General features: G+C 58.7%; 56 protein-coding genes, 2 tRNA genes and 2 pseudogenes. 19 read left to right on the top strand and 41 right to left on the bottom strand.

What is annotated here, in order from left to right; genetic code table 11:
- Positions 1-16: 16 nt before the first annotated feature.
- Positions 17-1,192, bottom strand: coding sequence for a zinc-dependent metalloprotease (locus MP439_06360; protein MCI2975681.1), 1,176 nt, complete (start codon positions 1,190-1,192; stop codon positions 17-19).
- 304 nt (positions 1,193-1,496) lie between these two features.
- Here MP439_06360 and MP439_06355 point away from each other — a divergent pair, with 304 nt between their 5' ends.
- The 3 genes from MP439_06355 to MP439_06345 all read left to right on the top strand — a co-directional run bounded on the left by MP439_06355 (position 1,497) and on the right by MP439_06345 (position 3,168).
- A complete protein-coding gene (locus MP439_06355) occupies positions 1,497-2,006 on the top strand; it encodes a molybdenum cofactor biosynthesis protein MoaE (protein MCI2975680.1) in 510 nt (169 codons plus the stop codon).
- Positions 1,999-2,187 (top strand): hypothetical protein, encoded by a 189-nt coding sequence (locus MP439_06350; protein MCI2975679.1) that lies wholly within the window; start codon positions 1,999-2,001, stop codon positions 2,185-2,187. Before MP439_06355 ends, MP439_06350 begins: the two co-directional genes overlap by 8 nt.
- Positions 2,188-2,253: 66 nt before the next feature.
- The gene (locus tag MP439_06345; GenBank protein ID MCI2975678.1) at positions 2,254-3,168 is read left to right on the top strand and encodes a rod shape-determining protein; all 915 of its coding nucleotides are present in this window, start codon (positions 2,254-2,256) and stop codon (positions 3,166-3,168) included.
- Here the strand turns inward: MP439_06345 and MP439_06340 are convergent.
- Genes MP439_06340 through MP439_06325 form a run of 4 tightly spaced genes read right to left on the bottom strand, consistent with a single transcriptional unit; the run spans position 3,159 to position 6,031 of the window.
- Positions 3,159-3,740, bottom strand: coding sequence for a HEAT repeat domain-containing protein (locus MP439_06340; protein MCI2975677.1), 582 nt, complete (start codon positions 3,738-3,740; stop codon positions 3,159-3,161). The two genes, MP439_06345 and MP439_06340, sit on opposite strands and share 10 nt — an antisense overlap.
- On the bottom strand, positions 3,730-4,464 hold the full coding sequence (gene rlmB / locus MP439_06335; GenBank protein ID MCI2975676.1) for a 23S rRNA (guanosine(2251)-2'-O)-methyltransferase RlmB: 735 nt from the start codon (positions 4,462-4,464) through the stop codon (positions 3,730-3,732). Before rlmB ends, MP439_06340 begins: the two co-directional genes overlap by 11 nt.
- A complete protein-coding gene (gene ispF, locus MP439_06330) occupies positions 4,461-5,540 on the bottom strand; it encodes a 2-C-methyl-D-erythritol 2,4-cyclodiphosphate synthase (protein ID MCI2975675.1) in 1,080 nt (359 codons plus the stop codon). The genes rlmB and ispF overlap by 4 nt, the downstream gene beginning before the upstream one ends.
- Positions 5,541-5,551: 11 nt before the next feature.
- The gene (locus MP439_06325; GenBank protein MCI2975674.1) at positions 5,552-6,031 is read right to left on the bottom strand and encodes a CarD family transcriptional regulator; all 480 of its coding nucleotides are present in this window, start codon (positions 6,029-6,031) and stop codon (positions 5,552-5,554) included.
- A gap of 78 nt (positions 6,032-6,109) precedes the next feature.
- Here MP439_06325 and MP439_06320 point away from each other — a divergent pair, with 78 nt between their 5' ends.
- Entirely contained in the window at positions 6,110-6,880 is a 771-nt protein-coding gene (locus MP439_06320; protein MCI2975673.1) for a Crp/Fnr family transcriptional regulator, read from the top strand.
- Here MP439_06320 and disA read toward each other — a convergent pair.
- The 3 genes from disA to MP439_06305 all read right to left on the bottom strand — a co-directional run bounded on the left by disA (position 6,797) and on the right by MP439_06305 (position 11,972).
- Positions 6,797-7,897, bottom strand: a complete 1,101-nt coding sequence (gene disA / locus MP439_06315; GenBank protein ID MCI2975672.1) for a DNA integrity scanning diadenylate cyclase DisA — start codon at positions 7,895-7,897, stop codon at positions 6,797-6,799. The two genes, MP439_06320 and disA, sit on opposite strands and share 84 nt — an antisense overlap.
- Positions 7,898-7,901: 4 nt before the next feature.
- Positions 7,902-9,176: an AAA family ATPase gene (locus MP439_06310; protein MCI2975671.1), complete on the bottom strand. Its 1,275-nt coding sequence runs from the start codon at positions 9,174-9,176 to the stop codon at positions 7,902-7,904.
- 306 nt (positions 9,177-9,482) lie between these two features.
- Positions 9,483-11,972, bottom strand: coding sequence for an ATP-dependent Clp protease ATP-binding subunit (locus tag MP439_06305; protein MCI2975670.1), 2,490 nt, complete (start codon positions 11,970-11,972; stop codon positions 9,483-9,485).
- A 581-nt stretch (positions 11,973-12,553) separates the two neighbouring features.
- Here MP439_06305 and MP439_06300 point away from each other — a divergent pair.
- Positions 12,554-13,552, top strand: coding sequence for a polyprenyl synthetase family protein (locus MP439_06300; GenBank protein MCI2975669.1), 999 nt, complete (start codon positions 12,554-12,556; stop codon positions 13,550-13,552).
- A 97-nt stretch (positions 13,553-13,649) separates the two neighbouring features.
- Here MP439_06300 and lysS read toward each other — a convergent pair whose 3' ends face one another.
- The 16 genes from lysS to MP439_06220 all read right to left on the bottom strand — a co-directional run bounded on the left by lysS (position 13,650) and on the right by MP439_06220 (position 29,071).
- On the bottom strand, positions 13,650-15,104 hold the full coding sequence (gene lysS, locus MP439_06295) for a lysine--tRNA ligase (protein ID MCI2975668.1): 1,455 nt from the start codon (positions 15,102-15,104) through the stop codon (positions 13,650-13,652).
- Positions 15,105-15,136: 32 nt separating this feature from the next.
- On the bottom strand, positions 15,137-15,952 hold the full coding sequence (locus tag MP439_06290; GenBank protein ID MCI2975667.1) for a type III pantothenate kinase: 816 nt from the start codon (positions 15,950-15,952) through the stop codon (positions 15,137-15,139).
- Between the two features lie 96 nt (positions 15,953-16,048).
- Complete coding sequence (gene folK, locus MP439_06285) at positions 16,049-16,528, bottom strand: 2-amino-4-hydroxy-6-hydroxymethyldihydropteridine diphosphokinase (protein ID MCI2975666.1); 480 nt, start codon at positions 16,526-16,528, stop codon at positions 16,049-16,051.
- Positions 16,525-16,878, bottom strand: a complete 354-nt coding sequence (locus tag MP439_06280; protein MCI2975665.1) for a dihydroneopterin aldolase — start codon at positions 16,876-16,878, stop codon at positions 16,525-16,527. The genes folK and MP439_06280 overlap by 4 nt, the downstream gene beginning before the upstream one ends.
- A 23-nt stretch (positions 16,879-16,901) precedes the next feature.
- Entirely contained in the window at positions 16,902-17,726 is an 825-nt protein-coding gene (folP, locus tag MP439_06275) for a dihydropteroate synthase (GenBank protein ID MCI2975664.1), read from the bottom strand.
- A complete protein-coding gene (locus MP439_06270; protein ID MCI2975663.1) occupies positions 17,723-18,280 on the bottom strand; it encodes a GTP cyclohydrolase I in 558 nt (185 codons plus the stop codon). The genes folP and MP439_06270 overlap by 4 nt, the downstream gene beginning before the upstream one ends.
- A complete protein-coding gene (gene hpt / locus MP439_06265) occupies positions 18,277-18,825 on the bottom strand; it encodes a hypoxanthine phosphoribosyltransferase (GenBank protein MCI2975662.1) in 549 nt (182 codons plus the stop codon). Before hpt ends, MP439_06270 begins: the two co-directional genes overlap by 4 nt.
- A gap of 223 nt (positions 18,826-19,048) precedes the next feature.
- A complete protein-coding gene (gene tilS / locus MP439_06260; protein ID MCI2975661.1) occupies positions 19,049-19,984 on the bottom strand; it encodes a tRNA lysidine(34) synthetase TilS in 936 nt (311 codons plus the stop codon).
- A gap of 41 nt (positions 19,985-20,025) precedes the next feature.
- Positions 20,026-21,051: a zinc-dependent metalloprotease gene (locus MP439_06255; GenBank protein MCI2975660.1), complete on the bottom strand. Its 1,026-nt coding sequence runs from the start codon at positions 21,049-21,051 to the stop codon at positions 20,026-20,028.
- 250 nt (positions 21,052-21,301) lie between these two features.
- Complete coding sequence (rsrA, locus tag MP439_06250; protein MCI2975659.1) at positions 21,302-21,598, bottom strand: mycothiol system anti-sigma-R factor; 297 nt, start codon at positions 21,596-21,598, stop codon at positions 21,302-21,304.
- Between the two features lie 8 nt (positions 21,599-21,606).
- Positions 21,607-22,194: a sigma-70 family RNA polymerase sigma factor gene (locus MP439_06245; GenBank protein MCI2975658.1), complete on the bottom strand. Its 588-nt coding sequence runs from the start codon at positions 22,192-22,194 to the stop codon at positions 21,607-21,609.
- 319 nt (positions 22,195-22,513) lie between these two features.
- Positions 22,514-22,586, bottom strand: a tRNA-Thr gene (locus tag MP439_06240).
- A gap of 26 nt (positions 22,587-22,612) precedes the next feature.
- Positions 22,613-23,491, bottom strand: coding sequence for a hypothetical protein (locus MP439_06235; protein ID MCI2975657.1), 879 nt, complete (start codon positions 23,489-23,491; stop codon positions 22,613-22,615).
- Positions 23,488-24,090, bottom strand: a complete 603-nt coding sequence (gene tmk, locus MP439_06230) for a dTMP kinase (GenBank protein MCI2975656.1) — start codon at positions 24,088-24,090, stop codon at positions 23,488-23,490. Before tmk ends, MP439_06235 begins: the two co-directional genes overlap by 4 nt.
- Positions 24,083-26,671: a type I DNA topoisomerase gene (topA, locus tag MP439_06225; GenBank protein ID MCI2975655.1), complete on the bottom strand. Its 2,589-nt coding sequence runs from the start codon at positions 26,669-26,671 to the stop codon at positions 24,083-24,085. The genes tmk and topA overlap by 8 nt, the downstream gene beginning before the upstream one ends.
- A 33-nt stretch (positions 26,672-26,704) precedes the next feature.
- Entirely contained in the window at positions 26,705-29,071 is a 2,367-nt protein-coding gene (locus MP439_06220; GenBank protein ID MCI2975654.1) for an amino acid permease, read from the bottom strand.
- A gap of 110 nt (positions 29,072-29,181) precedes the next feature.
- Between MP439_06220 and MP439_06215 the strand changes: the two genes are divergently transcribed.
- The 3 genes from MP439_06215 to MP439_06205 are packed head-to-tail and all read left to right on the top strand — an operon-like array spanning position 29,182 to position 31,348.
- On the top strand, positions 29,182-29,841 hold the full coding sequence (locus MP439_06215) for a TrkA family potassium uptake protein (GenBank protein MCI2975653.1): 660 nt from the start codon (positions 29,182-29,184) through the stop codon (positions 29,839-29,841).
- 2 nt (positions 29,842-29,843) lie between these two features.
- Positions 29,844-30,527, top strand: a complete 684-nt coding sequence (locus MP439_06210; protein MCI2975652.1) for a TrkA family potassium uptake protein — start codon at positions 29,844-29,846, stop codon at positions 30,525-30,527.
- An 8-nt stretch (positions 30,528-30,535) separates the two neighbouring features.
- The gene (locus MP439_06205; protein MCI2975651.1) at positions 30,536-31,348 is read left to right on the top strand and encodes an HAD-IB family hydrolase; all 813 of its coding nucleotides are present in this window, start codon (positions 30,536-30,538) and stop codon (positions 31,346-31,348) included.
- Between the two features lie 816 nt (positions 31,349-32,164).
- On the opposite strand, the gene MP439_06200 is transcribed toward MP439_06205, so the two are convergent.
- From MP439_06200 to MP439_06190, 3 genes are all read right to left on the bottom strand, one after another.
- Positions 32,165-33,097: a sigma-70 family RNA polymerase sigma factor gene (locus tag MP439_06200; protein ID MCI2975650.1), complete on the bottom strand. Its 933-nt coding sequence runs from the start codon at positions 33,095-33,097 to the stop codon at positions 32,165-32,167.
- Between the two features lie 118 nt (positions 33,098-33,215).
- The gene (locus MP439_06195) at positions 33,216-33,641 is read right to left on the bottom strand and encodes a hypothetical protein (protein ID MCI2975649.1); all 426 of its coding nucleotides are present in this window, start codon (positions 33,639-33,641) and stop codon (positions 33,216-33,218) included.
- Positions 33,642-33,647: 6 nt separating this feature from the next.
- Positions 33,648-35,405 (bottom strand): NAD+ synthase, encoded by a 1,758-nt coding sequence (locus tag MP439_06190; GenBank protein MCI2975648.1) that lies wholly within the window; start codon positions 35,403-35,405, stop codon positions 33,648-33,650.
- A 6-nt stretch (positions 35,406-35,411) separates the two neighbouring features.
- Between MP439_06190 and MP439_06185 the strand changes: the two genes are divergently transcribed.
- The 4 genes from MP439_06185 to MP439_06170 all read left to right on the top strand — a co-directional run bounded on the left by MP439_06185 (position 35,412) and on the right by MP439_06170 (position 39,054).
- A complete protein-coding gene (locus MP439_06185) occupies positions 35,412-36,377 on the top strand; it encodes an ABC transporter ATP-binding protein (protein MCI2975647.1) in 966 nt (321 codons plus the stop codon).
- The gene (locus MP439_06180) at positions 36,374-37,201 is read left to right on the top strand and encodes an ABC transporter permease (protein ID MCI2975646.1); all 828 of its coding nucleotides are present in this window, start codon (positions 36,374-36,376) and stop codon (positions 37,199-37,201) included. Before MP439_06185 ends, MP439_06180 begins: the two co-directional genes overlap by 4 nt.
- A gap of 114 nt (positions 37,202-37,315) precedes the next feature.
- A complete protein-coding gene (locus tag MP439_06175) occupies positions 37,316-38,251 on the top strand; it encodes an ATP-binding cassette domain-containing protein (GenBank protein ID MCI2975645.1) in 936 nt (311 codons plus the stop codon).
- Positions 38,248-39,054: an ABC transporter permease gene (locus MP439_06170; GenBank protein ID MCI2975644.1), complete on the top strand. Its 807-nt coding sequence runs from the start codon at positions 38,248-38,250 to the stop codon at positions 39,052-39,054. Before MP439_06175 ends, MP439_06170 begins: the two co-directional genes overlap by 4 nt.
- A 99-nt stretch (positions 39,055-39,153) precedes the next feature.
- Here MP439_06170 and MP439_06165 read toward each other — a convergent pair whose 3' ends face one another.
- The gene (locus tag MP439_06165; GenBank protein MCI2975643.1) at positions 39,154-39,987 is read right to left on the bottom strand and encodes a hypothetical protein; all 834 of its coding nucleotides are present in this window, start codon (positions 39,985-39,987) and stop codon (positions 39,154-39,156) included.
- A gap of 108 nt (positions 39,988-40,095) precedes the next feature.
- On the opposite strand from MP439_06165, the gene MP439_06160 reads away from it, so the two are divergent.
- The 3 genes and pseudogenes from MP439_06160 to MP439_06150 all read left to right on the top strand — a co-directional run bounded on the left by MP439_06160 (position 40,096) and on the right by MP439_06150 (position 42,874).
- On the top strand, positions 40,096-40,524 hold the full coding sequence (locus tag MP439_06160) for an NUDIX hydrolase (GenBank protein MCI2975642.1): 429 nt from the start codon (positions 40,096-40,098) through the stop codon (positions 40,522-40,524).
- A gap of 349 nt (positions 40,525-40,873) precedes the next feature.
- Entirely contained in the window at positions 40,874-42,205 is a 1,332-nt protein-coding gene (locus MP439_06155; GenBank protein ID MCI2975641.1) for a glutamine synthetase family protein, read from the top strand.
- Between the two features lie 375 nt (positions 42,206-42,580).
- Positions 42,581-42,874, top strand: a pseudogene (locus MP439_06150) (winged helix-turn-helix domain-containing protein).
- Positions 42,875-42,942: 68 nt separating this feature from the next.
- On the opposite strand, the gene MP439_06145 reads toward MP439_06150, so the two are convergent.
- Positions 42,943-43,305 (bottom strand): iron-sulfur cluster assembly accessory protein, encoded by a 363-nt coding sequence (locus MP439_06145; GenBank protein MCI2975640.1) that lies wholly within the window; start codon positions 43,303-43,305, stop codon positions 42,943-42,945.
- Positions 43,306-43,585: 280 nt separating this feature from the next.
- Between MP439_06145 and MP439_06140 the strand changes: the two genes are divergently transcribed.
- Positions 43,586-44,701 (top strand): Mrp/NBP35 family ATP-binding protein, encoded by a 1,116-nt coding sequence (locus MP439_06140; GenBank protein ID MCI2975639.1) that lies wholly within the window; start codon positions 43,586-43,588, stop codon positions 44,699-44,701.
- Positions 44,702-44,962: 261 nt separating this feature from the next.
- Here MP439_06140 and MP439_06135 read toward each other — a convergent pair whose 3' ends face one another.
- The 11 genes and pseudogenes from MP439_06135 to MP439_06085 form a co-directional block, all read right to left on the bottom strand.
- Positions 44,963-46,138, bottom strand: a complete 1,176-nt coding sequence (locus tag MP439_06135) for an ABC transporter ATP-binding protein (protein MCI2975638.1) — start codon at positions 46,136-46,138, stop codon at positions 44,963-44,965.
- 9 nt (positions 46,139-46,147) lie between these two features.
- Complete coding sequence (locus tag MP439_06130; GenBank protein MCI2975637.1) at positions 46,148-47,926, bottom strand: ABC transporter permease subunit; 1,779 nt, start codon at positions 47,924-47,926, stop codon at positions 46,148-46,150.
- 6 nt (positions 47,927-47,932) lie between these two features.
- Positions 47,933-49,012, bottom strand: coding sequence for an extracellular solute-binding protein (locus MP439_06125; GenBank protein MCI2975636.1), 1,080 nt, complete (start codon positions 49,010-49,012; stop codon positions 47,933-47,935).
- Positions 49,013-49,183: 171 nt separating this feature from the next.
- On the bottom strand, positions 49,184-50,848 hold the full coding sequence (locus tag MP439_06120; GenBank protein ID MCI2975635.1) for a DUF2079 domain-containing protein: 1,665 nt from the start codon (positions 50,846-50,848) through the stop codon (positions 49,184-49,186).
- Between the two features lie 64 nt (positions 50,849-50,912).
- Entirely contained in the window at positions 50,913-51,755 is an 843-nt protein-coding gene (locus MP439_06115; protein MCI2975634.1) for a hypothetical protein, read from the bottom strand.
- 13 nt (positions 51,756-51,768) lie between these two features.
- A tRNA-Pro gene (locus MP439_06110) sits at positions 51,769-51,845 on the bottom strand.
- Complete coding sequence (locus tag MP439_06105; protein MCI2975633.1) at positions 51,836-52,288, bottom strand: response regulator; 453 nt, start codon at positions 52,286-52,288, stop codon at positions 51,836-51,838. Before MP439_06105 ends, MP439_06110 begins: the two co-directional genes overlap by 10 nt.
- An 11-nt stretch (positions 52,289-52,299) precedes the next feature.
- Complete coding sequence (locus MP439_06100; GenBank protein MCI2975632.1) at positions 52,300-53,385, bottom strand: AAA family ATPase; 1,086 nt, start codon at positions 53,383-53,385, stop codon at positions 52,300-52,302.
- Positions 53,370-54,230 (bottom strand): hypothetical protein, encoded by an 861-nt coding sequence (locus tag MP439_06095; GenBank protein ID MCI2975631.1) that lies wholly within the window; start codon positions 54,228-54,230, stop codon positions 53,370-53,372. Before MP439_06095 ends, MP439_06100 begins: the two co-directional genes overlap by 16 nt.
- 72 nt (positions 54,231-54,302) lie before the next feature.
- Positions 54,303-55,607: pseudogene (locus tag MP439_06090) on the bottom strand (ISL3 family transposase).
- Positions 55,600-56,226, bottom strand: a complete 627-nt coding sequence (locus tag MP439_06085; GenBank protein MCI2975630.1) for a hypothetical protein — start codon at positions 56,224-56,226, stop codon at positions 55,600-55,602. The pseudogene MP439_06090 and the gene MP439_06085 overlap by 8 nt, the downstream one beginning before the upstream one ends.
- 86 nt (positions 56,227-56,312) lie before the next feature.
- On the opposite strand from MP439_06085, the gene MP439_06080 reads away from it, so the two are divergent.
- Positions 56,313-56,768 (top strand): lysozyme, encoded by a 456-nt coding sequence (locus MP439_06080; protein MCI2975629.1) that lies wholly within the window; start codon positions 56,313-56,315, stop codon positions 56,766-56,768.
- Positions 56,769-56,781: 13 nt separating this feature from the next.
- Here the strand turns inward: MP439_06080 and MP439_06075 are convergent, their stop codons facing one another.
- The gene (locus tag MP439_06075; protein ID MCI2975628.1) at positions 56,782-57,168 is read right to left on the bottom strand and encodes a helix-turn-helix domain-containing protein; all 387 of its coding nucleotides are present in this window, start codon (positions 57,166-57,168) and stop codon (positions 56,782-56,784) included.
- A 114-nt stretch (positions 57,169-57,282) separates the two neighbouring features.
- Here MP439_06075 and MP439_06070 point away from each other — a divergent pair, with 114 nt between their 5' ends.
- The gene (locus tag MP439_06070) at positions 57,283-57,489 is read left to right on the top strand and encodes a helix-turn-helix domain-containing protein (protein MCI2975627.1); all 207 of its coding nucleotides are present in this window, start codon (positions 57,283-57,285) and stop codon (positions 57,487-57,489) included.
- 63 nt (positions 57,490-57,552) lie between these two features.
- Positions 57,553-57,671, top strand: a 119-nt coding sequence (locus MP439_06065) for an IS5/IS1182 family transposase (protein ID MCI2975626.1), incomplete at its 3' end; no start/stop codon positions are given.

Genomic DNA, 57,671 nt, shown 5'->3' with positions numbered 1-57,671 from the left:
TTACGACGTGACGCCGCTAGCCATCTACCGAACGTCGAAGGCGCCAAAGACTAACGTCATCGAACTCCTCAGCACTCGGGAAGCCAGTAGCATCGCTGAGGGCCGCCACGAGCGCATCGATGTCCTCGGTGGAGTCCTTGATCGCACTGGCGAACCGTTCGGCTCGGGCGCGGACCTCAGGAAGGGTAACACCAAACACCGACGCCATCACCGCATGCCCGGGATCCTCATCGATATACTGGTTGATCGCCTCTATCCAAGCGGTGTTACCGAACACAGCTGGGCCGATCTGGTCGATGACGAGCTCGACAAAGGCTTGCACCACGGCCATCGTTGTCTGGAGCTCGGCTACGTTAGCCACCTGTGCAGGACTCGATGATTGTTGCAGCATGGCAGAGGGGTCAAAGTTGGCAAGAAAATTCGGGTCCGACATCGCCCCCTCGGCAAAACTCTCCATTATCCGGTTGGTATCAGCTTTGAGGTCCAACAGGTAGAGCCGGAGTTCTGTGTCCAGTCGATCGAGAATAACCGGCTGGGCCATCACGCGGGCGACGATCAGCTCACGCATCGTCCAATAGAGCGCCACCTCATCGATGGGTACATCGACAGCGTGTGCGACCCGTTGAACGTTCGCGACCACGATACCGCGTTCACCGGTCGTGGATAACGGAAGTAGGAGGTCTTGAGAGCCAAGCGCCGACAACGCATAGTGACCAACGAGCGATCCAACCTGAGCGTTCGAGAACATGGGACCGAGAGAGGCTGAGAGCGAGGCAGCGAGCGAGGCAAAGTCCATGTCGGAACCCAGGGAGAGATCCATCGAACCAGCTGGCGAGCTCAGTGAGGCGCCACCCGACAGGGCCGAGGCAAGCAGATCAAGATAGGCCTTCAGCTCATTAAGCAGCCGTTCCGCAGTATCCACCGGGCGCTCGACCACGAGATGGCGCGTCGGAGCGGCCAGCTCGGATAAGAAGCTGACGGCCTCTAGGTGGCGACTAGCAAGATCGAACAGTGACTCTACCCTGGTGCGTTCGCTCATGGCTGGCAGCTCATTGGCACCATCGTTACCAAGCGCGAGCCCCATGAACTGCCGTCGCAGACCCTGAGGGTCGACGTTTGCCGATCCGATCGCCTTCATGATGTCATCCATCATGAATTGAAATGGGTTAATCGGCTCTTCGGAATCAGCCACCGTTACCTCCACCACATTGATAGCACCGCTTAAGAGTGTAGCCTAACGAAGGCCACCGAGAAGTTTCTCTTACGATCACGTTGACGACTCCGTTCAGTTATGAAGCCTCAAAGCGTTGAACTGGGCGACTGACCAGCTGAGATCCTGCTTAGAAGCTAGTGTGAATACCTCCACCAGGCACCGGATATCGGGCCAGCTGGCCTATCCTTTTAGATGACGATCGCTGTGATGGTACCTCGCTTAACGGGGATCCACATGAGTGACGGCAAGCATGATACGTGCAGAGCGAGGAGGCGTAGGTTCAATGGAGACACCACGGCAACAGTCTCCGTGGCGTGAGCAGACGGCGAGCCGATGGCTCGAGGTTACCGATGCAACACTCCAGGTAGGACCGGCGTACGACTTTCTCAATCGGGTCGATGCTGGTGCCGTCGTCCTCTTCTCAGGAACCGTGCGTACCTACTCCGCTGAGATGGATGACGTAACCGCTATCAATTACGAGGCCTATCTCGACCTCGTTGCCGAGCGGTTCGGTGAGATCGCTACGACCATCGAGCGCAGCTTTGATGAGGTGCGCGCAGTCGTGCTCATCCACCGCATTGGCGAGGTGCTCCTGGGTGACTCCAGCGTGCTCGTCGGTTGTGCTGCCGGCCATCGTGACGCTGCCTTTGGAGCGGCGCGATATGGAATCGACACCATCAAGGTAGCCGCCCCAATTTGGAAACAAGAGGTGAGCTTGACCACCACCCAGTGGTCGAACACCGCCCATCCCTTGCAAGACGTACCATCCCCCATGAAAGGCCCCCATGACTGAGTTACTCTATGTACTGATCCCTATCGGCTTCGTTGTGATCGTCGGCGTGGTGAGTTCGCTCCACCGAGTCAAGCCGGTCTCCATCGATGAGGGCATCCGGTCCTTCGAGGGGTTGCGAAGGGCGCTCGATCGGCGTCAAGGGGCCGAATCGTCTGCCGGTACGCGGAAACCCCGCTCGTAAATGGCGCTTATCACCGTCGACATCGGAGCCGCAAACACCCGGATCCAGGTCGCAAACGAGCCGATCATGACCCTTGCCTCGGAGGCTGCCTATGACCTTGATCGCAAGGAGGTTCGGGTTATAGGATCCGAGGCAGCCCAAGAGGTGCTGCGCAGTGGCTCGAAGACCAAACTCGTCAAGATCATGCAACGGGGAGCGCCGGCTGATCCCGAGGCCGTCAGCGGCTTCTTGAAGCTCGCGCTGCGCTCAATCGGGGTTCGTTCATTCGCGCGCTCCGAGGTTCTCTTCAGTGCGACCACTCATGCCTCCCCACTCGACACCGCTTCGCTGAAGCGCTGCTTTGAGGATTTGAATGCAAAGCCGGTCACCCCACTCGAGACGCCGATCGCCGCCACGGCGGGCATCAACGAGGACGTACTCGGAGAGGTCGGCACCATGACGGTCGTGCTCGGTGAATCACTCGTTGAGGCCGGCATCGTCTCGTTTGGCAAGCTCGCCTCCCGCGCGAGTGCCACCGCAAGCGTGAGTACGCTTCGACAGGCGATCCGCGAATCCGTCAAGGCCACCTGTGACCTCGTCATCTCCGAAGAGGTCGCCAATGACATCCTCACCCAGCTTGTCGACTTTGAGCGCGCGCATCGTGGTGCTCAGGCCAAGATCTGGGGGCGCAGCCTTGCCAATGGTGAGAGCGCCAGCGGTATGATTCTTGAGGATGTGATCTTCGCATCCATTCTCCCGACCTTGGACCTCATCATCCAGACGATTACCGACTGCATCACCAAGGCGCCCAACCAACTGGTGACCGACGTTGCCGATCGAGGACTCTGGCTTCTTGGTGGCGGAGCCCATCTCGTCGGTCTCGCCGCTGAGCTAGAGCGAAGGCTCGGCGTCGAGGTTCATTGCATCGCAGAACCCGAGCTCGCGGTGGCCCGAGGGCTGTCGGTTGTCCACGCGACAAACCCAAAAACGATCTACTGGTAAGGATCTCGCTCGAGGTCAACGAAGAGCTGGCGGATCTGCGCATCACGATCATTGCGCAGCTCCTCGACCGCCCTCGTCAGTTCATCAGATTCGAAGGCAACCGAGACAACCAAGGCACGCCTCCGAAGGTAGACGTTCTTTGATCGCAGGGCTTCAATGACCACCGGGAGGCCACGCTCGTCGCCAATCGCACCAAGGCTGGCAAGGGCGGCCTCACGCACCAGCATCTCCTCGTGACCGCTGGCTAACGCGATGAGCGTCGTTACCAGCGAAGAATCCTCGAGTTCGCCAGCGACGTAGGCCCCGTATTCGGCGACGAGCCACGAGGGGTCTTGCATCCACTGCCTCGCAAGCTCTGACGTTAGCAATGCACGAGGAACCGCCGTAACGGCGGCGATACCCACCCGCTGATCTGGGTGTGCAAGGGCAACGGCAAGCAATGCTTCGTCTGGGCCAAAACGTCGCTGATAGGCACGATGACCTTGGGCGAGCAACTCGTCGGGCAGCGTTTCGAGCAAGGCCGCGAGCTCGTCGCGATCGGCCACAAGCAGGGCTTTAGCGTCATGAGACACCGCGTGCTCCAGCAATGGTAAACAAAGCAACTGCGGTCGCCGCACTCACATTCAGGGAGGCAACCGATGGTGCCATCGGTATCTTGGCCAGGAGATCACAGCGTTGTCGGGTTAAGCGCGACAACCCATCCCCTTCAGCCCCGACCACGAGGGCCAACGACTCGGTGAGAAGGTTGCACTTGGCAAGCTCGGTCTCGGCCTCAGCAGCCAACCCCACCGTCCAAACCGACCGTTGTTGGAGCTGCGCAAGCGCCGCCGGGATGCCGGCAACAACGCTGAATCGGAGGTACTCGATGGCACCAGAGGCCACTTTGGTGACCGCCGGAGTGACGAGTGCCCCGCGACGTTCGGGCAGGACGACCCCGTCAACGCCAGCAGCAGCAGCGCTCCGGAGAATCGCGCCGAGATTTTGCGGGTCCTGAACGCGATCAAGTACGAGAATAAGTACCCCTGGTTCGGCGAACTCGATAAGCGGATAGGATCGTAACGGCTCGACGAGCGCGAGGACCCCTTGGGGTTGTAATGACGACGCCCGATCCTTGAAGGCCGTCTCGGAGACCTCCCGAACCCGTATGCCTTGGATCTCGGCCAGCGCTACAATCTCGTGATCGACCGCGTGGCGCACAAACCATAGCTCGTGTACCTCTCGCCGATTGGCCCGCAAAAGTTCGATGACCGCCCGACGGCCCTCGACCTGGGTCCCACCAAGGCTCCGTTCGCTCATCTCAGCAACGCGATCGCCAACGTCGCGACCCCAAGTCCAGCACCGAGGTCGCCAAGACCTTCGGCCCGTTTGGCCTTCACCAGCGTTGGTGCTCCAAGACACTCCTCCAAGGCGTTGCCGAGCACACCAAGTGAGGGCCCAAGACGAGGACGTTCAGCTATGACCGTCGCGTCCACAGAGTGGATGCGATAGCCCTTCGCCTCGACCACATCACGGCATCGACCTAAGAGATCCATCGAGTCAGCACCATGAAGAGCAGGGTCCGTGTCCGGAAACAGGTCACCAATGCCACCGACACCAGCGGCGCCTAGCACCGCATCCGCGACGGCGTGCGCTAGACAGTCGCCATCGGAGTGGCCGACAAGCCCGGGAGGGCCAAAGTGGGTGCCGGCCAAGATGAGGTCACCCCCTCCGCTGGCTCCAAACGGATGAATGTCGAAGCCAAGGCCGACCCGAGGGAGTCGGAAGCGGTCAAGGTCGCCCGGTACGGTCACCTTTGCGGCGAGCTCATCCCCTGGCACCACCGACACCGTAAACCCCAGCTCCTCGGCGATTGCTGCCTCATCAGTGGCCTCTCGATGGCTCTCGACGATGGCGGCGAGCACATCATAGTGAAACCCTTGTGGCGTCTGCACACGAACGATCTTTGTCCTGTCCAACGTCCGCACCACGACCGCATCCTCGACCACCTTGAGCGTGTCAACCGACGCCAGCGCGGGAACCACCGCCGCGCACCCACGGGCAAGCGCCGCGACCACTCGCTCAAAGAGCACCTCGGAGGCGAACGGACGCGCGGCGTCATGGATGAGCACGTAATCAACAGTCTCATCAAGGTGACGAAACGCGTTGATAACCGACCCAGTCCTGGTCTCAGCACCAACCGTGTACCGCAGGCCGTCCGCCCCTGGTGGTAGCTTCACCCCAGGAGGAAGTGCGACGACGATCAGATTTGACACCGCACGGGCTCGTGCAATCGCCGCATCGATCAGCGTGACACCGTCAACGCGTTCAAACTGCTTGGGGCCCCCAAAACGCGTGCCTGAACCAGCAGCGACAATCAAGGTTGCGACCGACAACGGTCGCCCCGCTATGCGAGCGCCTTGTCGAGTCGCCCCTCAGCATCTTCAGGAGTGACCGACAGCGCAAAGGTGAGTTCGGAGACCAGTATCTGTCGTGCCTTTGCAAGCATTCTTCGCTCACCTGCAGAAAGACCCTTGTCATTGTCACGGATCGTCAAATTGCGCACCACCTCGGCAACCTGATAGATGTCGCCCGACTTAAGCTTCTCGACGTGGTTCTTGTACCGCCGCGACCAGTTGGTCGGCATACGCGCATCCTTTTTCCCGAGGACGGCGAAGACCTCTTCGACCTCTTCGTCGTTGATCACATCACGTAGACCAACCTCTTCAGCAAGATCAACAGGTACACGAACCGTCAGGTCTCCGTATGCGATCTTAAGGACAAAGTACTCCCGTTCTTCCCCGAAGTCCTCCCGACGCTCCCGATCTTCGATGATCGCTGCACCATGGTGGGGATAGACGACCTTGTCGCCGACTTCAAATGACAATGGAACCGCCTTCCAAGAAGGACATACAGTAAGGATTAACTGAACTTTTCTACTAGTATACCAGCTCGAGGGCAGGGGGTGGATGTGCTCAAGTGTGCTGAAGGTGACGGAGTCGGAACGGTGCTAGCCCTCGTGGCGAGTCATCCGGTGTTTTCTTGCTTCTCCGGAGAGCTGATGACGCCTACTTTTATCGGCTCCCATCTCAAGCACTACCCCAAGCATGGGATACTGTATCGTCACAACACGCAAGCTGAGGACTGCTTCTTGATCTGCTCTGGGCGGATCGGACTGCTCGCCGAGGGGCCATGGGGCAGCCCGTGCATGCTTGGAATCAAGTCACGTGGTGCCGTCGTAGGAGATTTGAGCCTTTTTGACCACTCTTTGAGGACTTCAACCGCCAAAGCACTTGAACCATCCCTGGTGCTTGTCATCCCCTACGATCTCCTACGCAAAAGCCTCGTCGAAAACCCCGAGCTGAGCTGGAGTGTTCTTGGCGCCTACGCGGCCAGGATCCGTGCGAACGACGAACGCCTAGTCGAGGCGCTCAACCTCGACCTGATCAACCGTCTCGCACGACGCCTCTTGGATATCTCTCAAGGTCAAGAACAGTTTGTTCTCGATATTACCCAAGAGGAGATCGCAAGCCTCGTCGGGGCCTCGCGCGAGCGCACCAACAAGGCGTTGATCACCCTGCAGCGCTGTGGTGCCATCGCCATCGACAACCACCGCATCTATCGTGTGCTGGATCCAGACAAGCTTGTGCTCTTAGCGCTCAAGCGGCGAGACGACCGGACTGACGCCAAGAGACTCACGAATCACTCTGGCCCAGTCGGGTCCAATATTATCTAACGAAGCCAGTTCCTCTTCCGGTGCCGAGCGGATGGCCGCCACCGATGGATAGCGATCCAAAAGGGATGCCACGGCTGCAGTAGGGATCCTGGAGATACCATTCAACAGCCTTGAACCCCGCGACGGCAGCGTGAAGAGCGCAAGGTCGCCCTGTTCGAGAGAGACCTCACGGAGTGGTTCGCAGATCGCCTGTCGGGCCACCCAACTCGCAAAGGTCCTCAGATCCGTGACGTCGTCGGTTGATAGCGAGGAGAACGAATCACGAACTGCCGCAATCTCTAGCGGATCACAGTAGCCCAAGAAGTCAAAGATCAGCGAATCGAAACGCTCCTCGAAGTCCAGCGAAATCTCGGCCGACTGCAACGCGAGCAAACGACCATCTGTTCCAAGTTCGAGTAGGTATCCATCGATCTCAGCACCGATACGCCGCACCATCTCCCCTCGCTGCAAGGCAAAGAGCACGTCTCGAAAGGTAACTTGATCATTGAGCTCTAGCGGAGTCAAGTTCGCCAAAACCGATTCGAAGCGCTCTCGATAGCGCTCGAGTGTCGAGAGTGCCTGACTCGCGCGGGATAGCACCGAGGGGATTGGCTGCAAGGTCTGTTTGTGACTGCGATAATACACCGAGATCACCGATAGCTCCTCGGATACGGCGACCACCACGGCATCAACGCTTGAGGCCACCCGCTCAGCCGTTCGATGTCGCGTCCCCGTCTCAGTGGTCACCAATCGTGGATCAGGCATCAGGTGGACGTTGGCTCGAACAATTCTGGTTCCGTTGGCCGAGAGAATGATAGCACCATCCATCTTGGCGAGCTCGAACAGCTTTTGCGGTGAGAAGGCCGCCTCGATAAGAAAGCCACCCGTACAGATCTCGAGCACCTCTGCCGCATCACCCAACACGACCAACGCACCGGTCCCTGCGAGCAAGATACGGTCTAGACCAGCCCGCAATGGGGTGCCTGGCGCGACCTTAGCCAACGCCGTTTGTTGAAATTCAGTGATCGAAGCGCTCATCTGTCTATAAGCCTACCACCTGAAGTCGATCGGACTTATGAAGACCAAGCTCGGTCAATACATCCCGAAGGTATGGCTTGGTCGTAGGCGTAATGATCTCGCGGGATGGAACCGGCAGCGCCTGTGTCAACCCTCGGATGGCGTCATCGGCGATCAGTTCTCCCAACAACCCGATCTCAGCACAGGCGAGCAATGGGCGAGCCAACGGTACCGAGCGGCGCGAACTCACCAACGCGATCGCCAACGCCAGGTCAACTCGCGGATCGGATACTACGCTGCCGCTCGGGATGGCCACCATGACCTCTCGGTCCGCAAGATCAAGATCACAGTGTTTGTCGATCACGCTGAGCAGGTACCGAACCCGATCGGTCTCAACCCCACGGGACAAAAGTCGTCCTTTGGACTTCGCACCAACCAAGGCATTCACCTCAACGATCTGGGCGAGGCGGCCTACTCTCACCCCCGCCCATGCGCGTCCAACCTCGGGGGTTCCCTCAAGACGATTCGACTCCTCAAGCATCCGTACCCCTGTGGCCTCCAACGAGAACCGTCGCACCCCATCACTTGGTCCAAACCGATTCTTGCGAACCAAGACTCGACGAATCCCAGGTGCCCCAGTCGCCTCGAGCATGAGCGACGCATCCACCATGTGCTCGACATAGCGCGGCCCGAGGAGATCGCCATCCTTTGTGACCTGACCAATGACAACCACCACCAACTCTCGCGACTTGGCAAGCTTGACGACTGCGTCAACGAACTCCTTCATCAACGCGACACCGATCGCAAGGGCTTGCAGCGAGTCGATCACGACAAATTTTGCCTCGGTCGTCTCCATCGCCGCAAGGGCCTCATCACTGTCGCGCGTCGCCAGCACCAGTAGCTGGTCATAGCTGCCACCGAGCCGCTCGGCTCGCTGAGCAAGCTGCAACTGTGTCTCTTCGGCGGTAATGTAGAGACTCGATGTCGTCGCCATGATATTGGCAGACAGTCCAAGGATGAGCGAAGATTTTCCAACACCCGGCTCGCCCGAGACCAGCACGACGGAGCCGAAGACGAACCCGTCCCCCAAGAGTTCGTCAAGTCCCACAATCCCCGATGTCAAGCGACGCTCTCGATGTCGTGTGACACGTGCCAGAGGCACTGGAGTTGTCATCGCTCGCGTCAAGCGCGTCGGCTCCGACTCCTCACCAATGAGCCCCCACTCACCACAGGCAAGACACTGCCCTTTCCACGTGAGATGGAGCTCGCCACAACCAGAACAGCGAAACTTTTGCTTCATAGTGGTTGGTTTAGTCCGAGCCTCTGACAACCTGATGTCAACTGCTCACCGTCGGAGGCTTGCCGGCGAGGGCAAGTCTCACCCGACACGGTCGCTGGCTTCGCTGCAAAACGGCCGAAGCCGACGGGATTACCGTCGGCTTCGCAGGAGGCCTATCAGCATGCGGGTCTTGCTAACCATAACCATGACAGAACATTGTATCGGCTGATTGAGCCCCAGACCTCTCAGCCACTCCGTGTGGAGCCGCCGTATCTAGCAAGGCTCAGAACCTCCGATCCATCGTTGCTGTCGCTGCCGGTGGCGAGGTTAGTCAGCGCTGGAGGACTCGGCTAACTCCATCGGAGTTGGATCGACTCCTTCAATCACCCTGAAGACCACCTCATCACCATCGAAATCGACGACCACCATCTCGCCTGCATGAAACTCACGATTCAACAGGCGTTCTGACAAGGGGTCCTCAATCAGTCGCTGAAGCGTTCGACGCAACGGACGGGCGCCAAGCTCCCGGTCATAACCGACCTTTGCTAGGTGCGCACGAACCGACTCCGTCAACTCAATACCAATGCCCTTGGTCTCGAGTTGCTTTTGAATTCGCTTAAACAGAAGATCAACGATCTGCTCAACCTCAGGCTGGGTCAACTCATGGAAGACGATTACCTCATCGATACGATTCAAGAACTCTGGCTTGAAGTGTGACTTGAGGGCCTCGTTCAACTTGATGCGCATCTTCTCGTGATTGACCGCATCGGTGTTCTTCGAGAATCCCACCTGGCTCTTGTGGAGTTCGGCGCTACCAAGGTTTGAGGTCATGATCAAAATGGTGTTCTTAAAGTCCACCGCTCGTCCCTGGGCGTCCGTGAGACGACCATCCTCGAGGATCTGCAACAAGGTGTTGAAGATATCAGGATGCGCCTTTTCAATCTCATCGAAGAGCACGACAGAGAACGGCTTTCTCCGAACCGCCTCAGTCAGCTGCCCACCTTCGTCGTAGCCCACGTAACCAGGAGGCGAACCGACCAGACGGGCAACCGTGTGCTTCTCCATGTACTCGCTCATGTCGAGCTGGATCAGCGCGTCTGGATCCCCGAAGAGGAACTCAGCCAACGTCTTGGCCAACTCAGTCTTGCCTACACCCGTTGGTCCGAGAAAGATAAACGAACCTGACGGACGCCTTGGGTCCTTGAGACCAGCGTGCGTTCGACGGATCGATCGCGACAACGCCGAGATCGCCTCTTGCTGCCCGACGATCCGACGATGGAGTTCATCCTCCATCCGCAGAAGCTTTGCCGTCTCTTCCTCGGTGAGACGATTCACCGGTATGCCGGTCCACATGGCCAAGACTTCAGCAATCACCTCTTCGTCAACGACTCCGAAGCGCTCCTTACCCTCCTCTTTCCACGAGGCCTCCAACTCACTCTTACGCTGAGCAAGTTCGCCTTCCTTGGTCGAGAGCCGCTTGGCTTCGTCAAAGTTCTGTCGGGCGAGCGCTGAGTCCTTGTCCTTACGCGTACGAATGAGATCATCGTCGAGCTTGCGAAGTTCGGGAGGTGACGTCACCCGCTTGATTCGTAGGCGACTACCAGCCTCGTCGATCAGATCGATCGCCTTGTCCGGCAAGAAACGATCGGAGATATAGCGATCAGCCATATTGGCAGCCGCCACCAGCGCCTCGTCGGTAATCGTCACGTTGTGGTGCGACTCGTAGCGCTCACGAAGGCCCTTCAAAATCTCAAAGGTGTCCTCGATCGAGGGTTCACCGACGGTGATCGGCTGGAACCGCCGCTCGAGCGCGGCATCCTTCTCGAAATGCTTGCGATACTCATCAATGGTGGTGGCACCGATCGTCTGCAACTCGCCACGAGCCAACATCGGCTTGAGGATCGAAGCGGCATCGATGGCCCCTTCGGCTGCACCCGCCCCTACCAAGGTGTGGATCTCATCGATGAAGAGCACGATGTTTTCCTTGGTGCGGACCTCTTTGAGCACCTTCTTGAGGCGCTCCTCAAAGTCGCCACGGTAACGGCTACCGGCGACCAACGCACCGAGATCAAGCGTGTAGATCTGCTTGCCTCGCAGCGTATCGGGGACGTCACCTTGCACGATCTTCTCCGCCAAGCCCTCGACGATCGCTGACTTACCAACACCTGGCTCACCGATCAGTACGGGGTTGTTCTTCTGACGGCGTGACAGCACCTGCATCATCCGCTCAATCTCTCGATCGCGGCCGACCACCGGGTCAAGCTTACGCTCTCGAGCCATCTGCGTCAGGTTGCGACCAAACTGATCAAGGACGGCCGATCCACCTGAGTTCTCCTGGCCTGTCGAGGGTCCAACGCCGGCCCCAGCTGGCTGCTTGCCCTCATACGTCGTGAGGATCTGCATGACCTGCGAACGAACTCGCGTCAGGTCAATGCCCAGGTTCATAAGCACCTTTGACCCGGTTCCCTCACCCTCTCGCACCAGGCCAAGGAGCATATGCTCAGTCCCGATGTAGTTGTGACCCAGCTGTAAGGCCTCACGTAACGAATATTCAAGCACCTTCTTGGCACTCACCGTGAACGCCGGCGAGTTCGGGGTAGGTCCAGACGAGGGCTCGGCGAGCTTGACAACCTCTTCGCGAAGCCCTTCAAGCGTCACCCCGAGCGACTCAAGCGCCTTGGCGGCAATACCATCGCCCTCATGAACAAGACCTAGCAATATGTGTTCAGTCCCGATGTAGTTGTGGTGGAGGAGTTTTGCCTCCTCTTGGGCGAGCACTAAAACTCGGCGAGCACGATCCGTAAAACGTTCGAACAACTTCATTGCCTCCTCATCGAGATCCTCCGCTGGAGTGACGCAGCGCATAATCCCGATCTATCTTTTCATCAGTCTAGTCAACACCAACGACAAGCTTTCCATGCCCGCGTAGTTCGCAGACTCTCACAAAACTTAACTCCGCAGCCCCGCGACACCGGAACCGGCGGTGTAGCGCCGTTCCGAAACGACGATGCTTGACCGCCCACCACGATCGTCTCGAGCTCGCGTACCTCGCGCAGGCCAGCTCTTGGGTCGAACGTCACGGCCAGGGCCACAACCTTGTGAACCCACCGCGAGTTGGGCACCTCTGCCTTCATGGGACTCATAAGAGCTAACCATCTGGGTGTTATCGTCCGGTATCGCCCCAAACACAACTACCAATCCAGTCAAGGCGAACGCACTGACCAATGTTACTGCCCGATGCGAACCCACCAACAGGGAGTCCGTTCAAAAACCCCTGCCGATCATGCCCCGTGGGCCATGGTCAAAGCCAAAGATCGAGTACCCGCATTACGTTTACGCCCGCCGACCATCTAGGGTGGAACTCGGTGGAATACGAAATCAGTTTAATCGAACCGTGGATGAGTCGCTCCTTAGCGACCCTCGAAGAGCAGTTGCGCGATGCTGCAACGACCGGTGACCCGATGATCAGTGAGGCGGCAACACACCTGATCGCAGCTGGAGGCAAGCGAGTCAGGCCGATGATCTCGTTTGCAATGGCTCACGCACTTGGCTGGTCTCCAGAGGAGATCGCTTCCTACTCTAATGCTGCGATCATCCAGGGTGCAGTCGCAGTGGAGCTGGTCCATCTTGCATCGCTTTATCACGATGACGTCATGGATGAGGCGAACGAACGGCGAGGGGTACCAAGCGTCAACTTGAAATTTGGCAACCTCATCGCGATCGTCACTGGAGATTTTCTGCTCGCCAAAGCCGCTGGCATCTCGGCGCGGCTGAGCCAGGAGATCGCAACGCTGCTCGCCGATACCCTTGCGCGGATGTGTGAGGGTCAGATCCTTGAGGTCGCGGCCGCCCATCGTCTTGATCGTAACCGCGCGGAATATCTCGCCGCCATCGCAGGCAAGACCGCCTCGTTGATGGCGGCCTCGGCGAGAATTCCAGCGCTCCTTGCTGGTCTCACCGACGACGAGGTAGCTATCTTCACAGAGATCGGCGAATCCATCGGCATGGTATTCCAGATTCGCGACGACATCATGGACATCTTCGCACCCAAAGAGATCCTGAAGAAAGAGCCTGGGCAGGACCTAGTCGAAGGTGTTTATACATTGCCGGTGATTCTCCTCCTCGCCAAGCCAAACGATGCTCAGGCGCTCACAAGGTTGCTCCCGAACGCCAATACCTCAAGGAATCTGCGCCAGATCGCCGAACTCCTGCGCTCCTCGGGTGCGTTGGAGGAGTCGCTCGTGGTCATGGAGCAATACCGCGACCGAGTCGGCGAACTGGTCACAAAGCTCGAACTCTACGACTTCGCCTGGGTGACCAATCTGCTCAACCAGCTGGTTGAGTCGGCACGCTCTGCGGTCGGCCAGGGCATCGGGATTCTGCGACTCGCCACCTGACGCTACCAGGCTACTAGACCCCCAACTACTGTCAAACGATGAACGTCGTACCTCGCCCGAGCGACTGACGATCCAGCACCCGTCAAGGCTCGATCGGTCAGGATTCGGTGGCTGGGGCCTCTGGTCGAAGTGCTGGGAAGGCGATCACCTCTTTGATGTGCGGAGCATCGGTCAAAAGGATAACCAATCGATCGACACCGATTCCTAGTCCACCCGTGGGAGGCATGCCGTGTTCAAGCGCTCGCAAAAAGTCCTCATCAAGGAGCATCGCTTCGTCATCGCCGTGCAGTCGCGCCTCAGCTTGCTGGATGAATCGCCGACGCTGTTCATCTGGGTCGTTCAACTCAGAGTACGCGGTTCCCATCTCCCGACCCATGATCACAAGATCAAACTGCTCAACTCGCCCACGCTTGGCCGGATCGCGATGATCACGCGCTAGGGGCGAGACCTCTTTCGGGAAGTCCAAGACAAAGGTAGGCTCAACAATCGCTCCCTCGACCAGCTCCTCGTAGAGCGAGAAGATGATCCGACCAGGGCCATCTGTCGTCTCCACCTTGACTCCATGGTCGGCTCCAAGTCGAGCGAGCTCCTCACGCGAATCATCAAGACTCACACGACGTCCGACCGCCTCCGAGACCAACTCCTCCATCGCCGCCCTTCGGAACGGCGGGTGCAGGTTGATCATCTGACCCTGACACGAGACGTCGAGTTTGCCAACGGCGGCCATTGCCGCATGAGAGATCAGCATCTCCGTAAGCTCGATCATCCCATAGACGTCCGTGTAGGCCTGATAAACCTCCAGCATCGTAAATTCGGGGTTGTGCCTCGGCGAAAGACCCTCATTGCGAAAATCTCGCCCCAGCTCAAAAACCCGTTCGAAACCTCCAACGACGAGACGCTTCAGGTAGAGTTCGGGCGCGATACGCAGATAGAGATCAGTGTCTAGCGCGTTGTGATGAGTGACAAAGGGTCTTGCCACCGCGCCGGAGGCGATCGGCTGCAAAATTGGCGTCTCGACCTCCATGAACCCGCGTTCACCAAGATCGTGGCGGAGCTGGGTGATGATGCGAGATCGCGTGGCAAGACGCTTCCGAACCTCCGGGTTTGCCCACAGGTCAACATACCGCTGCCGGTAGCGAATGTCAGGATCACTCACTCCCCGCCACTTGTCGCCAAAGTTTCGGCGGGCGCGCGCCAAAAGTTGCCATGAGGCCACCTCCACCGAAAGTTCACCGCTACGCGAGGTGATGATCTCGCCAGTGACCGCGATCCAGTCTCCCAAGACACGCTCATGCACAAAACGCTCGAAGTCCGTGGTTGCCTCCCGTCGCAGCAGGAGTTGGATCCTACCGGTTGAGTCGACAAGATCGCCAAAGGCAAGCTTGCCTTGACGACGAAAACGCATCAGACGTCCGGCGATCGTGACGACACGGTCTGTCCTTGTGTCGGCCCCTAGGTCGCCAAACGAAGCCCGCAGTGGTCCGATTGGCTCCACGCCAAGCACCACGTAGGGTATCTCCTCATCTAACGATGCGTCTGTCTCATGCTCCATGACGTCGATCTCCCCTGTCGATTGTTTTGCATTTACGTCGCCAGATGACGATTGCGCTCGAAGGTCAGTCTAAGTCCATGAAGGGTCAGCCATGGCTCGACCCTGCTGATGACAGGGATAAACGGTGCGAGCAACTCAGCGAGCCCGCCGGTCCCGATCACCGTCGCCGGGCCAATGATCTCCTCCGTGTCAGCCACGATCTGAGCGACCTGTCCCTTTACGCCATAGAGCACGCCTGCCTGGATCGATTCGACGGTGGTCTTGCCGACCACCGAGCGAGGAGCCACGAGCTCTACTTTGCGTAGGGCAGCCGCTCTCGAGACCAGTGCATCCAGGGCCACGACGACTCCGGGGCAGATGGCGCCCCCGAGATAGTCCCCATCGACCGAGATAACGTCGAAGGTGGTTGCCGTCCCGAGATCCACGACGATCGTTGGGCCACCATAAAGGTCATAGGCGCCAACCGCGTCGGCAAGTCGATCCGGACCGACTTCGTTGGGGTTGTCGTAAAGAATGCGTAGCCCAAGGTCAAGACCACGACCGAGGACCAGTGGCGTTCGCTCCAACCACCGCTTCGAGAGATCAATCATTGCCTGGGTCGCACTCGGGGCCGACGACGAGATGATAACGCCTGTCACATCTTCGGTAAGCGAAAGCCCGCGTGCGTCGACAAACTGGCGCAACAAGAGGTAGATCTCATCGACCGTGCGATCCAACCTGGTCGCAAGACGAAGGTGCTCACGAAGCCCATCCTCGGCCTTTCGACCAGGCGTTGGGGCCACCAGATCATAGAAACCAAAGACGGTATCAGTGTTACCGATGTCAACCGTTAAAAGCAATTCGCTCACTATCTCCTCCAGTGCCTATGGCCATTCGTTCCTGTGCTTTCGCTTACCCGGCATCGAGCCGCTCAGCTTCGACACCCCCGGCACAACCACCACCGTTCACGGGACCCAGGTGCTGCTCTCGACATCGAAGTTCGCAACATTCATCACCTCAGCACGACTGCTTCCATCCCACCCAAGGATGGTGGCATACTCGGAGCTAACCTCTGCGAGTGGAACTAACACGAAGGCGCGTTCATGCGCCCTTGGATGGGGAACCGTGAGGGATGGACTCTCGATCGTAAGGCCATCGATGGCCACAATGTCGATGTCGAGCGTGCGCGGGCCAAAACGCACCAGCCGCTCTCGGCCAAAATCGGCCTCAATCTGATGAATGAGCGTCAACAACGCAAACGGAGATCGATCCCAGGCAATGGTGATCACGGCATTCAGGTAGTCCGGCTGCCCAGCCGGTCCACCGACCGGGGCCGTTCGATACAGTGACGAAGCCGCTAATGGTTGCCCTAGGCGAGCGATCGCCCCCTCCATCTGGCGCTGCGGATCACGAAGATTCGCACCAAGTCCAAGAAAGACCCTCACGACCCGGCAGCCACCCCTCCGTGCAAAACAGGTGTACGCATTGTCACCTTGACACCATCGGTCTCGAGTTGGAGCGGTGGCCGACACTTGGTAATCGTCACCTGGATCAAGCTCACCCGCGAGCAATCGGCCTTTTGCACAATACCCAGGGTGATACGCTCAGCGATCGTCTCCAGCAGCTTTGGTGCAGGGTCCAGCGCCTCCGGGATGACCCTATCGAGCACCGAATAGTCGAAGGTCTGGTTCAGGTCATCGCCGAGACCCCTCCCGATGACGACCTCGAGACGCAGCCCGATTTCGATCGGCTGTGGCCAGGCTCGCTCCGCCTCAGTCAGGCCCACACGCGTCATGATGGAGACTCTTGGAACTTCTATTACGTCACACATATAGCCCTCGTTGCAGATTCAATGGCCTCGACGAGCCGAAGGTACTCGACGATAGGCGCAACATCGTGAACACGCACTACCGATGCACCATTCGCAATCGCCCAGATATTCGCCGCGAGGCTTTGTTCCTCGCGATCACTTGGGTCGCCAATAAGACCGAGCCTGGTAAGCCCTGCCAAAAACGACTTCCTGGACACGCCAATCAAGATCGGAGCACCGAGTTCCCTAAAACGAGCAAGGTTGCCAAGCAAGGCAAGATTGTGCTCCACTGTCTTGCCAAACCCAATTCCCGGATCGAGATAGATCCCACTGACCCCAAGCCTGTCGGCTTTAACCCGACAATTGTCAAGGAATCGCAACACCTCCTCAACAACGTTCACATATCGCGGTTCAGTTTGCATCGTTTGCGGGTCACCCTGTGCATGCATCGCCACCCAACCGGCTCCGTGATCGGCAGCCACCGTGACGAGTGAAGCGCTAACGTCATTGATGATGGTCGCCCCCGCACGTAACGCCTGGCGCGCGACATCGGCTTTGCGGGTGTCAATGGACACGGTACCGCGTTCGGCCAACGCCTCCACAACCGGAAGCACCCTGCGCAGTTCCTCATCTTCGGGAACCGTGCGGGCTCCGGGCCGCGTCGACTCGCCTCCAACATCGACCAGGCTCGCTCCTTGTGCAAAGAGCTCATAGCCGTGGGCGATGGCTGCCTGGGTATCAAGATACCGACCCCCGTCGGAGAACGAGTCTGGAGTGACATTGACTATGCCCATCACCGTCACACCAGATCCTACGTCATAAGGCGACGTCATCGACCATCCTTGTGGATGTTGTGCGAGGTTCTGGTGAACGCAACCTGAGCGACCTCAACGTTGGTCGTGACCGTCGTCCCGGGCTTGGCAACACCTCGCATCGACATGCACAAATGCTCGGCCTCGATCATGACGCTGACCTCGTGTGAGCTGGTGGCGGCCGCGATCTCGTTGGCGATATCTCGCGTCATGCGCTCTTGAAGTTGCAACCTGTGCGCATGGCGCTCAACGATATGAACCAACGCCGAAATGCCCACCACGAATTGGGTGGGTCGATACGCAATGCTCACGGCACCAAAGAACGGGAGCAAATGATGCTCACAGAGAGAGTGAAAAGTGACATCGCTGAGCTTGACCATGCCGCTATCGGCGAGCTCGAACCGCGCCGTGGTTGATTCGGGCTCGCGCATCCCCCGCGTTGCATCCTCCAAAAAGGCAATCCAACGGTGTGGGGTGCGCTCGATAACGTCCGGGTCAAGCTTGGCGCCGTGATACTCCTCGAGATACCCGAGGACCTGTCGAACGGCTTCGACCGCCTCGTCATGGCTCGTCACGATAGCTTCTCGCGATATTTCACGATGTAGGCAAGATTGCGGTACTCCTCAGCGACGTCGAGCCCGTAACCGACGACAAACTCCTTCGGAATAGAAAAACCAACGTAATCTGGGGCCACCAGCTCACGCTGCTCGCCCTCCTTGAGCAAGAGCGTACACACCCGCAGCGACCGCGGGTTTCTGGATCGCAAGTTGTGAAGTAGATATCGAAGCGTCAGGCCGCTCTCGATGATGTCCTCGACGAGAATGACATCACGATCGACGAGGTCGATATCGAGATCCTTAATGATTCTGACCACCCCAGAGGTCTTCGTCGCATCCCCATAGGAGGAGACCGCCATGAAATCAACACTCACGGGGAGGTCGATTGCCCGAGCGAGATCGGTCATAAAGACAAATGCCCCCTTGAGAACACCGATCAACAAAGGAGCGCGCCCTTGATAGTCCTGCGTGATCTGTTCACCAAGTTCACCGACGCGCGCTGCGATTCTCTCAGCGCTGACCACCACCTCGCCGAGGTGTCTATCCTCATCCCGCCAGCCCATCGCCTCCGCCTTCCTCAACAACCCACTAGCCGTTTCTATCCTAGGAGAGGAGCAATCGTGCTCTCACCGGTTGGACTGAGCCCACCAACACTTCAACAAGCTCAATCAAGCGTGAGTGCAGCCGACAATGGGCGTCGCCAACGATGAGTACAAGACGTTGAGACCAAATCGAGAACCGTCGCAGCGGTCAACGATTACCGCCTCGTGTGAGTGCCGGTGGCGTTCAGGTAAGATCGAGGCCCAAGAGCGTTACGCCCTCGGCGCTCACGAAGACCAGCCTGCCTCGTTCTCTTCGAACCATGATCGCCCCTACGATCTGATGACCACGGCAAGCACCGATCGCCACCTGTCGCACTCGTTCAAGTTGTGCGCTCGTGAGCCGCAGTCCAAGACCAGCGACGATTTGGGCGTTGAGCCGGTGGCGAGCAAGGACGGGTGGCATACCCGAGGGGTCGTTCGGATGCTGCCCCAGAACCTCATCGAGCGCTTGGGCATAGTCCCGCGACTGCCCTGCAGTTCGGGCAAGGATCGGGACAACGTCACGTTGGACGATAGCGTTGGCGAGAGGTATCAGCTCCGCACGCACTCGATTGCGAACGAAACGCAAATCCTGATTGCTCGGGTCATCGAGCACCCACACGCCAGCCACCTCACAGATTGCCCGCATCTCACTACGCCGCAGTCCAAGAATCGGGTGGCGAGGTCCTGGCTGCATTGCTCCAAGCCCGATCAACCCAGCACCACGCAAAAGATTGGCAAGCACTGTCTCGGCCTGATCATCCATGGTGTGTGCAGTGGCCGCTCCCTGGAGCCGGGCCAGTCTCGCCTGTCGAGCACGGTCTTCAAGGTTGCCCCCGTCATCGACAAGGATGCGATACTCGGTAAGTCCGATTCCGAATGAGGCTAAGGCATCGGCGATCATGGCACCCTCATGGCACGAGTCGGGACGAAGTCCATGGTCGACGTGGACTCCATGTACTCGTTGACCATTGGCCCAGGCGAGGATGACAAGACCCATCGAGTCTGGCCCGCCGGAGACGCCGACACGCACAGGACCCGACCCCCACTGATCGAGGTGTGAACGAGACACGAGGTCACGCAACGCGATGCCCCGCTCGTGAAGTTGGCGTTCGATCCGATCGCGACGGCTCTCAAGCATGCCTCTTAGCTTTCTTCTCGAATTCGCGGGTGCGCCGACGACTACGACGGGCGCCCAGCCGGTGCGCCGTCAAGGCTCATACGCCGCAACCAACGCGTTGGCTCCCGAAGCTCCTCAGCCGTTGGTAACGCTGAGGGCGCGGAAAAGACGCGCCGAGGTGCCTCGACGTCAACATCGGCGATCGCCTCGAAGAAACGCAATCCAAGCGAGTACTGGCTCCGCTTCGAGGCCAGCCCCGAAAGTTCAGCTACGAGCTTTGCAACTCCACTCGCATTTCGTCGTGCATCAATCGCACCCTCGAATGCCTCGCGATGCGGAACAATCGTGGTCGGGACTTGCCGCATGACCCATTCGGCGTGGCCTTCTGCCACCGTCATGATGGTGGTAGCATCTTGGGCAACCGAGCGTAATCGCTCAGGGAGTAGCAGTGTCGCGACATCGACTGGCTGGCCAGAGCCCAAGCCACGCAAGCGAGCGAAGAGATCGCCAAGCAGATCGACTGGGGAGATCGTTGAGGCACGAAAGAGCTGGTTCATCAGCCCAAGCAACCGCTCGCGAAACCAAGGCACACCATAGAACTGGCCACGATGGGTCAGCTCGTGGACCAGCACCCAAAGCGCAACCTCGTCAGGATCGAGGCTCGCGTTACGCGCAAAACGATCGACGTTGTCATCGACCATCCAGACCGCCGGTGCCCCTGTCACAAAGGCCGGATCGTACTGCCCGAGCACCTTACCTGAGAAGTTGCCAAGCAAAATCCCAAGTGCCACCCCGTTGAGCTCAGCCATTCCAATCGAGTTCGCACGATCACGTGGAGTCAACTCCTGGATCAAGGCGGCGTACGAGTCGATGTTGCGTTCGGCCCAACCCTGTCGGTCGACTCCCTCGATCACCAATGAAGAAGGATCAAGTGCGAACCCGGTGATGCGTTCAACGACATCTGCGGCAACCAGCGCGGCCCCACGGTAATCGCGCAGCCCCGCGGTGCGAGACTGATAGGTCGAACCTCGTTGGGCAAAGACCTTGGCGGTTGTCACGGCAAATTGGCGGGCGATTACGGCAGCCATGCGTTACCTCCTCACCGCAGCTTAGGCTATTTTCTTGCGACCCCGCGTCCGTGGAACTACAAGAGGTTCATGCAAGTAGCAGTACTTTCCTTTGTTGTAGATCGACAGTGCGGTACCGCATCCCGGTTCTTGGCACACTCGACCTTTGGCAAAGGTTCGGGCTGGGCGCCCAGTTCCAGCTGGATCTGGAACGTTTACGATTTCATCCCCTCCGTGTGGCATGCAACTTACAACTATTCAAAGATTAGAACTATTCCGAACTTTGATTCGGCGTAAGCCGTTCTTCTTCTTCGATCAGCATGGCGAGTTTGTGCATCAGGCTCTCTGGAACCTGTTCTTTCGCACGCGAGACGATGACTGCACGGAGTTCGGCCTCGAACTCGAAGGCCTCAAGGCACGAACCACAATGATCGAGATGTTCGCGGACCCGCTCACGCCGCTCATCAGTGAGCTCGCTGTCGAGAAACTCATAGAGCTGAGTGATAACCTTGCGGCACTCCTCAGACTCCGGTTCACCGTCTGTTGTTCTCAAAGCATCCATATTCATGATGATCCTTACGAAAAGTTACCCTCTTCGGGGCCACCACCGACGGCAGCCTTACGAAGCTCTAATTCCAGTAACGCTCGTTGCATGGCTCTTCTTCCCCGATGGAGCCGACTCATCACGGTACCTAATGGCACATCCATGATCTCAGCGATCTCTTTGTATGAGAAGCCTTCGATGTCGGAGAGGACAACGGCCAACCGAAACTGTTCGGGCAGGGAGTCGATCGCCGCCTTAACATCGGTATCGGTGATCCGATCGAGGACCTCTTCCTCAGCGCTGCGGCCAGCCGCAACAGCCTCAAGTCCGCCAAGGCGCCGATAAAGGTAGAGATCCTCCACGTCCTCAAGATTACTCTCGTCTGGACGCCGCTTCTTGGCACGGTAGATGTTGATATAGGTATTGGTCAAAATCCTGTAGAGCCACGCCTTGAGGTTGGTTCCCGCCTGGAAGGATTCGTACGCTCGGTACGCCTTCAAGAAGGTCTCCTGTACCAGGTCTTCGGCATCGGCAGGATTATGGGTCATCCGTAGCGCTGCCGAATACAGATTCTCGGTGTATTGCATGGCGTCCGACGAGAAATTCTTTTTATCTGCCACTCACGATCCCATCATTGTACGAATGCCCGGTCATTCGGTTCCAGGTCTTCCATTCGGTTCCAGGTCTTCCATTCGGTTCCAGGTCATCCATTTGGTTCCAGGCCTTGCGTGCGTTCCTCGTCGATTCGTCAACCACGATACGGACCCAACCCGTATGGGTACATACCTACATGGACCCAACACGCCCCCCTCCGAACTGCTCACCCTCGGCCGAATCTCGGTTATCTTGCTCGAACACGCAGCGCGAACGCTGGCTTCCAACGCTTGGCTCCAAAACTGTGCTCCAATACAGTCAAGGATAAACCCGACTGGTTCTCAGAGCCCGAGAGGGGATTCGAACCCCTGACCTGCTCATTACGAGTGAGCTGCTCTACCGGCTGAGCTACCCGGGCCAGACAACAGTCTTCGAGTAGCTTAGCTATCCGTGACGCAGAATCAGCTCAGCGAGCACGAGCTGGATGGGGAGATGCCGGGCAAGAGACATCGACGCACGCGTTGATCGAGCGAACCAATCGGCATTTTCTGGATGAGAAGCGATCAAAATCTCCAGCCCACACTGGACAAGTTCCTCAGCCTCGGCGGTGGTAGCCAAATCCTCCGGTGTAAGACGACGGACCAACTCCATGGACCAGCGAGCGTCGTCGCGTACCAGATCCGGCAAATTCTCAAAGCCAGCCAGATACCGCTCGGCATCGGGCACACGAGCAAAGAGATCGACCCGGTCAAGTCGCCGCCGCGTCCAGCGGATCAATCGCTCAGTGGTGGCGACCTTGGCCTCTTGAAAACGGAGTGCAATCTCATCGGCGGTTGGCGCCTCGAGTTCAATCCCAAAGCAACGGGATGCGACCGGAGCGAGATCTGCGCTGATCAACGCGGCCGACAAGAGCCACCTCGTGGCGGTCGGTGGCTCCTCAAGAGCCTTGAGAATCACAGGGAAGGTGAGGCGCAATGTATCGATATCGGGGATCACAACGACCCGATGAGGCGCCTGCGTTGGCGCTAGACTCGCAAAACGCACGAGACGCCGCAGCTCCTCGATGGGCACCGCCTTGGCGCGGTCCCCTTGCGCCCACAGCACGTCTGGGTGTTCACCGTCTACAACGGCCACGCATGATGCACAGGTTCCACAGCCGCCACAATCCGAGACTAACGCCTGCGTCATGACGCCAAGAAACTCATCGGCACCACAACCGCGAGGGCCCTTGAGAAGATAGCTCGATGAGTTGGCTCCCAACGCTTGACGAATCCGCTCTACACTCAATGGCCGAAACGTCTCCAACTCGACAAACGTCCTCACGAGCAGATTCCCTTGCCACGCAGCAGCCCGAGGAGCCGCTCGGTGACCTCTCGCTCAGACCCCTCCCCGGACACGACGGTCCAACCGAAGCGCTGTGCAAACGATCGATAGCGGGCACGGCGTCGATGCCATTCGTCAACCCCAAGCTCCTCGAAACGATCCGTTGCATCGAGGGCCCCTAACGGCTTGTCACGGTCAAGCAGGATAGTCAAGTTTGGAACACGAAAAACGGGCAACTGGGCAAGCCGAACCACAGGTTCATCTCCGATTAACGCCCCTTGGTACACCAGCGTCGAGGGTGTATAGCGATCGAGCAGAACCAGCTGACCAGCTCCAAGTGCCGGCTCGATCACCGCAGCAAGGTGCCGAGTCCGCCCGGCCAAAAAGAGAAACAATTCGGTCCAGGGATCGACTCGGGTCCCGATGATCAGCGAGCGTAGTGCTTCCCCGACGTCGTCTCCTCCTGGTTCTCGCGATAGGCAGATCGACAGCCCCCGATCACCGAGCTCATCGGCAAGGCGCAGTACTTGAGTCGACTTGCCTACCCGGTCGGGGCCCTCAATGACCACCAGCAACCCAGCGGGCTCCTGGCTAGCCACGATCGTTGTTGAGCTTAGCCCTGCGTTCATTGAGAAGATCCAGTGCCTGTTCGATCGTTACCTCCGTGGGCTCAACCCCACGAGGGAGCGAAGCGTTCACCTTGCCGTCGGTGACATAAGGGCCAAAGCGTCCCGAGCGCAGCACGACCTTCGCATCACTCTCAGGATCGACCCCGAGTTCGACAGAGCTCGCCCTGCGTGCGCCACGACGTTTTGGCTCCTTGAACTTGTCAAGCGTCTCCTCGAGGGTGATCGTGAAGATCTCCTCGGGTTTGTCCAAGGATCGCGTTTCACGACCCCGAGTGAGATAGGGGCCAAAGCGTCCATTTTGGGCGAAGATCTCTTGTCCGGTCTCTGGATCTAGTCCTACCAGGCGTGGCAGCGACAACAACGCCGTTGCCTCCTCCAAGGTGACCGACTCAACCGTCATCGATGGGAAGAGGGAGGCTCGCTTGAGCTCCTTGCTATCACCCTCCCCAAGTTGTACATAGCCACCGTAACGTCCAAGTCGCGCAAAAACCGGCGTTCCATCGATGTCACCCAGTGGACGCTCCTTCACCTCGGAAGCCGATAGCAAGGCCAGCGCACCCTCGACAGTCAGCTCATCGGGCGTCAAGCTGTCAGGCAGACTGGCGGTACGGTCGTCGAGCTGAACGTAGGGCCCGTAACGACCCACGCGAACAACAACCTCGCGGCCATCATCGGTCGCTCCGATCGAGACGGTGTTCACCATGCGGGCATCGATCTCTTCGAGCTGGGTGAGCACCTCCTCCTTAAGGCCGTCGTCGGCATCGCCAAAGTAAAACTTCCGTAAGTACGGGATCGCTTCACGTTCGCCAGAGGCGATCTCGTCCAAATCGTCCTCCAGTTGGGCCGTAAAGTCGTAGTTCACCAGGTGTGCAAAGTAACGCTCCATCAACTGCACGACAGCGAAGGCGACAAAGGATGGGACGAGCGCCTGACCCTTCTTCCAGGCATAACCCCGATCAAGCAGTGTCGAAATGATGCTTGCGTACGTAGAGGGGCGCCCGATGCCACGCTCCTCAAGTGCTTTAACGAGCGTGGCCTCGGTATATCGCGCCGGTGGATTGGTCACGTGATCGACGACATCGATCCCCCGTTCGAGAAGCTCTTGGCCGGCGGTCACCTGCGGTAGCTCCTGGGTATCGTCGTTATCGTCGAGGTTCTCTTGATAGATCCGAAAAAAGCCCGGAGCGGTAATGACCCGACCTGACGAGGCGAACGTCGTTCGATCACCGACCGCGAACTGGGCTTGACCAAGCTTGACGGTGCCGGTGAGGCCGGCCTCAATCGTCACCGACACAACGACGCCAACAGCGTCGTTCATCTGGGATGCGAGCGTTCGTCGCCAGATGAGTTCGTAAAGCCTTTGCTCATCACCGCTGAGCTGTCCATCCAAATCCTCAGGCGCCTTCCACTGGTCACCAGCGGGGCGGATCGCCTCATGGGCCTCTTGGGCATTCTTGATCTTGGAGCGAAAGACCCTCGGATTCGCGGGCAACTCATTGGCACCGAAACGCGCGGTGATGATTCTCCGCGACTCCGTGAGTGCCTCGGACGAAAGAACGACGGAGTCGGTTCGCATGTAGGTGATAAATCCACGCTCGTAGAGTCTTTGTGCAACACTCATCGTCCTTGACGACGAGAACCGCAATCGACGCCCCGCCTCTTGCTGCAGCGTCGAGGTCATGAACGGTGCACTCGGTGATCGTCGGTATGGCTTCTCATCGACACGAGCTACCGAAAACGTGGCTCCTTCAAGAGCGGCAACCAACAACGTCGCCTCACCATGACCGAGGGCCAGCACCCCTTGTTCGCTGGCCGCGGGCGCGAGACCGCCGGTCGGCAGGAAATCGCGACCCTGTGCAACGCGCTGGGCACCCACATGGGTCAACTTGGCCCGAAATTCACGCTCATCGTCGTTTGGGGCCAGCGTCGCCTCCAAATCGGCATAGCTGGAGGAACGAAACTGCATGCGCTCACGTTCGCGTTCGACCAGTAGTCGCGCTGCTGGCGACTGCACCCGACCCGCTGAGAGCCTCGGCATCACCTTTTTCCAGAGCACCGGAGAGACCTCATAGCCATAGAGGCGATCAAGGATGCGTCGCGCCTCTTGGGCGTTGACCAGATCCTGGTCGAGTTCACGGGGCGAAGCCAACGCCTGTGCGATGGCGCTATCGGTGATCTCATGGAATACCATCCGATGGATCGGGATCGACGGCTTTAGGACCTCCAGAAGATGCCAAGCGATGGATTCACCTTCTCGGTCTTCATCAGTGGCGAGGTAAAGTTCGTTGGCATCTTTCAACAATGCCTTCAGCTTCTTGACTTGATCTTTTTTCTCGTTCGGAATGATGTATAGTGGTGCAAAGCCGTTCTCAACGTTTACTCCAAGACGCGACCATGGCTCAGATTTGACTGAGGCGGGAATATCCTTTGCCGACCGTGGAAGATCACGAATATGCCCAACCGAGGACTCCACGACGTAGTCATCGCCCAAGAAGCGAGCGATCGTACGTGCCTTGGTGGGGGACTCAACAATGACTAGCGGTTTTGGCATTCACCACGCTCTCTCTTGTGCAAGCGACGACCTTCATCTCGCGTTCAAAGGCAAAAACTCGTATAGGGGATTGATCATAGCGAGGTGACCATCCACCTCCACCACGGTTCCTTCGGCACTCAGGTTCATGCCTGAGCTCAGCCCAGGAACGGCACTCCGACCCGGAAACACCAACATGAGACCGCCAGTTGCATCCTCAAGGCGGGCTGCAATCGAGGGTGTCCCACGGTAAGAGCTCAGCCGGATTGCCGAAACTCGACCAAGGACCCGTGTGCGTTGACGGAGCTTGAGACCGGTAATTGGGGTCACTCCGTCGGCTGTGTCGAGCGCCGAGACCGTTGGGTCAAGCGGTGCCTCATCGGTACGAGCCGCGCTCCGCTCAGCCCGAGCCGACATCGCTGGGGTCCGCTCGCGGCGAGGCTTCACCCGGTGGGGAATCAGAATCGGCGTCGCGTGCGGGAGCTGGGCGATGACCTCCGCCAAGTTCCCCGAGGTCTGGTCGTGCAACAGCGAGCCCGAAAAGCGCGGATAGATTCGATGTGGGATCAGCACCGAGACCTGGGACTCACCATCACTGAGGGCGTCCATGACGACCTGCCCAGTTGCTCGTCGCAGGCGACGATCTTGACAGTCAAGCAACTCAAGCGGCGTACGTCCCAACCCTCCGGCCTCCCACTCTTGGGCAAGCGCTTGGGCATGTTTGTCATCGAGCACAAAATGCAGGGCCGTGACCGAGTCAGCACCAAGGATTCTCGAGTAGTTTAGGGCATTCACCGTGGCAACATCGACCTCGTCAACCAAGATCAGTACCTTATGCTTGCGAGGCAGCACCTCGTGCTCAGCCGCCTCAAGCCCATCGTTGAGCGCCTTGACCTCGGAATCGTGCGAGTACTTGAAGCGTGTGAAGATGAGTACCAGCACCGGAACGATGATGACAATCGTCCAAGCGCCTGCGGTGAACTTTGTGACGATAAAGGTGATATCCACCGCCCCAGAGAGCACTGCTGCCGCACCGTTGATGAGGGCTCTGCGTCGCCAACTCTTCTCCCGCGTCATGAAATGATGCTTGACCATACCGGCGCCGGCGATGGTGAACCCAGTGAACACCCCGATGGCATAGAGCGAGATCAGCGTGTAGACGTTGGAGTTGGTGGCGACCAGGAGAATGACCGCAACGATCGCCAGCGCGACGATCGCGCTCGAGTACACCAGTCGATGACCTCTGGCCGTAAAACTCTTGGGCAAAAAACCATCCGATGCGGCAAAAGAAGCCAAGAACGGCAGCCCGGCAAAGCTGGTGTTGGCGGCCAAGGTGAGAATGCCCATCGTAAAGATGTCCAAGGCCACGTACAGAATTCGACCGACAAGCGAGTCGCCAAAAACCGCCTTAGCAATCTGGGAGAGAACGGTCGGGTCACCCGAGAGATACGGGGTCGCATGCGTCACGGCAGCGAGTCCCGAGACACCCATCAGCAGAATCGCAAGAATGACACTCATCACAACCAGCGTGATCCTGGCGTTGCGAGGTTGCGGATCGCGAAAGACGGATACACCGTTCGAGATCGCCTCGGTGCCGGTCAAGGCCGTTCCACCGCTCGCGAAGGCCTTCAAGAAGATGAAGACCGACGCACCAAGTAGCAGCCCAGCTCCGGCGGTACCCGCCGGATAGACGCCAGCACCAAAGTGGGTATAAACAGGGATGTGGCCAAAGATCCCGCGGACGAGTCCGACGCCGATCATCAAGAACATCGAGCCGATGAACAGATAGGTCGGGACCGCAAAGGTCTTACCCGCTTCACGGATACCTCGGAGATTGCCATAGGCGATTGCGATCACGAACACCACGGTGATCACAGTGACATAGGGAGTCAACACCGGCACGGCCGATGCAAGCGCGTCGGCCCCAGCGGAGATCGAGACCGCAACGGTGAGGATGTAGTCGACAAACAAAGAGGCAGCGGCGACGCGCGCCAGGCCGGTGCCAAAGGTGTCGCGTGCAACCACGTAGGCCCCACCGGCCTTAGGGTAGGCCTTGATGACCTCGAGGTATGAGGCCGTCACAAAGATCAAGACGACCAGCACCAAAAGCGAGACCGGCACCACCAACTTGAACGCGGCGAGCCCGACCGCTGGGACCAAGACCCCGAGCATGGCCTCGGTGGCATAAGCCGAGGATGACATCACGTCAGAGGAGAGAATGGCAAGGGCAGTGGGCTTGCCAATCCGTTGTTCGTCAAGATCCTCTGTCACCAATGGCGGACCAAGAAGACGGTTTTTGATCCGATAGCTCAGCTTCTCCGGAACGTTGAAGGACTCGAGTCTGGGCAGCACCCGAGGAGAGCGCACCTCGAAACCACGTTGGAATCGACCATGCGCCGATCCGGAATTTTCATCGGGCATCGTATCTCTCCTCAACTCGCCTACGAACGACGATAGTACAGCCTATGCTAAAGATCACCGGCGGGACAGAGCTGCAGTAATCTGGTCCACTGCAACGTCATGGAGGCAAGGTGACATCCGATCGAATTTTGGTCGTTGGCTGTGGGCGAGTCGGAGCCGAACTCGCTACCCGCTTGGCGACCCAGGGGCTCCAGGTGACGATTCTCGATAGAAATGCCAGGGCCTTTCGACGCTTGGCGGAACACCCCAACATCACGAGGCTTGAGGGCATGGGGTTTGATCCGGAGATCCTCAAAGAAGCAAAGATCGAAGGGGCCTATGGACTCGCCGCCGTCACCTCGGGGGACAACACCAACATCTTGAGTGCCCGCATCGCCCGTGAGGTTTTTAACGTTCCGAACGTGGTTGCCCGCATCTACGACCCGCGCAGGGCCGTCGTCTACCAACGCCTTGGCATCGCCACCGTTGCCACGGTGACATGGACCACCGAGCAAGCGATCCGACGACTCTTTCCTGAGAAGACCCCAACCGACTGGACCGACGCCAGTGGTACCGTATCAGTTATGGAGGTCTCGCTCCCAAGCTCGCTGGCCGGCGTACAGCTGGCATCCTTGAACGTCGATAACGCAGTCAAATTCGCCGCGATCCTTCGTGGTACCTCAGCCAGGCTCATCGAACGCGAACTCATCGCGCAAGAGGGTGATCGAGCCATCGTCTTGGTGACGACGGCGGGGACGCAACGGCTCCAAGAAATTCTGAAAGGAAGCTAGTGATGAACGTAACAATCATTGGTGCTGGCAAGGTGGGGACGTTCCTCGCCAAAGACCTCTGTGACGCCGGGCATAGCGTGCTCGTGATCGAGCGTGACGAAGAACTTGTCGGTCACCTTTCCAAAGAGATCGGCTGCCGCTGGATGGTCGGGGATGGCTGTGAGCTAGCGACGCTGGCGACATGCGGGCTGACCGAGTGTGATGTCCTTGTCGCATCTACCGGCGATGACGAGGATAATCTGGTAACATCCCTCTTGGCTAAGCAGGAGTACGCGATCCCTCGCGTCATTGCCCGCGTCAATCACCCAAAGAATCACTGGCTGTTCACGCCCGCTTGGGGAGTCGACGTTGCCGTCTCTACCCCTCACCTCATATCGTCGCTGGTCGAAGAGGCCGTCTCGGTCGGGTCAATCGTCCGCCTCCTGCAGTTTTCACGCTCAGGAGCTCGTCTCGTGGAGGTCACCCTCGCACCCGGGTCTCCAGCCATCGATCGCACGATTGAAGACCTTGCGCTACCCCGCTCGGCCTCGGTCGTCGCCGTGGTGCGCGAGGGTGAGCTCGCCGTTCCTCGAGGTGACACCCTGCTACGCGAGGCCGACGAGGTGATCTGCCTCACCACCGACGAGACCGACGATGTCCTTCGTGGCGCACTCATCTCCCCAACCCTTGTTGTGGCCCAGGAGTAGGCGCAACGATGGAGGGCGTGTTCTTTGATCTCGACAAGACGGTTATCGCCCGTGCATCGATGCTCGCCCTCGGGACAAGATTCTTTCAAGAGGGCATGATCACACGTCGAACGGTCGCGCGCAGCCTTTATGCCCAGACCGTCTACAAATATTTGGGCGCCAACGAGCGAAGGCTCAAGCGACTCGAAAACGCAGTCCTGTCGCTAACCCAGGGTTGGGAGCAGTCGATGGTGCTCCGCGTCGTCACCGAAGCGCTCGGAGAGATTATCACCCCACTGATCTATCGGGAGGCCATGGATCTTATCGACATGCACCATCTTGCTGGCCGCAAGGTATTTCTCGTCTCGGCATCACCCGAAGAGGTCGTCGGACCGATGGCTTCATTTCTCGGGGTCGACGGCTTCATAGGATCGCGCTCTCGCGTCGACGAGGCTGGGAAATACACCGGAGAACTGGTGTTTTATGCCTACGGACCCTACAAAGTCGAGGCGATCGCAACGTTGGCAGAGGCCGAAGCCATCGACCTGGCCAGCTCGTATGCCTACTCCGACTCCTATACCGATATTCCCATGCTGGAGATGGTCGGACACCCCGTCGCAGTGAACCCCGATCGGGTACTCACCAAGGTTGCCAAGGATCGCGGGTGGGAGATTCTTGAGTTCAAAGAGACGACAAAGGTATCTCGTCCCTACCTCCTTCGCACGCTCCGCAACGCTGGCCTTCTCATGGCCCTGTTAGCCGGCGGCGCTATGCCGTTTGTCGGACGGTCCATCGTTCGACGGCGTCGAATTGGCCAATTGAACTCATCGGCCACTGGCTAAGCCTGGGTGCTGAGGGCGTGCCAGGATCCGGGAAACCGTTACTCGCAGGGTGGGGTGGATTTCGGGCGATCAGGCTGTACGAGAAGTCGTCTCGCGACGGGCGACGGCGTGTCTTCGATCTACCAGAACCCACCGCATCGAGCTGACGCTACGATGACGAGACAGCGCTCTTGGAGTCACCAAGCACCGAACCCAGGCCATGCTCCTCATGGGATGGGCGTTGCGCGCATGACGCCCAAGAGGGCTGAGCTGGCCCATGCTTGGTGACTCGAGGCACTCTTGCTGGGAATGGCGACTTCGAATGGTGATTTTTCACCGATGTCATGGCGAGTACTGATCGAGCCTTGGTACGCAAGCCGTTTCGGTTGGGTAACTGGGCCACAAGTGTTACCTCTTGTGGCCGAACCCGATCGAGGGCTGTTCATGCAACACGTAAGATGTGCGGCGACAGAGAATCGCTGGGTACAACACAACCCCTACTACGAGATGTCCTCACCCGACATGTGCAACTGGGGCTCTGTCGAGGGACTCGACTACCGTAACCAGACCAGGATGACCTTACCCAATATTGCTCGGCCCAGGAACTACCGTAGGCGAAAACCCTGCGTCGTCATGTTATTCCAACGAGCGACAAGGACGCTAGTCACCAGGCAAACCGTTCGTTCTCAGCCAATCAATCCCCTGGGGGAAAGAAGCTACGCGAGTGTCTCGCGAACCTTCTTCGCTGCTACCGCCACGAGCGCACCAACAATCGCGAGGAAAATGAGTTTCTTCATCCCTTCACTATAAACCTTGCTGCCCGAGAAAACGGTCAACTCAACCAGTGAGCAGGTCGCGGGCTCCGATGTCTGCCGATGGATGTCGAAGTTTTGACATCGCCCTGGACTCAATCTGGCGAATGCGTTCCCGGGTGAGATGGAAGTACTCGCCCACCTCCTCAAGGGTACGAGGCTCCCCACGATCGAGCCCGTAGCGAAGCTTGAGGATATCGCGTTCGCGTTGATCGAGTGGCGATAAGAGTCTCGCGATCTCGGTCGGGAGCATCGACTCGGCGACGGCTTCAAACGGCGATGATGCAGACCGGTCTTCAACCACATCACCAAGTTCAGCATCACCGTCATCGCGCAGCGGCTCCGAGAGCGACACGGGGTCACCACGGAACTTCAGTGACTCGATGAGCTTGTCATAGGGAAGGTCTACCTCTTTCGCAAGTTCGCCGACGGTGGGGCTACGACCGAGTTTAAGTTCAAGGCGCATCTGTGCACGCTGAACACGTGCCAGCGAGTCCCCTGCATGAACCGGCAACCGGATCGTTCGTCCGGTATTCGCGATCCCCCGATTGATGGCTTGACGGATCCACCAGGTCGCATACGTAGAAAATTTGAAGCCCTTGCGCCAGTCAAATTTCTCGACCGCATGGATCAAACCCATGTTGCCTTCCTGGATCAAATCGAGCAGAGGCAATCCAGAGGCTTGGTACCGCTTGGCAATGGAGACGACCAGCCGAAGATTGCCTTGGATAAAGGCCTGTTTCGCCGACTCTCCCCGCCGGATGACGATCAAGAGCTCTCTACGGCGTTCAGCGCTGACATTCTGCTGGTTGAGTTCCCGACGTGCTTCGTTGGCGTCCTCCATCTCACGACCGAGTCGGCTCTCGTCCTCCTTAGACAGCAACGAGTGGGTACCGATATCGCCAAGGTAGAGACGAATGAGATCCTCTTCGTCACGCTCCTGTCGTTCTCTGCTCATGGCTGGTACGTCTCCCCTCGCCCATTGCATCCTCGGGCACCACGCGCGCTTCGAACGACCATAGCTGGATTCGATAACACTCTAAAAACTCTATCGAACGCCTTCATGATTCAAGCCATTACTCCAAAACTGCCCATAAATTTGACTCCAATTTCCACCACAGCAGATCACCATGCAACTGCCTCGTGGTCAGCGCCAAATTGCGATTACCCCAACCGGTATCCGCGGCCAAGGCCGCAACTACCGTCAACAGCTCCTCGAATTGGTGCTTCGTGGCCAGGTGAGCGAAGTCATCGAGCGTGCCATGCGCATCGGGGGCCGTGCTCATGAGCTCGGGCTTGGGATGGGGACCGACCGCAAGGAGTTGGGCAGCTGCCACCCCAAGCCAGCGAGAGAACTCGGCAGCGACCAGGTGAGGACCGGAGGCGGGTGTCATGAGCTTTCTGGCCAAGGTGATGCAGGCCAGCGAGACCCGATCGATGGTTAACGCCGCGTCCGCCAGCCGAAGTGGCTGGTGGCACCCTCCCGCCCAGTCAGGCAACATGGACCATCACCAATCTCCCAGGCTGATCGGCATTCTTCGGTCCTTGCCGAAGGCCTTTGAGGAGAGACGGACCCCGAGTGGGCTTTGACGACGCTTGTATTCATTTCGGCGGACGAGTCCGTCGATGCGTTCGACCATTTCGCTCGCAAAACCCAGGGCGATGACCTGGGCGACGGACCGGTCCCGGTCGATGAGCTCATCGAGTACCGCGTCGAGTACCGCGTAGTCTGGCAACGAGTCGGTATCGAGCTGCTCGGGTCGCAGTTCAGCGCTTGGCGGTTTTGACAGGATCGCAACAGGGATGACGACTCGGTCACGGTTGAGACGTTCTGCAACCGCGTACACCTGGGTCTTATAAAGATCTTTAATCACTGCGAAGCCACCGGCGGTATCACCATAGAGTGTTGAATAACCCACGGCAAGCTCAGATTTGTTCCCGGTCGTGAGTACCAGGCGACCGCTGGCGTTCGAGAGTGCCATCATGATAACACCACGGATGCGGCTCTGCAGATTCTCATCAACCAGCCCTTCGACAGGGATTGCCGCTTGACAGATGCCCGCCAGCGCTGCATGCGCCGCTTCAATCGGGAGCGAGATGAGCTCGGATCCAAGGTTGCTGGCAAGCGCCTTCGCATCGGTCAACGATGCTGGCGATGAGTACCGCGAAGGGAGGGCTACCAATTGCACACGCCCTGGGCCCAGGGCCGCCACCGCTAGGGCTGCCACGAGTGCAGAGTCAATCCCACCCGACACCGCCACCAAGACCCCGGGCGCACGGTTCTTCGTCACATAGTCACGAGTGCCAAGCACGAGCGCAGCAATGACCTCATCTGGATCGAATCCGCGCACCGGTGCCGCGAGACCCCGAGGCGTCCCGGGTGCCAGCGATGCCTGGTCGGGTCCATTATGAGCGTCTCGCTCCTGATCTACGCTTCGTCGAGTGGTAATCGAGACTCGGGTGCACGGTTCGCTGGGGGCGCGAAACGCACCGCGCGGGTCTAGCAGACGCTTGCGATACCGATCCCCCTCCCCCACGAAATCGACAACCAAAAGCTCCTCGACAAATCGCTTCGCTCGGGTCGTGACGCAACCTGCGGCATCGACAAGAAATGACCCTCCATCGAACACCAACTCGTCTTGTCCTCCGACCAGATTGCAGTACAGGATCGCTACCGAGGCGTCGGTGGCGCGAACCTCCATGAGCTGTTCTCGCGCCGCTTGGCGGCCCATCTCGTAGGGAGAGGCGTTGGCGACGAGAACGATCTCGGCACCCATCGCCGACGCCTGCGCAATGGCGCCCTGAGGCGACCAGCCGTCCTCGCAGATCGCGAGCCCAACCCCAACACCGTTGACCTCAAGCAGCTGCTGTTGGGGCAGACCAGGGCGAAAGTATCGGCATTCGTCAAAGACCGTGTAGTTGGGCAAAATCTGCTTGTCATAACAAAACTGCACCTGGTGATCGAAGATTACCGCCACCGAGTTGTGCAGATCCTGCGCACGCCGAACAAAGCCGACTACCACCACAAGATCGTCGCCGACCATCGACGCAACCTCATCGAGCGCGCTCAAGTTCGCCTCGATGAACTGAGGCTGCAACAGCAAGTCCTCAGGCGGATAGCCCGTCAACGCCAACTCGGGGAACAATAGAACATCCACACCGAGATCGCGAGCCTTCGCAATCATGGAATAACAGCGCTCGACGTTCTGTTCGATTGCTCCGACGGCAACATTAACCTGTGCGCAGGCAAGCTTGAGAGGACTCACATAGTCATGGTAGCCCCAGACCCAGGCACCCAGAACCCAGCGATTGAAGTCCGTGATCTCGTCAAAACCTATTCGGGTTCGATCACGGCCGTTCGCGGAGTGAGCTTTAGTATTCCGAGAGGCAGCATCTATGGTCTGCTTGGCCCCAACGGCGCCGGTAAGACCACGACCTTTGGCATGATCACCACCAGGGTCATCCCAACATCTGGGAGGGTGCTGATCAACGGCATCGATGTGGTCGCTAAGCCAGCAGCGGCCAAGAGTTCACTCGGCGTTGTCCCGCAGTCGAACACCTTGGACCGCTCGCTCAGCGTGCGAGAAAATCTGATCTTCCACGGTCGCTACTTTGGGATGAGCTCCAAAGAGTCACGCGCTAAGGCTGATGAGCTCCTCATCCAGTTCCGGCTCGCAGAACGGAGCCAAGCCCCGGTTGGGGCCCTATCAGGTGGAATGGCCCAGCGTCTCATGGTAGCCCGTGCGGTGATGCATGGACCAACAATCTTGGTTCTCGACGAGCCCACGACCGGGCTCGATCCACAGAGCAGGCTCGCACTTTGGGAGATCCTCAGAGAGCTGAACGGATCCGGCCAGACTATCTTGCTCTCGACCCATTACATGGATGAAGCTGACGAGCTCTGCGAGAAGATCGCCATCATGGACCATGGGCAAATCCTTGCCTTTGACACGCCGGAGACACTCAAAACCACCTACGCAAAGCAGGCTCAGATCTCCCTGGATCTCCAGGGGGCAGAGCCAGGGCTGAGCGACACGCTCGCCAAAGCACTGCCCAACACGACGGTCAGTGTCACGGGGTCACAGCTCAGTATCGCTACGGACGACCCGACCGATCTCCTCGGGATGTTGGTCAAGGAACTCTTTGCGCTGGGTGTCACCTATCGCAATCTTTCAGTCAATCAGGGGTCACTCGAGAGTGTGTTCCTCTCTCTCACGGGAAGGGATTTAAGAGAATGAGCCTGGCGGTCAATAAGACTATCGAGACCCGGACCCACTACGCCCTGACCATATGGGCGTTGGTCGTGCGCGACATCCGTGTGTTGCTCTCACGATGGGTGATGTTTCTGGTCCGGGTGATCTCCCAGCCGATCCTCATCGTCTTTGTCCTTGCCTACGTATTTCCAAAGATCGGTCAAGGCATTGGTGGTAGTGCTGCGGCCGAGGCCAAGTTCTCGACGTTATTGGTCGCCGGGGTCGTCGGCATCTCCATCATCACCCAGGGCATCCAAGCTGTTGCCCTGCCGCTCGTACAGGAATTCTCCTACACCCGAGAGATCGAGGACCGGGTGCTCGCCCCCGTTCCAATCTGGGGGGTCGCGACTGCCAAGATCATCTCCGGCGCGCTCCAGGCCCTGATCGCCGCTTTGGTCGTCTTCATCGTGTCGATCTTTATTCCGGCAACAACCGTGCATCTCTCGGTCGACTGGCCCCTCGTGTTGACCATCATCCCACTTGCCGCTGTGCTCTCTGGCGCGCTCGGCCTGGCAATCGGGACCATCGTCCCACCGACCCAGGTCGCCTTCATCTTCGCGATCATCTTGCTGCCCATGACCTTCCTGGGGGCGGTCTACTACCCCTGGACCAGCCTTTCCACGATACCGTGGCTCAAGTGGGCCGTGCTCATCAACCCATTGATCTACATCAACGAGGGGCTCAGGGCAGCGCTCACGACCGGGATACCACATATGAACCTGATCGGGGTGTACGCGGGACTTGTGGGCTTCTTCGTATTCTTGCTCTTCATCGGCATTCGCGGTTTTCAGCACCGGGTCATTAGTTAGGCAACTACCACTCCGTAGCATCGTGACTCAGTCAGTTTTCAGCTAGCTACCAGCATTGTCGATAAGACTATTGAGCAGTTAGCGCAGACTAAAGATCCGAGGAGATGGCGACTGATGATAGAGGCGAGGGGCCTGACCAAGGCCTATGAGGATACGCTGGCGGTCGATCACCTCGACTTTCAAGTTGTCGAAGGAAAAGTCACCGGGTTTCTCGGCCCCAACGGCGCCGGAAAGTCCACGACCATGCGCATGATCATGGGGCTCGATCACCCGAGTGAAGGCTCTGTCTTGATCAATGGCCAGCGGTTCTCCGATCTAAAGAATCCGCTCCGGACCATCGGGGCGTTGCTTGAGGCAAAGGCCTATCATCCTGGCCGAACGGCGCGTAACCATCTCCTCGCGTTGGCCACCACCAACCACATCCCAAAACAACGCGTTGACGAGGTCCTCGACCTCGTTGGGTTGACGTCGGTAGCCAACCGCAGGGCTGGCACCTTTTCACTCGGCATGGGTCAACGTCTCGGCATCGCAGCGGCGCTCTTAGGGGACGCACCGCTCCTGCTCTTTGACGAACCAGTGAACGGACTCGATCCGGAGGGAATCCTCTGGATTCGCCATCTGCTCCGCGGGCTCGCCGCCGAGGGTCGCGGTGTCTTTGTCTCGAGTCACCTGATGAGCGAGATGGCGCTCACCGCCGACCACGTGGTCGTGATCGGTCGAGGCAAGCTTGTCGCTGACACCGATATGGCCAACTTCATCGACGCCAACTCCGGTAAGACGACGTTGGTTCGCACTCCCAAGCGACGCGAGCTCGCCGAACTGCTCAGCCAACATGGAGCAACGATGACCGATGTCGATGACGACGGACTGCAGGTCTCAGGACTTGAGACCGCCGCCATTGGCGAGATCGCGTTCTCGGCAGGTCTGGTTTTGCACGAGTTAGCCAGCGTCTCTGCCAGCCTAGAGGACGCCTTCATGAGCCTCATGCAAGATAACGTCGAGTTTCAATCGCACAGCTCAGTTGTCCACTTAGAAGGAGAGCACGCGTGAGCATCACCACAACCACCACCGAGAGGCGCCAAAGTTTTGCTGACCTCCTCGCATCAGAGTGGGTCAAGATCCGCTCAGTTCGCTCCACCGTGTTCACCCTGTTAATCACGGCCGTCTTGACGATCGGCATCTCCTCGTTAGGCGCCTTCGCCATCGCGGCAAACTGGAACCATGTCCCCGTCGCTCAGCGTCTCACGTTCGATCCGACGTCGCGAAGCCTTTCTGGCGTCCTGCTCGGCCAGCTCGCACTCGGCGTGCTCGGCATCCTGGTCTTCACCGCCGAGGTCGCCACCGGCACCATCAGCGCGACATTGACCGCAGCATCATCGCGGACAAAGGTCTTGCTCGCAAAGATCGTCATGTTTGCAATCGTCGCCATCATCGTGGCAGAGATCGTGAGCTTTGCCAGCTTCTTCGCTGGCCAGGCGCTCCTTTCAGGGACGACGCCAACGGCTTCCCTCGGAGGCACCAACGTACTCAGGGCGGTCGCCGGAACCGGTCTGTATATGGCGATCCTCGCTCTGTTCGCCCTCGGCATCGGGGTCATCGTTCGTCATACCGCCGGAGCCATCACCATCTTCGTCGGCCTCGTCCTGGTGCTTCCATTGCTGGTAACCGCGCTGCCCACCTCGTTGTCGAACGACATCAACAAGTTCTTGCCATTCACGATCGGCCAGACGATGATGAGTGTGCACCCCCAGCCAGACACCTTCAGCGCCTGGGCAGGACTGGGTCTTCTTGTGATCTATACCATCATTATCCTCGCGATCGCCAACTGGCAGCTCACGATTCGAGACGCTTAGCAACAACGCATCCATAGGGTTCGGAGGCGCTAGGCAGAGTCGAAGGCCTATGCGCCTGAGCCTCGCTTGATCACAGATAACGACTCACCGAACCTTCGGTTAGAGCGGCAAGATGCCACCCGGTGGCGGACTGCCGGGCAAGACAGAGGCCGCTAGTGGAGGACGGATTGAGAGCGCCATCCCCCAGCCCAGGAACTGAACCAACCACTGCGTCCGCAACAGCACCTTGCCCTGGGAGATGGAGCTCGCCACCTTCAGTTCTTGCACGTGTCCTGCCCCGACGTAGACGGTGTAGCGCAGTCGACGAAGCCCGTTGAAGGCCTGGGAGAGTTCGCTCGCCCCATGGACCATGATCGGCCGCAGTTGCGCCTGGCCCAATTGGCCAGAGTAGCCTACGCACGTCGTCCCCGCGATCAGCGCCGACGCACCCGAGCGCACCGCCCCGGTACGCTTGATCGCCTCAAGCACAGCGAGCACTTGACCTATCTCCTGCTGTCCGAAGCCAACGTGGTACCAGTGACCACTGATCAGGCTCCAGGAGCGATGGTCGACAACGCGAGAGGCACCATAGGCCGACTCCACCCCACCGTTGGCAGCGATAATGGCAACTTCTCCATTACCATTGATGGGATCCCACGCCCCATAGACCGTTGGTCGATGGACGATACCTGGCCCGTGTTCGTTAACCTGAATGCTAAAGCGCACCGGCGTGGTGCTAAAGACACCGACGGCGCTGGCCAAAGGCGGGGGCAGTGCAACGATCACTGGTTGTGCACTCGCTGTTGCATGAGCCGGATTCAACTTGGTGCTCGTCGCATGACTCGTACTACCACACGAGGCCAACAGGAGCCCGCCGAGCCCAAGCAGGCTCGCCGAGAGCCCCCGGGTGAGAATCCACCGCGTCGCCATCGTCGTCACCTCCTCTTTGCTCATCTCGGCCCTGTGCTTATCTCGGCCCTGTGCTCATCTCTGCCCTGTCGTAGCGACTCAAGCTACGTGTGACAAGTGCATCTAGTAGTGTAACAGGGGGAGGTAATGCCAGTGGAAGAGAGTCCGACAATCCTCGCAGCCGGTGGCGCTGTCGTGCAAGGCAACCCACACCAGGGTTATGAGGTGGTCCTCGTCCATCGACCTAAGTACGACGACTGGTCATGGCCAAAGGGTAAGTGTGACCCAAACGAGAGCCTCACCGACTGTGCGATTCGCGAAGTGCTAGAGGAGACTGGCATCTTGACCAAGGTTGGTCCCGTCTTGTGCGAACTGACCTACCCGGACCCTCTTGATCGTCCCAAGCGTGTAACCTACTTTTTTCTCTCGATCATCACCATCGACGATCACCCGGCTGACGACGAGATCGATGAACTCGCCTGGGTGAGTCTCGACGAGGTCGATCGACGTCTCACGAATCCAGCTGATGCCGAGGTAACCCAGGCGCTTCGCCTATATTTGGATCGACTGCCCAACCCTTAATGACGCTGAGCCCCGGCGGCCAAGAGGCTTGCGCAACGCTTTGACGATAACACCGATGAACGGCACCGCCGAAGGGCATTTGCCCCTCCGCGCCAAGCCGGGCACCCACCACGAACGTCCCAAGTTTTTCCATCATTACAACCGCGCTCATGAGAGGGACAATCACCCCACGGTGGCCTTGGCGGCCGATCAACAGCGTCAATGTAGCGCTCCACAACCAAGCGCTATGCACCGGCCCTGAACCTAATGGGCCATACAACAGCAAACGAGCTGCCACAATGTGAATACACCGTTAACTCTGCGTCAGCCACCGATCCAAGCGGGGACCCGAGCGCCTTAGAGTAGGGGTGTGGATCCAACCAAAATACGTGAGGACAAACGGCGCTTCGTCCTCCATGTCGTCGAAGAACGCCGCATCAAGTTCATCCAGCTCTGGTTTACCGATGTCCTCGGCATTCCGAAGTCATTTCAAATCACCCAGGCAGAGCTTTCCAACGCACTCGACGAAGGAATGATCTTTGACGGCTCGGCGATCGATGGCTTCTCACGCATCCAAGAGAGCGATGTCATTGCGCGACCTGACCCCGATAGCTTCACGGTTCTGCCCAACCAGCCACACGTTGCGCGCATGTTCTGCGACGTGGTCAACCTGGATGGGACGCCCTTTGAAGGCTGTCCACGCAATGTCTTGAAACGAGCACTCGAACGAACGCACGCCCTTGGGCTCACCTTCTTCGTCTCCCCAGAGATCGAGTACTTCTACCTCAACCCGGCCACCAATCAGCCGATCGACGAGGGATCCTATTTCGACCTATCGTTGAGCGATACCGGCTCCGAGCTCCGTAAAGAGACGGTCTTCGCCCTCGAGGAGGCCGGCATAGCCGTCAAGTACTCGCACCACGAAGACGCCCCCTCGCAACACGAGATCGACCTACGCGCCACCGACGCCTTAGCGATGGCCGACAACATCATCACCGCACGTCTCATCATCTCACGGGTGGCCGCTAATGCTGACGTGCTGGCGACTTTCATGCCAAAGCCACTCGCGGGAGTCCAGGGGTCCGGCATGCACCTGCACATGGCACTCTTTGACGACGATAACAACATCTTCGCCGACCCCGACTCCTCGGATGGGCTCAGCCCGCAGGCTCGCCACTTCATTGCCGGCCTCCTCGCCCACGCCGGTGAGATGACCGCGATCACCAACCAGTGGGTCAACTCCTACAAACGCCTGGTCCCCGGCTACGAGGCGCCCGCCCATATCGCCTGGGCTCATCACAACCGATCGGCCCTCGTGCGGGTCCCCGTTGCCCCTTCTACCCGCGAAGAGAACTACCAAATCGAGTACCGAGCACCGGATCCAGCCTGCAACCCCTACTTAGCCTTTGCGACCATCCTCGCCGCCGGGCTTGACGGCCTCGCGAACAGCACCGAACTCCCACGCGAGGCTACAGAAAATCTGTTCACACTTGCCGAGTCAAAACGTGACGCACTCGATATCATGCCACTGCCTAGCAGCCTCGAGGAGGCGCTGCTACAGATGGAGGAGTCTGAGATCGTCCGATCGGTACTGGGCGACCACGTCACCGAGTGGTTTATCCGCAACAAACACGCCGAGTGGGAGCGCTACAACACGCGAATCTCGCAATACGAGCTGAACCGCTATCTCAGGGTGCTCTAGTTGACGACCGTCGCCGTCTTCTCCCCCAAGAACCTGCATCGGGTTATGGAGTTCTACGACGACATCGGCTACGAATTCGTGACGCTGAGCTCTGAGGAGAGCGCGGTACCAGACCAGGTAACGGGGGTCATCGTCGATGCCACCACCGACTTCGACCGTGCCGTCGCATTGTGCCGCGAGCTTCGCCGCAACCGCGAAAACGCCGCAGGCGTGCTGCTGCTCGTTGAGCGACACCAGGTCAGCGAGCTCGCACTGCGTGAAGGCATGGTCGACGATTTCGCTGTGTCCCCCTTTGACCGGACCGAACTCGCCGTGAGGCTCCAACACCTCCTGGCGCGACACGGCCAGGTGAGCGATCACAGCCGCATTAGCGTCGGTCCCTTGATGCTCGACACCGACACCTACCAGGCCCAACTCGATGGCAACCCGATGGACCTGACCTACATGGAGTACGAGCTTCTTAAGTTCCTCGCCAGCCACCCGGGCAAGGTCTTCTCACGAGAGACCTTGCTCTCGAGGGTCTGGGGTTATGAATATTATGGCGGCGCACGAACCGTCGACGTTCATATTCGCCGGTTGCGAGCAAAGCTCGGCGAGTCCCACGAATCGCTCATTCAGACGGTCCGATCGGTTGGCTACAGGTTTGGACTACCGGACGGCCCTGGCAAGTAGTTCGCCTTCACAACGATGAGTCGCGGCCGAACGCTCGACCAAGACCTGCCGATATGAGAACCGGACTAAGAGAAGGACGAACCGCAACCACAGGTTCTGGTCGCGTTTGGATTGGTGATGTGAAAACCAGCTTCACTCAACGAATCGCTGTAGTCGAGCTGGGCACCCTTGATCAACTCAGCGGAGGCGGCGTCAACGACCACCCGCACGTCGCCAAACACCGTGGAGATATCGTCATCGGCTACCTCACTGTCAAAGAACATGTCATAGCTATAGCCTGAGCACCCACCGGGGGCAACGGCCACACGAAGGAAGAGACCCTCCGACCCCTCCTCTTCGGCGAGCAGAGCGCCAACCTTTGCCACTGCCCGGTCGGTGAGGGTGATCACCGAGGGCCGCTTGCCAATCTTCACTGATGTCATTGCCATGATCGCTCCTTTTGATCGTTAGTTGTTGGTCTGCAACTTCTGCGTCTTGATCTTTTCGCAGACACGGCCACGCTGGCAACCGTACTCCGGCACACTTGAGGCTACGTCTACGACTCTACCGTGTTCTTGGAATTTAGTATAGTGCGAATCCGTGACGGACCTCAGAACCGGGCCACTCCTGGTCTTTGACGATTCCCCATGCGCTCATCGCAACGAATCCAATACGACATCGTAGGCGATCGGTCCACGCGATTACCAGGCGTTTACTAGGCTGGATGGTATGCCCACCGAATCAGCGCTCGCCTCACAGGTGCGCACCATTGCCGAATCACTACCTGACCCAGAGCTTGGCCTCACGTTAGGTGAACTCAAGATGATCCGGGAGGTGACCGTCACCACCGGCCAGGTATCAGTACTCGTGGCGTTGACGACACCTGGTTGCCCGCTAAAGAACCAGATCAAAACCAGCCTGATCGACGCCATGGGCGATACCGAACTCGGTGGACGATCGGTGGCGGTCGCGTTCACTGAGCTGACCTCCTCCGAAAAGGAGGACGCCATGCAGCGTGCGCGCTCGCGAGCTCAGGACCGCGCAACCACGCCACCAGGCCTCCAAGGGACCCAGCTGCTCGCCTTCTCCTCTGGTAAAGGCGGCGTCGGCAAGTCATCGATCGCCGTAGCACTAGCGAACAACATCGCGCGACGCGGTTATCGCGTCGGCCTATTGGACGCTGACATCTGGGGGTTTTCACAGCCGCAGCTGCTCGAGGCCACCAACGAACGGCTGCAGGCAGATGGTAATCCCAATCACTTTCAAATCAAGCCATATCGAACCACCATTGGACCAGGAACGTTGGCCGTCGTCTCCATGGGGATGATGGTCGAGCAGGCGGGATCGGCGATAATGTGGCGAGGGCTGATGCTATCGCGAGCCCTACAGCACTTCATCGAGGATGTAGACTGGGACAATCCAGACTTTCTCATTATCGACCTGCCACCAGGAACCGGCGACATTCCGATGACCCTCGCTCGCCTCTTGCCGGCAACCAAGGTTGCCCTCGTTACAACGCCATCCCCACTAGCGAGTCACGTCGCCGAACGCGCCGCCTCGTTTGCGATCAAGGCAAATCTATCGTTGCTAGGCGTTATCGAGAACATGAGTTCACTGGTATGCCCCCATGGCGAGGTGCTGACCCCCTTTGGCGCTGGAGGCGGGGCACACATCGCGGCCACCTACGCGATTCCACTGCTGGCTAGCCTTCCGCTCGCGCCCTCGCTTGAGGAGCAGGGGGCGATGATCGAGCTGACATCGCGAATCCTCGAAGAGTTGGGGCGCCAAGATGACCAGTTGGCCAGCTGCACCGCTCACCTTTGGGACGCCGTCACGGCACCGTGAGTCGGTGCTGATAGGCTGCCCTCTCGCCATCATCGGAGCTTCTGTTTGACCCAGATCGACGAGCATGATGGCCCAACCGTTGACCGCCTTGGCCACTTCCCGAGCGTTGCGATTACTTCAACCGATGTGTCAGCAACCGGGTCTCTGCGACCACTGTGAATCATTTACGCAGCCGAGTATAGGCAAAGGGCCACAACCAGGCAGGCCAAGTTCACGCTCCGCTGGTTCAGGTGCATCGACGATCTGCGCACAAGCGCTGGTTCAGCTCAATGCACCAACCTGGGATGTAACGCCTGCCAACGCATCGCTTGGAGCCGCATCCTCCTCTGGAAAGGCGAAACATCCGGCCTCGTTCAGCGTGAGGTAAACCCGGGCACCTCGGTCAAACCGCTCTGGAGCAAACACTCCCACCAACCGATGCCCACCCTCGACCTCGACGACATGGTCATAGCCACGGCCACGAAAAGCAACGTCGCACACCGTCCCCGGAAACTCGTTGGGACCCAATGCTTCGTTCCGGTCAATGAGGCCCTGCACGGTGGCCGCCGCCGTGCGAATCAGGATCCGCACGTGTCTCGGGCTTCGACCGACATCGCAACCGCTCGCTCGAACCGTCAAATGGATCCCATTGACTCGCACAAGGAACGTATTCGGATTGATCTCTGACACAACCTCGCCCACCAATTCTCCAGCCAAGCCAGTGAATCGAGCGACAAACGGTGTCTCAGGAGCGGAATAGAGCGCCTCCGGGGTAGAGTACTGGACCAGTTTCCCAGCCTGCAGCACACCGACCTTGTCAGCGAGCGCGAATGCCTCCGACTGGTCATGCGTGATGTAGATGGCAGTAGAACCACACTCACGTGTGAGACTGGCGATCTCGACACGAAGGCGCTCTCGTAAGTCCGCGTCGAGGTTCGATAACGGCTCATCGAAAAGCAACAGTCCGGGCTTGGCGACGAGCGCGCGAGCTAGGGCAACCCGCTGCTGCTCACCACCGGAGAGATCATTGGGATACTGCTGAGCACGCTGCGCAAGCCCTACCCGCTCAAGCATCTCCATGGACGCATTGCGACGTTCCTGCGCGCTCATCTTCAAGCGCCGCAATGCAAAGGCAACGTTATCGACTGCCTTCATGTGCGGCCATAAGGCATAATCTTGGAACACCATGGCAAGCTCACGGCCCTCTGGCGGGAGGTGGCGCTTGCCGTCGGCAACGGTCCTGCCGTCAAAGGCAATCTCGCCGGCATCAAGAGACTCGATGCCGGCGATCAACCGTATCAGCGTCGACTTACCACTACCGGATGGGCCAAGTAGGACGACAAACTCACCAGAGCGTGTCTGAAATCGCACACGGTCGAGCGCTAACCGCTCGGCACTGTAGCGTTTACTAACACCATCAACCCTCAAGCTCGGTGCACTAACCGTTCCAAGTCCCATCGACACTCCTTAAAGAACGTTCGCCCCAAGTCGCCGCCAACCCTTGGGTGCCAGGAAGCGAAAGAGGAGCGAGATCACAACGATCATCCCGAGGTCGATCAACAGAGCGACAATCGACAACGCGGTACCTTGGGCAAGATTTGACTTCCCGAGGACTTGAACAATAGCCACAGCAATCGGTTGGGTGCCCGGGGGCGCCAAAAGCTCGGACGCTGGCAGCTCTAAAAACGTCGCCGCGAACGTCAAAAGCCACGCCCACAACAGGCTTGGCCCAATCAACGGGATGGCGCAACGCCACCAGGACTCGGCCAGCCCGGAACCGTGGACCCGGCCGGCGTCTAGCAGGGAACCACGCACCTGAGACATCGGGCCAGCTAATACCCGCGTGGTAGAGGGCAACGCACCGGCTAGGTAGGCCATGGCGAGAACGATCACAGTCCCATAGATGTTGATCCCTAAACTGGATAGTACCGGCAGGTTGTAGGCAAAGATATATCCGGCGGCCAACACCAGGCCAGGCAGCGCAATCGCCGCCAGCACCGTCACGTCGAGCAGCTTATCGATCAGGCTGGTTCCTTGCCTCGACAGTCGTCGTGCAATCACGGCTCCAAGCAATAACGCGAGAAAGCCATTGAGTACGGCCAACTTGAACGAGAAGGCGATCGAAGTGCCCAAACCAGAAACCCCAAAGAGGCCACGATAGGCACTGAACGTCAGGTTGTGGATCGAGAGCGAAGCCAGGGGCTTGAGCATCGACGAAACGAGAGCTCCAAGGATCGGAACACCAATCGCGGCAAAGAATACGACGCCGAGCACCGCCAGGGCCATGAGCTGGCCACGACGAGACAGGTGTACCTTGCCAGCCAATCTGGTTCGACCCCCAAGTACCGCATAGGACCGGCTGCGGAGAAAGCGCTTCTGCAGCCAGAGCGCGACCGCTACCGCGACAACGAGCATCAACCCGATGACCGCCGCGACCCCAAAGTTGGCCGGATACGACGACAGCGCAACGTACAAGTTATAGGTTGCGATTGGGAAGTGCGCATTGGGCGCGATCACAGCAGCAGTCCCGAAGTCAGCGATCGACTCAGCGAAGACAACGATGAGCCCAGCGAAGATGGATGGGAGGATCATCGGAACAACGACCCGGAGCGTTGCAACACGCCCACCACCATGGACCCTGGCCGCATCTTCGTAGCTCGATCCCAACGCCGCGATCGACCCAGCCACCGCAAAATAGGCAAAGGGCAAGCCTTTGATTGCCAAGACGATCACGTAACCGACTGGGCCAAAAAAGATCTTGGTGTAGACGGGGCTATAGATTCCAAGGGTAGAGAGGACACCACCCTGGCCCAGGACAACCTGCCAGCCGACGGCGATGATGTAACTCGGCACCAGTAGTACCGCCCAAAGCGCAATCGACCAAATCCGACGACCGAGGACATTGGTCCGTTGCAACAGCCACGCCAGCACGATCGCGACGGCGACCGCGAACACTGCAGCCAGGATGCCGACCACCAGCGAGTCGGCCATGCCTTGTAGCGTCACGCCGGTAAGCGCTTCGCGGAAGGCCGCGAGCGTCAACCAGGAGCTCCCCTGATCGAACAGGCGTGGTGATATCGCAAGGATGAGAAAGCACGCGGTAGGCACCAACAAGACAATGACGAGCACGACCCAGAAGATCGGCCAGCCCAAGGCATTGGCGATGCGCGCCAGCCAGCGCGTCATCACAAACCCACTCTGAGGGCGCTCCTGTGGCTCAACCGGTCGCTCTTGGGTAGCTACCATGGGTGCCTACTGAACGATGTTGTTGGTGAACCAGGCGTTGATGGTGGACTCCCGCGGCCCCCACACCAGCGGGTTGGGATAGTCGGTCGGGATAGCTTTGAGGTTTGGAACCTCAGAATGCGCCTTCGTTCCCTCGATGATCGGGAAGAAGAGCGAATCACCTTGAGGATCACCGCTCAACATCAGGGCCTGACCCTTCGGGCTATAGACGAAATCAGCGAACTTTTTTGCCTCAGCGATCTCTGTCTTCGAGGCTTTCCCGTCGATGCCAATGACGCTAGGCAACAAGGCAGATTTGTCAGGGTACGCAACCTTTAACCCTGGTGTGTTCATCGCGAACCCGATACCCGCCGAGTTTTGAACCAGCGCCACCTTGATCTGACCCTTCAAGAGCGCGCTGAGCGTCACCTTGTTGGTCGAGTAGATGTGGAGCCCGTTAGCCGCAAGCTTCTTAAAGTAGGCCTCACCGGCCGCCACACCACCTTGTTGCTGCATGATTGAAGCAACTGCAGTATAGGTGGGTCCCGAGATTGCTGGGTTGTTCATGCCAAGAGCACCCTTCCATTGTGACGTCAGCAGGCTGTTCCACGACGTCGGCGGGCTGGTGAGCACTTTGGAGTTATAGACAAAGGCGCCGGCGATCGTCAGTCCAGTCGGGATGTAGCTGCCATCAGCAGGCACCAGAGTCTTACCGAGAGTCGTTAACGTGCCTGTCGTCGGCTCGAAGTTGCGCAACAAGTAGTGTTGCTGATCGAGCGCTGCATAGGCATCTGAACCGTCCGACCAGAAGACTCCCCATTGGGGATTCTCGGCTTCAGCCGATATCTTTGCCAACAGCGTGCCGGTGGAGTGATTCACCATTTCCGTGGGGATCCCTGTCGCCTGCTGAAAACCTTTAGCTACCGCGGGCGCATAACCCTCCGCCCCATAGACCACCAGCGGCACCACGGGGCTCTTGGTCTTAGATGCGGTCGTCGTTGACGAGGAGGCTGACGATGTAGAACCGCAAGCTGCCAAAATACTTGCCGTCCCAGCCAGGGCCAGTATCGTCTTGAGCGCTCGGTGGGTACGAGATGTTTTGATCATGGATCTAACGATATCTATCGAAAGAAAATTTGCACCTGCCAGATGGTAAACAAAAAAACAACCCAATGTGAACATTCGTCACCGGGTGACGACCTCGCTCACATAAACAATGTGCAAGCGTTGGTCCATCCGTGACAATGTCGACACGGCGGAGCCCTAAGCGATCTCGATCTAGGACAGAATCCTTCCATCCTCATCGCTGCAGCGCTCATCACCAAAGCTTGGGGCCCGGCTCACCAACAACCCATGATGAGTCGAGAAGCTGAGAAACGTCCCGACTTGCTGATCAACGAGTTCGAAGATCTGCACCTGGGGCCCATCCACACGACGGTGGGCATCTCGATCGTGATCGAGATCGGCGATAATCGGGGCGCCCTTAACGGTCGGTGAGACCTGAAACCCATTGTCCGCAGCCACGACGACAAAGATGGTCGAGCTACAGGCTTGAAAGTGTTGTTCCGCATCGAAGATCCCAAAGACCTCGAGACGCGCACTGAACCTCCCCACAACCCCCTCCGAGGCTATGACCTCGTCGGAGGCGGGAATCGCGATCGAAGCGAATTCGCTAGCAGCGACTGGGGGAACTCTAAGCCATAGGGGTGGGATCTTGGCGTCGATGCCAAGTCCGGCCACCGCAATGATAAGCGAGACAAGGGCTATGGCCGTAGCGAGCGGCCAGCGCTTCGATGTCACTCGCTTGGCAAACCGACCACGCGGGCCACACAGAAGCCACGTCCAGACACACGCCGTGCCAACAAGCAGGAGGGCGACCTCCGGGAGGTTCTGGAAGCCACCCGATTGCAGAGACAGGAATGCCCCAGAGTGCTGTAGGCCGTTCGCAAGGATCGCCACCAGGGTCGCCACTCCCGCGGGAGGGAACAGCACGCCCAAGATCCCACCATAGCCGAGGATCTCCTCAATAGCCAGGCGCCGGCTTGTGAGCACGCCCAAAGCATGCCCAGGGTGCAGCACAACTCCTTGAGCGATGGCCAGCGCTGCCGGGTTCGGCTGATGCGTCGTCGCCAGGTAGCCATAGCTCAGCGCAAACGTTGTCGACTGATGAGCACCAAACGCCAGATCGACAACCAGCCAGAGAACCCCGACTACGGCAACGGCCAGTCCCGTGCGTCGATACTTACCGATGAGCACAAACCCGAGCCCGACGCCGATGACCAGCAAGATCTCACTGGAGCCACAGAGTAACGTCAGCCCGATCATTACCCAGGCCACTCGATGGTGACGCCCGCAGAAACCGAGCACCGCCAGCAGTAACGTAACGGTCGCAATCGACTGGAAGTGGAAATCAAAGGAGGCGGCCTCATAGAGCCATGGGTTCGCCATGGTGATGAAAGCAAGCGAAGCCAGCAGCGTGTACTGGAGCGACCGGGAAAGACGCTGAGCAGAGACGACCTGGATCCCAGCGAGAAGAACCGTCAACGTCGTCGCTGCCAACGCCAGCGATTGGACCACGAGCAAGGTCAATCCAGAGCGCGTAACAAGACGTACCAGTGCCAGTGGCCAGGCCATCAACGAAAACTGATCACGCCAGAATTGATCCTGATAGATGGTGTCAAACGGGTTGAGGTGTCCATGGGCGATCTCAAAGGTCGCCTGATTGACGATTCCATAGTCTTCGGAGAGATCGAAATGATGGAACTTGTTGAGCGCGTACACCAGCAGAACAACAAGTTGGGCGAACGCACCCAATCCAGCGAGCACCCAGAGCCTACGCGTCGGCGTGTCATCTGGCCAGGCTGGCCATAGCGAACCCAGAATGTCAGCAAACGTCGTTGCGTCGCCGGTGTCCTCGGCGTGGGACCAGGTGGCGATCGACACGATGGCTAGCCTACTAACAAGTGTGGGGAAACACCATCGCTCTCATCGCTGAATCGTAGTGATATCAAGCAAGTGGTGGGGCCTGAGCATCACTCGGGCGAGTCGGGAGTGCCTCACCGGGAGCGAGAATCGTTTCAGACGCCTGATCAAACTCGGGACTACCAGGCAGCGCGACCGCAACGCTGCCATCGCTCCTTCGATAGAACCGCGGTTGGATCGCTTCGATCATCGACAAGGATCGCGCTGCATCCATCAAGGCGTCGACATCGTGAAACAACGCGAGGAATTCAAGGTTCTTCACTGTAGGAAGCACCAGCTCAAAGACTCCCTCACGATAGTGGGCTAATGCGTCTTGCGGAGTAATCCAGACCTCTCCAACGATCTCCGAACGATCCGGGGTTGCAAGCTGGTCAGATGGTACCCGAGCAAGGAAAAACCGGGTGTCAAAGCGACGAGGAGCCCCTTGTGGGGTGATCCAGTGAGCGACGTAGGCGAGTGCACCTGCATCAAGGAAGAGGTCGAGATCTTCGACAATCGCTCGAAACGAGCGCTCACCGGAGATCAGGGCCGTTCGCCGTCGATGTAGTTGGCCTTCGAGTTCTCGTTGATCCAGCGCTGCCGAGGATCCCCGCAGGAGAATCCCCGCCTCCTCGTAAGCCTCGCGAAGCGCGGCCACGGCAAAACGCAGCGCGTTGGGCACACCGAGGAGTTCGTCAAAGGCACCCGGTTCGACCCCGACACAACGGTCCAAAATCCACGGGTCAGCATCACCAGCATCGACCGACCCGCCCGGAAACACGTGTGCACCCCCAGCGAAGGCGAGATCCTTGTTGCGCCTGAGCAGCAACACCTCAAAGCCGTTGGGGGCATCGCGAACCAGCATGATGGTAGCTGCATCACGCAGCATCGGCGTGCTCATTTGGTCGGGAAGGCGGGATTTGAACCCGCGACCTCAGCGTCCCGAACGCTGCGCGCTGCCAAGCTGCGCTACTTCCCGTTGGCTATCAGTGTAGATGCTTCTTCGACCGCGCGACTACTGTCAAGCGGTTGATATGAGTTGTCGAGGAAGAGGTTGCCCTCAAGCACCGTCTCCACCGCGTCACGAAGCATGAGCGAGTTCAACGGCTTTACGAGGTAGCCATCAGCTCCAGAACGCTTGGCGGTAAACACATCGGCACGACGGTCGAGGAGCAAGATAATCCGGGTGGGCTCGAGCCTGTTAGCATCGGCCTCAAGGCGGAGGTCGATGCATACGGCGATGCCCCCCATCGAGCCGATCTGCGAATCCAAGACGACAACATCTGGTTGCACCTCTTTACAGGCAGCTCTCGCCGCCCTACCTTCGGTGATCGAATAGAGGGTGTGCTCATCCGCATCGAGGGTCGATGCGATCTCCTCCTCAAGCTCAGGAGAGTCGGTGACAAGAAGAATGGTTGCCATAGGTGACTATCCTACTCCTTGGGCTGGAACGGTACCAACGCGCAGCGCTCCATAGCGATCGCCACTTCGCCTAGCGCGGCGAGGTTTGAGACATCGGTCGCGAGATCCTCTAAAAGGTACCAGCCGTCGAGTCCGAGACCTTGGCCCCACTCGTCAATCACCAGCTGCTCGCGCTCTCGCATCTGTATCAGGCGCTCAAGGTCACGTTTCGCGTCGTTTGGTGCCCCAAGATCCCGTGGGTACGCCTTATACGTCGGCGTCACACGGTTGATCAGCACGCTATCGACTCGATGCCCAATGCCTTGCAACAACTCGACCATCCGGCTCCCTGCCGCCAACGCATCTGGCGCTGGTGATGACACCAAAAGATAACTGGTGGTCTCGGAGGCCAGCAGCTCACTCGTCATTAGGGCGCGCTCACGAAACCCATCTTCAATGCCGGAAAAGGCCTGGAAGAAGGCCATCGTGTCGTTGACCATATCGGCACCGACGACATTGGCAATCTGCTTGACCAAACTCCGGGTTGCCATCGCGATCGGACGCAGGTAGAGCGGTGGGGGTTTGAGCATGAACCTGAACACACGATTGTCTAAAAATCCCGCCAACCGACTCGGTGCATGGAGAAAGTCGATCGCCGCCTGTGCTGGTGGCGTGTCGACGACGATGGTATCAAAGCGCTGACTCTCACGCAGCTCCCAGAGTCGCTCGAAGGCCATGTATTCCTGGGTTCCTGACAGCCTCGTCACCAGATTGCGATACACCGGGTTGTCAACGATCTCTTGCTCCTGCGTCGGCGTCGAGGCATATCGCTTGATCATCGCGTCAAAGGTCTGCTTTGGGTCGAGCATCGCGACCCAATAGTTGGGTAGTTCGGAGCTGGCCAACACCGGCTCGTTGTCCACCCGGTCAAGACCCAGCGCCGAGGCCAGTCGACGGGCAGGATCGATCGTGAGTACGCAAACCTTACGCCCTGCCTTGGCGAGCATCATCCCCACGGCAGCAGCGCTGGTGGTCTTGCCGACACCTCCCGGGCCAATGCAAACCAACGTCTCTTTGGTGCCGATGGCATCGAAAAGCTCCACTACGACAGTCCCCACTCATCCGCCTGATCGTAGAGGAATTGAGCCGCACGACTCGGTTGGGATGCGTCCTCGACGTACGGGAACTCAAACGTCGGGATCCCCAAAAGCTCTTGAATGCTTCGAGCCTGCTTGTTGGCAAACCCCGATCGCGAGGCAAGGTACTGGTTGGCCTGTTGCTCAGCCGTTCCGTCTACAAGATCCGTACGCAGTTGGACTGTAGCCGGCATCCGGTTCACGATACACGAGAGGACATTCGTTGCCAGCGAAGTCGTAAGGTGTGCATACACCTCGGTCGTCTCTTGCACCGGTGTCTCCTCCGGCACGGTGACCAGAACCACACCAGTGAGCTCCTGGTCACGCAGAAGCTCAAGGACATCGGCGCTCTGCTGGGCGATCGGCCCATCGGATGCGATGGCACTGAGCCCATCTGGTGATGAGAGGAGCGACAGGAGATGCCCTGAGGCGGGTGCATCGACCAGCACGAGATCGTAGATGCCCGAGTTCACCAGCTGTTTGATCTTGGCCAACACGAGCAGGTCGCGAATGCCGGGTATCGCGGTGGACACCGCATCGATCACCCCTGACTTCAACAGGCGCTGGGCAAGTGGTCCAAAGCCGTGGGTCTCAAGATATTCGAGCATGACCGCATCCGGCAACAGGATCACCTGTTCGATGCCGCTCGAGGCACCACCGAACTCGTCGAAGAGGACGAGCAACGGCTTGAGACTGGCGGCCTCCGCAATCATCGCAATCAAACGAGCGATGCTCGACTTGCCCACGCCTCCCTTGCCGCTTACCAACACGAGACGGGGATCACCGACGAGCTCTGAGAGTATGATCCGAGCCTTTGATGTCTCCACCCCTCTCACCCTAGGCGCGATAGCAGGGAAAAATGGCTATGTGCAAAATGAGGTAGGAAGAGATGCTGTCCGTCAGTCCAGTTGGCCGGACTCGGACATGGCCACCAAGGTTGGAATGTGCGGCCCGTAATCGACGGGCTTGCGGCCCTCGGTGGTTGCAACTCGCGGTTGTCCGGCGTCGATCAGCCGGATCACGCTCCCCACCTTGCGAGCCTCCTTGGCGTACAGCGCCTTGGCCCGAAGGATCTCGAAGCTATACCCGCGTCCGTTGCGGTTGGCGATCTTGATCAGCCCGTTCAGGCTCTCGGTGTAGGCGTTTGTGATCTGTGCCGGAGAGTCCCAGTAGGCGAAGATGTCGGCGTAGTGGTCTCACACCGTCCTCGCCAAGGAGCGAAACTCGTTCAGCTCCTTGTCCGGGATGGAGTTCTCCCATGCCTCGAAGGCACGCATTGCGGAAGCCTTGTCGGGATCGTCGTAGATGCGGTAGAAGGTCTCCTTGAAGTCGTAGGCCAGCGCGAGGGCTGGATAGTTCGCGCGCACAGCATCGAGCGCGCGAAGCTCCGTCGGGCTGAGTGACTTCGGGCGCTTGAGCGTCAGCCAGCGCAGCGACTTCTTGACCTTGATCCGGTCATCCTTATCCAGCTTGGACTGGATACGCTTGCGCTCAGCTTCGAGCGCGTCAGAGGCCATGCGCACGACATGGAACTTGTCGATCACCAGCCGTGCGTTCGGTAAGTAGGCTTCAAACGAGTTCTTGTAGGGCCGCCACATGTCCATGCAGACCCACTCGACGCGCTCTCTGTTGGGGAGCTTCGCGAAGTAGGGTTTGAGGTGTTGCTGGGTCCGCGCCTCCAGCATGTCGAAGATGCTGTTGGTCGCGAGGTTCGTGATGACACATCGGTAGTCACCCCCGATCATCACCTCATCGATCCCCATGATGATCGGCGTCTCGTAGCGCACGGTGCGCTCAAGGTCCTCGATTAGGTCATGCGCGATGTTCTTGATGGTGTTGACGGCCAGGCCCGTCTGTTGTGACATGGCGTGGAATGTTGTGCTCAGGCACCGCTCGCGGATGGCGTCCACGAGCCTGCGCGTTGCCCGGCGTCGCTCATCCAGGAATGGCAACTCGGGCGTGTCCATCGTGCCGCAGGCTCCGCAGCGAAAACGCGGCCTGCTGATCTCCAGGCGCACGGGCTGCATTTGCAGCGGCGTGTCGGCCACATCGGTCACACGCTTGCCGTGCCGGTACATGGGTTGCCCGCACGACGGGCATATCGGCAGCCCCTCAAGGCTGTACTGCGCGACGATGACGATCGAGCCGTTCTCGCTGCGCAGATCCACCGGCTCGATGCCGGGCAGATTGAGTAGGTCAAGCACCCGCGTCCCCCATGTCGAGCGTGCGCCGATCCCTGTCCAGTTCGTAGATCAGGTCGATGAACGCCGTCATGACTTGCTTGTCGGCTTTTAGGAGAACGGTCGCCAGCTTTTGGTGGGACGTGAGCGCCCTGACCACCGCGTTCTGCACGGCGCCTGGCAGATTGCCCTTCATGGCCTGGTCGCGCGCGTTGTTCTCGATCTGAGCCATCACCACGTCGCTCTCCTGCGTGATCGAGGCAACCTGGTTGGCGAACGCCAACTGGTCGCGTACGGGTGCGGCGTCGCCGAAGAGGTGGTTGAGCTTTTCGATGATCTCCTTGAGGTACTTCGCGTCGTCCGCGGTGCCATCGGTGCCGCCTGGCCCAATGGGCTTGAGGACGGGCTGCTCGGGGTCTGGCTTCGGGACCAGCGGCGTCGCCTTGATGTCGAAGCCCATCAGGACCAGCGCCTTCAGATCGATGTTCTCGACCGCCTCGCCATCGAGGCGCTTGCCGAGCAACTTGGCGAAGGCCGCGTAGTTTTCGAGTTCAGGGTCGCCGAAGTCGATGAGTTGCGCCATATAGGCGTAGGTGCGGCAAAACCGCCCCAGCTCGCTCTTGAACGCGACCAGGCCCGCCACCTGCTGCGCAACCTCATGGCGTTGGTAGTCCGCCTCCTTCTCCCCAGGTTGAGGTTCCGTGGGCGCGTGTTTGATCGGGTGCGGCCGTGATCGAGGTGCCAAAAGCAGCCATTGAGCTGGCCAAGCGCTTCGAGGGATTCGAGCGCAAGGTGAAGCGCGGAGTCGAGATCACCGCCGTTCCCTATATCTGCCCAGCAGGGTTCTGGACGATTGGGTACGGCCATCTTTGCGACCCGAAGCACCCACCGATCACGGAGGCGGAAGCGGAGGTCTATCTGACGCGCGATCTGCAGACTGCTCTGGCGACGACGCTGCGCTACTGCCCTGCTCTGGCCACGGAGCAGGAGGGTCGGCTCGCGGCCATCGTTGACTTCACGTTCAACCTTGGCGCAGGGCGGCTGCAGACGTCGACACTGCTGCGGCGGATCAATCAGCGGGACTGGATTACCGCCGAGACAGAGCTGCGCCGCTGGATCTATGGAGGCGGAAAAATCTTGCCTAGACTGGTGACGCGGCGTGAGGCGGAGATTGCCTTACTTTGATCAGTGACACACCTCACTTCGCAGGCTTCTTGATGTCTTCGGCAAGCTTCAATAGTTGCTTCATTTCAACCTCGGTGAACGAGGCATCTTTGAGATAACGAAGAAATGCCATTGCCTCTGGCTGTTCATGCAAGAAATCAACAACTTCCGGGTCGGTCGATGAGGAGAGGCGAAACAGAACATCCGGGTCGGCTGCGAGCTCCTTGGCGAGCGCCTTAACAACCTCCGGTCTGGGGGGGCGCTCCTTGCCTCGCTCTATCCTGCTCAGATAAGCAGGCGAAATGCCGATCTTGCTTGCTGTTTCTCGCAAGCCAAGATCTTGTGCGACCCTTAGGTCACGGACGGTTTCGCCAAAGCTATTCATAGGCCGAATTTTAGCCCAATGTTTGGTGTTGTGCAACACAGAACAAGATTAGTAGAATATGTCATGCGAGAGTACCATCTGTCTTTTCTTGTCAATCCTTGGGTGTTGCGCATCAACAGGCGACTCCAAGTGTCGTCTTAGGGGAGACCAGTGCAAGGCGAAGAAGTGCTAGCGATCAAGGACGTGGCGGCCCTGTTGAAGGTTGGTGAAAAGACCATCTACTCCATGGCGCATGGCGGAGAGCTCCCCGCATTCAAGGTTAGGGGCCAATGGCGGTTCTCTCGAAAGGACCTCGATGCCTGGATGGAGCAACAGAAGCATTCAACCCAGGATTTTGGGGAAGGACAGAAGAAATGACTAACAGGCTGCTGAAAAAGTCCGTGGTATAATTGCCGCAACAGGGCACGGAGGGAATCGATCATGCGTGGAGCCAAGGTAGAGATGGGTGCGATGTTCAGTTATCTGTCCCTGGAGGAGCGGGTACCTGCAGATCATCCTCTGCGTGCTATCCGGGTGATTGTGGATCGATCCTTGGCAGA

Source organism: Ferrimicrobium sp. (genome assembly GCA_022690815.1).
GTDB lineage: Bacteria > Actinomycetota > Acidimicrobiia > Acidimicrobiales > Acidimicrobiaceae > Ferrimicrobium.
This window is presented reverse-complemented; position numbering and strand designations above follow the sequence as displayed.

What these genes read in the sequence shown, in the direction of transcription:
- MP439_06355 (MCI2975680.1), top strand. Translation starts at nt 1,497, where the DNA reads ATGGAGACACCACGGCAACAGTCTCCGTGGCGTGAGCAGACGGCGAGC.
- MP439_06350 (MCI2975679.1), top strand. Translation starts at nt 1,999, where the DNA reads ATGACTGAGTTACTCTATGTACTGATCCCTATCGGCTTCGTTGTGATC.
- MP439_06345 (MCI2975678.1), top strand. Translation starts at nt 2,254, where the DNA reads ATGACCCTTGCCTCGGAGGCTGCCTATGACCTTGATCGCAAGGAGGTT.
- rlmB (MCI2975676.1), bottom strand. Translation starts at nt 4,464, where the DNA reads ATGAGCGAACGGAGCCTTGGTGGGACCCAGGTCGAGGGCCGTCGGGCG.
- disA (MCI2975672.1), bottom strand. Translation starts at nt 7,897, where the DNA reads ATGAGCGCTTCGATCACTGAATTTCAACAAACGGCGTTGGCTAAGGTC.
- MP439_06310 (MCI2975671.1), bottom strand. Translation starts at nt 9,176, where the DNA reads ATGAAGCAAAAGTTTCGCTGTTCTGGTTGTGGCGAGCTCCATCTCACG.
- MP439_06300 (MCI2975669.1), top strand. Translation starts at nt 12,554, where the DNA reads ATGAGTCGCTCCTTAGCGACCCTCGAAGAGCAGTTGCGCGATGCTGCA.
- lysS (MCI2975668.1), bottom strand. Translation starts at nt 15,104, where the DNA reads ATGGAGCATGAGACAGACGCATCGTTAGATGAGGAGATACCCTACGTG.
- MP439_06280 (MCI2975665.1), bottom strand. Translation starts at nt 16,878, where the DNA reads ATGACGCGTGTGGGCCTGACTGAGGCGGAGCGAGCCTGGCCACAGCCG.
- folP (MCI2975664.1), bottom strand. Translation starts at nt 17,726, where the DNA reads ATGACGTCGCCTTATGACGTAGGATCTGGTGTGACGGTGATGGGCATA.
- hpt (MCI2975662.1), bottom strand. Translation starts at nt 18,825, where the DNA reads ATGGGCTGGCGGGATGAGGATAGACACCTCGGCGAGGTGGTGGTCAGC.
- tilS (MCI2975661.1), bottom strand. Translation starts at nt 19,984, where the DNA reads ATGCTTGAGAGCCGTCGCGATCGGATCGAACGCCAACTTCACGAGCGG.
- MP439_06255 (MCI2975660.1), bottom strand. Translation starts at nt 21,051, where the DNA reads ATGGCTGCCGTAATCGCCCGCCAATTTGCCGTGACAACCGCCAAGGTC.
- rsrA (MCI2975659.1), bottom strand. Translation starts at nt 21,598, where the DNA reads ATGAATATGGATGCTTTGAGAACAACAGACGGTGAACCGGAGTCTGAG.
- topA (MCI2975655.1), bottom strand. Translation starts at nt 26,671, where the DNA reads ATGCCAAAACCGCTAGTCATTGTTGAGTCCCCCACCAAGGCACGTACG.
- MP439_06220 (MCI2975654.1), bottom strand. Translation starts at nt 29,071, where the DNA reads ATGCCCGATGAAAATTCCGGATCGGCGCATGGTCGATTCCAACGTGGT.
- MP439_06210 (MCI2975652.1), top strand. Translation starts at nt 29,844, where the DNA reads ATGAACGTAACAATCATTGGTGCTGGCAAGGTGGGGACGTTCCTCGCC.
- MP439_06205 (MCI2975651.1), top strand. Translation starts at nt 30,536, where the DNA reads ATGGAGGGCGTGTTCTTTGATCTCGACAAGACGGTTATCGCCCGTGCA.
- MP439_06200 (MCI2975650.1), bottom strand. Translation starts at nt 33,097, where the DNA reads ATGAGCAGAGAACGACAGGAGCGTGACGAAGAGGATCTCATTCGTCTC.
- MP439_06195 (MCI2975649.1), bottom strand. Translation starts at nt 33,641, where the DNA reads ATGTTGCCTGACTGGGCGGGAGGGTGCCACCAGCCACTTCGGCTGGCG.
- MP439_06185 (MCI2975647.1), top strand. Translation starts at nt 35,412, where the DNA reads ATGGTAGCCCCAGACCCAGGCACCCAGAACCCAGCGATTGAAGTCCGT.
- MP439_06180 (MCI2975646.1), top strand. Translation starts at nt 36,374, where the DNA reads ATGAGCCTGGCGGTCAATAAGACTATCGAGACCCGGACCCACTACGCC.
- MP439_06175 (MCI2975645.1), top strand. Translation starts at nt 37,316, where the DNA reads ATGATAGAGGCGAGGGGCCTGACCAAGGCCTATGAGGATACGCTGGCG.
- MP439_06165 (MCI2975643.1), bottom strand. Translation starts at nt 39,987, where the DNA reads ATGAGCAAAGAGGAGGTGACGACGATGGCGACGCGGTGGATTCTCACC.
- MP439_06145 (MCI2975640.1), bottom strand. Translation starts at nt 43,305, where the DNA reads ATGGCAATGACATCAGTGAAGATTGGCAAGCGGCCCTCGGTGATCACC.
- MP439_06140 (MCI2975639.1), top strand. Translation starts at nt 43,586, where the DNA reads ATGCCCACCGAATCAGCGCTCGCCTCACAGGTGCGCACCATTGCCGAA.
- MP439_06135 (MCI2975638.1), bottom strand. Translation starts at nt 46,138, where the DNA reads ATGGGACTTGGAACGGTTAGTGCACCGAGCTTGAGGGTTGATGGTGTT.
- MP439_06130 (MCI2975637.1), bottom strand. Translation starts at nt 47,926, where the DNA reads ATGGTAGCTACCCAAGAGCGACCGGTTGAGCCACAGGAGCGCCCTCAG.
- MP439_06125 (MCI2975636.1), bottom strand. Translation starts at nt 49,012, where the DNA reads ATGATCAAAACATCTCGTACCCACCGAGCGCTCAAGACGATACTGGCC.
- MP439_06115 (MCI2975634.1), bottom strand. Translation starts at nt 51,755, where the DNA reads ATGCTGCGTGATGCAGCTACCATCATGCTGGTTCGCGATGCCCCCAAC.
- MP439_06105 (MCI2975633.1), bottom strand. Translation starts at nt 52,288, where the DNA reads ATGGCAACCATTCTTCTTGTCACCGACTCTCCTGAGCTTGAGGAGGAG.